Origin of the sequence: Thermobifida halotolerans, assembly GCF_003574835.2 — a bacterium.
GTDB classification, from domain to species: Bacteria; Actinomycetota; Actinomycetes; order Streptosporangiales; family Streptosporangiaceae; genus Thermobifida; species Thermobifida halotolerans.
Map to the genome: position 1 here is coordinate 2,121,646 of NZ_CP063196.1, position 54,704 is coordinate 2,176,349.

At 67.6% G+C, this 54,704-nt stretch carries 62 protein-coding genes, 3 pseudogenes, 1 CRISPR repeat array and 1 other annotated feature (2 of these 67 only partly in view); of the genes and pseudogenes, 33 read left to right on the forward strand and 32 right to left on the reverse strand.

Translation table 11 applies throughout. From position 1 onward, the window contains the following. The 6 genes and pseudogenes from NI17_RS09470 to NI17_RS09495 all read right to left on the reverse strand — a co-directional run. A protein-coding gene (locus NI17_RS09470) for an RHS repeat-associated core domain-containing protein (protein ID WP_170163086.1) crosses the window boundary here: on the reverse strand, positions 1–212 show its beginning. Its footprint begins 433 nt before the window's first position; the window shows 212 of its 645 coding nt (coding positions 1–212); it begins with the start codon at positions 210–212; its stop codon lies beyond the left edge, outside the window. 60 nt (positions 213–272) lie between these two features. Next, positions 273–428, reverse strand: coding sequence for an RHS repeat domain-containing protein (locus NI17_RS09475; protein WP_084012879.1), 156 nt, complete (start codon positions 426–428; stop codon positions 273–275). Between the two features lie 30 nt (positions 429–458). Continuing rightward, positions 459–752: a hypothetical protein gene (locus NI17_RS09480; RefSeq protein WP_068694010.1), complete on the reverse strand. Its 294-nt coding sequence runs from the start codon at positions 750–752 to the stop codon at positions 459–461. A gap of 309 nt (positions 753–1,061) precedes the next feature. Next, positions 1,062–1,502 carry a hypothetical protein gene (locus NI17_RS09485; RefSeq protein ID WP_147416985.1) on the reverse strand — a complete coding sequence of 147 codons (441 nt, stop codon included), beginning with the start codon at positions 1,500–1,502 and terminating at the stop codon, positions 1,062–1,064. 584 nt (positions 1,503–2,086) lie between these two features. Beyond that, a CRISPR array of direct repeats spans positions 2,087–3,214; the repeat unit is 29 nt; unit sequence CGGTCCATCCCCACGTGCGTGGGGCTCAC. A 390-nt stretch (positions 3,215–3,604) separates the two neighbouring features. Then, positions 3,605–4,060 (reverse strand): annotated as a pseudogene (locus NI17_RS09490) (transposase); the annotation flags it as partial. Between the two features lie 12 nt (positions 4,061–4,072). Continuing rightward, entirely contained in the window at positions 4,073–4,465 is a 393-nt protein-coding gene (locus NI17_RS09495) for a transposase (RefSeq protein ID WP_267887223.1), read from the reverse strand. A 247-nt stretch (positions 4,466–4,712) separates the two neighbouring features. Here NI17_RS09495 and NI17_RS09500 point away from each other — a divergent pair, with 247 nt between their 5' ends. Together NI17_RS09500 and NI17_RS09505 are read left to right on the forward strand one after the other, a co-directional pair. Further along, a complete protein-coding gene (locus tag NI17_RS09500; RefSeq protein ID WP_068694012.1) occupies positions 4,713–5,036 on the forward strand; it encodes a hypothetical protein in 324 nt (107 codons plus the stop codon). Between the two features lie 70 nt (positions 5,037–5,106). Then, positions 5,107–5,343 carry a hypothetical protein gene (locus NI17_RS09505; protein ID WP_068694014.1) on the forward strand — a complete coding sequence of 79 codons (237 nt, stop codon included), beginning with the start codon at positions 5,107–5,109 and terminating at the stop codon, positions 5,341–5,343. 360 nt (positions 5,344–5,703) lie between these two features. Here NI17_RS09505 and NI17_RS09510 read toward each other — a convergent pair whose 3' ends face one another. From NI17_RS09510 to NI17_RS09525, 4 genes are all read right to left on the reverse strand, one after another. Beyond that, positions 5,704–6,096 (reverse strand): hypothetical protein, encoded by a 393-nt coding sequence (locus NI17_RS09510; RefSeq protein ID WP_068694016.1) that lies wholly within the window; start codon positions 6,094–6,096, stop codon positions 5,704–5,706. A gap of 127 nt (positions 6,097–6,223) precedes the next feature. Continuing rightward, complete coding sequence (locus NI17_RS09515; RefSeq protein ID WP_084012880.1) at positions 6,224–6,850, reverse strand: AAA family ATPase; 627 nt, start codon at positions 6,848–6,850, stop codon at positions 6,224–6,226. 207 nt (positions 6,851–7,057) lie between these two features. Then, positions 7,058–7,306 carry a hypothetical protein gene (locus NI17_RS09520; protein ID WP_068694022.1) on the reverse strand — a complete coding sequence of 83 codons (249 nt, stop codon included), beginning with the start codon at positions 7,304–7,306 and terminating at the stop codon, positions 7,058–7,060. Positions 7,307–7,559: 253 nt separating this feature from the next. Next, a complete protein-coding gene (locus tag NI17_RS09525) occupies positions 7,560–8,237 on the reverse strand; it encodes a hypothetical protein (protein ID WP_119268100.1) in 678 nt (225 codons plus the stop codon). Here NI17_RS09525 and NI17_RS09530 point away from each other — a divergent pair. The 4 genes and pseudogenes from NI17_RS09530 to NI17_RS09550 all read left to right on the forward strand — a co-directional run bounded on the left by NI17_RS09530 (position 8,236) and on the right by NI17_RS09550 (position 10,756). After that, complete coding sequence (locus NI17_RS09530; protein ID WP_084012882.1) at positions 8,236–8,421, forward strand: hypothetical protein; 186 nt, start codon at positions 8,236–8,238, stop codon at positions 8,419–8,421. The two genes, NI17_RS09525 and NI17_RS09530, sit on opposite strands and share 2 nt — an antisense overlap. A gap of 576 nt (positions 8,422–8,997) precedes the next feature. Beyond that, positions 8,998–9,540, forward strand: a complete 543-nt coding sequence (locus NI17_RS09540) for a hypothetical protein (RefSeq protein WP_068694024.1) — start codon at positions 8,998–9,000, stop codon at positions 9,538–9,540. A 135-nt stretch (positions 9,541–9,675) separates the two neighbouring features. Beyond that, positions 9,676–10,032: pseudogene (locus tag NI17_RS09545) on the forward strand (NUDIX domain-containing protein); the annotation flags it as partial. A 496-nt stretch (positions 10,033–10,528) separates the two neighbouring features. Beyond that, positions 10,529–10,756 (forward strand): hypothetical protein, encoded by a 228-nt coding sequence (locus NI17_RS09550; protein ID WP_199860204.1) that lies wholly within the window; start codon positions 10,529–10,531, stop codon positions 10,754–10,756. A 667-nt stretch (positions 10,757–11,423) separates the two neighbouring features. On the opposite strand, the gene NI17_RS09555 is transcribed toward NI17_RS09550, so the two are convergent. Beyond that, the gene (locus NI17_RS09555) at positions 11,424–12,155 is read right to left on the reverse strand and encodes a nucleotidyltransferase domain-containing protein (protein ID WP_119268101.1); all 732 of its coding nucleotides are present in this window, start codon (positions 12,153–12,155) and stop codon (positions 11,424–11,426) included. Positions 12,156–12,504: 349 nt separating this feature from the next. Here NI17_RS09555 and hisS point away from each other — a divergent pair, with 349 nt between their 5' ends. Next, positions 12,505–13,755: a histidine--tRNA ligase gene (hisS, locus tag NI17_RS09560; protein ID WP_119268102.1), complete on the forward strand. Its 1,251-nt coding sequence runs from the start codon at positions 12,505–12,507 to the stop codon at positions 13,753–13,755. Between the two features lie 341 nt (positions 13,756–14,096). Here the strand turns inward: hisS and NI17_RS09565 are convergent, their stop codons facing one another. Beyond that, a complete protein-coding gene (locus NI17_RS09565; protein WP_068694031.1) occupies positions 14,097–14,852 on the reverse strand; it encodes an ABC transporter permease in 756 nt (251 codons plus the stop codon). Next, on the reverse strand, positions 14,842–15,669 hold the full coding sequence (locus NI17_RS09570) for an ABC transporter ATP-binding protein (RefSeq protein WP_068694033.1): 828 nt from the start codon (positions 15,667–15,669) through the stop codon (positions 14,842–14,844). The genes NI17_RS09565 and NI17_RS09570 overlap by 11 nt, the downstream gene beginning before the upstream one ends. Positions 15,670–15,722: 53 nt before the next feature. Between NI17_RS09570 and NI17_RS09575 the strand changes: the two genes are divergently transcribed. Continuing rightward, positions 15,723–16,367, forward strand: coding sequence for a TetR/AcrR family transcriptional regulator (locus NI17_RS09575; protein ID WP_068694035.1), 645 nt, complete (start codon positions 15,723–15,725; stop codon positions 16,365–16,367). Between the two features lie 49 nt (positions 16,368–16,416). Here the strand turns inward: NI17_RS09575 and NI17_RS09580 are convergent, their stop codons facing one another. From NI17_RS09580 to NI17_RS09590, 3 genes are all read right to left on the reverse strand, one after another. Further along, entirely contained in the window at positions 16,417–17,190 is a 774-nt protein-coding gene (locus tag NI17_RS09580) for an AfsR/SARP family transcriptional regulator (RefSeq protein WP_068694037.1), read from the reverse strand. 105 nt (positions 17,191–17,295) lie between these two features. Continuing rightward, positions 17,296–18,687, reverse strand: a complete 1,392-nt coding sequence (locus NI17_RS09585) for a condensation domain-containing protein (RefSeq protein WP_068694039.1) — start codon at positions 18,685–18,687, stop codon at positions 17,296–17,298. Positions 18,688–18,692: 5 nt separating this feature from the next. Then, positions 18,693–19,985, reverse strand: coding sequence for an alanine racemase (locus NI17_RS09590; RefSeq protein ID WP_068694041.1), 1,293 nt, complete (start codon positions 19,983–19,985; stop codon positions 18,693–18,695). Positions 19,986–21,054: 1,069 nt separating this feature from the next. Here NI17_RS09590 and NI17_RS09595 point away from each other — a divergent pair. Then, on the forward strand, positions 21,055–21,315 hold the full coding sequence (locus NI17_RS09595; RefSeq protein WP_068694043.1) for a magnesium transporter CorA family protein: 261 nt from the start codon (positions 21,055–21,057) through the stop codon (positions 21,313–21,315). A gap of 1,216 nt (positions 21,316–22,531) precedes the next feature. Beyond that, positions 22,532–23,563, forward strand: a complete 1,032-nt coding sequence (locus NI17_RS09600; protein WP_084012884.1) for a nucleoside hydrolase — start codon at positions 22,532–22,534, stop codon at positions 23,561–23,563. 948 nt (positions 23,564–24,511) lie between these two features. On the opposite strand, the gene NI17_RS09605 is transcribed toward NI17_RS09600, so the two are convergent. From NI17_RS09605 to NI17_RS09630, 6 genes and pseudogenes are all read right to left on the reverse strand, one after another. Continuing rightward, positions 24,512–25,243 carry a hypothetical protein gene (locus NI17_RS09605; protein ID WP_234402157.1) on the reverse strand — a complete coding sequence of 244 codons (732 nt, stop codon included), beginning with the start codon at positions 25,241–25,243 and terminating at the stop codon, positions 24,512–24,514. Positions 25,244–25,311: 68 nt separating this feature from the next. Continuing rightward, the gene (locus tag NI17_RS09610; protein WP_068694047.1) at positions 25,312–25,593 is read right to left on the reverse strand and encodes a hypothetical protein; all 282 of its coding nucleotides are present in this window, start codon (positions 25,591–25,593) and stop codon (positions 25,312–25,314) included. 155 nt (positions 25,594–25,748) lie between these two features. After that, positions 25,749–26,153, reverse strand: coding sequence for a transposase (locus tag NI17_RS09615; protein WP_068694048.1), 405 nt, complete (start codon positions 26,151–26,153; stop codon positions 25,749–25,751). A gap of 1,308 nt (positions 26,154–27,461) precedes the next feature. Continuing rightward, positions 27,462–28,022, reverse strand: coding sequence for a hypothetical protein (locus tag NI17_RS09620; RefSeq protein ID WP_068694053.1), 561 nt, complete (start codon positions 28,020–28,022; stop codon positions 27,462–27,464). Positions 28,023–28,384: 362 nt separating this feature from the next. After that, positions 28,385–29,657: pseudogene (locus tag NI17_RS09625) on the reverse strand (IS701 family transposase). A 573-nt stretch (positions 29,658–30,230) separates the two neighbouring features. Next, on the reverse strand, positions 30,231–30,866 hold the full coding sequence (locus NI17_RS09630) for an integrase core domain-containing protein (protein ID WP_199860205.1): 636 nt from the start codon (positions 30,864–30,866) through the stop codon (positions 30,231–30,233). A gap of 77 nt (positions 30,867–30,943) precedes the next feature. On the opposite strand from NI17_RS09630, the gene NI17_RS09635 reads away from it, so the two are divergent. Continuing rightward, positions 30,944–31,219, forward strand: a complete 276-nt coding sequence (locus NI17_RS09635; protein WP_211329493.1) for a hypothetical protein — start codon at positions 30,944–30,946, stop codon at positions 31,217–31,219. An 8-nt stretch (positions 31,220–31,227) separates the two neighbouring features. Further along, positions 31,228–31,340: a sequence feature (AL1L pseudoknot), on the reverse strand. On the opposite strand, the gene NI17_RS09640 is transcribed toward NI17_RS09635, so the two are convergent. Beyond that, positions 31,298–31,522 carry a transposase gene (locus NI17_RS09640; RefSeq protein WP_084012888.1) on the reverse strand — a complete coding sequence of 75 codons (225 nt, stop codon included), beginning with the start codon at positions 31,520–31,522 and terminating at the stop codon, positions 31,298–31,300. (Overlaps the previous feature by 43 nt.) 160 nt (positions 31,523–31,682) lie before the next feature. Between NI17_RS09640 and NI17_RS09645 the strand changes: the two genes are divergently transcribed. From NI17_RS09645 to NI17_RS09655, 3 genes are read left to right on the forward strand one after another with little or no spacing between them, the layout of a single operon-like run. Next, positions 31,683–31,886: a hypothetical protein gene (locus NI17_RS09645; protein WP_068694057.1), complete on the forward strand. Its 204-nt coding sequence runs from the start codon at positions 31,683–31,685 to the stop codon at positions 31,884–31,886. 18 nt (positions 31,887–31,904) lie between these two features. Further along, positions 31,905–32,255, forward strand: a complete 351-nt coding sequence (locus NI17_RS09650) for a hypothetical protein (RefSeq protein ID WP_119268103.1) — start codon at positions 31,905–31,907, stop codon at positions 32,253–32,255. Between the two features lie 48 nt (positions 32,256–32,303). After that, positions 32,304–32,489, forward strand: coding sequence for a hypothetical protein (locus NI17_RS09655; protein ID WP_119268104.1), 186 nt, complete (start codon positions 32,304–32,306; stop codon positions 32,487–32,489). 132 nt (positions 32,490–32,621) lie between these two features. Here the strand turns inward: NI17_RS09655 and NI17_RS24675 are convergent, their stop codons facing one another. From NI17_RS24675 to NI17_RS09665, 3 genes are all read right to left on the reverse strand, one after another. Next, positions 32,622–33,002 (reverse strand): CPCC family cysteine-rich protein, encoded by a 381-nt coding sequence (locus tag NI17_RS24675; RefSeq protein ID WP_119268105.1) that lies wholly within the window; start codon positions 33,000–33,002, stop codon positions 32,622–32,624. Beyond that, entirely contained in the window at positions 32,999–33,235 is a 237-nt protein-coding gene (locus tag NI17_RS09660) for a PH domain-containing protein (RefSeq protein WP_243597671.1), read from the reverse strand. The genes NI17_RS24675 and NI17_RS09660 overlap by 4 nt, the downstream gene beginning before the upstream one ends. A 174-nt stretch (positions 33,236–33,409) precedes the next feature. Next, entirely contained in the window at positions 33,410–35,116 is a 1,707-nt protein-coding gene (locus tag NI17_RS09665; protein WP_068694314.1) for an RHS repeat-associated core domain-containing protein, read from the reverse strand. 762 nt (positions 35,117–35,878) lie between these two features. On the opposite strand from NI17_RS09665, the gene NI17_RS09670 reads away from it, so the two are divergent. From NI17_RS09670 to NI17_RS09685, 4 genes are read left to right on the forward strand one after another with little or no spacing between them, the layout of a single operon-like run. Continuing rightward, complete coding sequence (locus tag NI17_RS09670) at positions 35,879–36,496, forward strand: hypothetical protein (RefSeq protein WP_147416987.1); 618 nt, start codon at positions 35,879–35,881, stop codon at positions 36,494–36,496. Positions 36,497–36,517: 21 nt separating this feature from the next. Then, positions 36,518–36,856, forward strand: a complete 339-nt coding sequence (locus NI17_RS09675; protein ID WP_119268108.1) for a hypothetical protein — start codon at positions 36,518–36,520, stop codon at positions 36,854–36,856. Further along, positions 36,856–37,641 carry a hypothetical protein gene (locus tag NI17_RS09680; RefSeq protein ID WP_119268109.1) on the forward strand — a complete coding sequence of 262 codons (786 nt, stop codon included), beginning with the start codon at positions 36,856–36,858 and terminating at the stop codon, positions 37,639–37,641. The genes NI17_RS09675 and NI17_RS09680 overlap by 1 nt, the downstream gene beginning before the upstream one ends. Beyond that, positions 37,638–37,862 (forward strand): hypothetical protein, encoded by a 225-nt coding sequence (locus tag NI17_RS09685; RefSeq protein ID WP_147416988.1) that lies wholly within the window; start codon positions 37,638–37,640, stop codon positions 37,860–37,862. The genes NI17_RS09680 and NI17_RS09685 overlap by 4 nt, the downstream gene beginning before the upstream one ends. Before the next feature lie 16 nt (positions 37,863–37,878). Here the strand turns inward: NI17_RS09685 and NI17_RS09690 are convergent, their stop codons facing one another. Next, positions 37,879–38,433, reverse strand: a complete 555-nt coding sequence (locus tag NI17_RS09690; RefSeq protein WP_424565563.1) for a transposase — start codon at positions 38,431–38,433, stop codon at positions 37,879–37,881. Then, the gene (locus NI17_RS24680) at positions 38,346–38,978 is read right to left on the reverse strand and encodes a helix-turn-helix domain-containing protein (protein ID WP_394326780.1); all 633 of its coding nucleotides are present in this window, start codon (positions 38,976–38,978) and stop codon (positions 38,346–38,348) included. The genes NI17_RS09690 and NI17_RS24680 overlap by 88 nt, the downstream gene beginning before the upstream one ends. Before the next feature lie 524 nt (positions 38,979–39,502). On the opposite strand from NI17_RS24680, the gene NI17_RS09695 reads away from it, so the two are divergent. Continuing rightward, entirely contained in the window at positions 39,503–39,985 is a 483-nt protein-coding gene (locus NI17_RS09695; RefSeq protein WP_068694238.1) for a helix-turn-helix domain-containing protein, read from the forward strand. Positions 39,986–40,024: 39 nt separating this feature from the next. On the opposite strand, the gene NI17_RS24540 is transcribed toward NI17_RS09695, so the two are convergent. After that, a complete protein-coding gene (locus NI17_RS24540) occupies positions 40,025–41,608 on the reverse strand; it encodes an ADP-ribosylglycohydrolase family protein (RefSeq protein ID WP_068694240.1) in 1,584 nt (527 codons plus the stop codon). Between the two features lie 131 nt (positions 41,609–41,739). Here NI17_RS24540 and NI17_RS09705 point away from each other — a divergent pair, with 131 nt between their 5' ends. The 10 genes from NI17_RS09705 to NI17_RS09750 all read left to right on the forward strand — a co-directional run bounded on the left by NI17_RS09705 (position 41,740) and on the right by NI17_RS09750 (position 47,090). Then, positions 41,740–42,108, forward strand: a complete 369-nt coding sequence (locus NI17_RS09705) for a hypothetical protein (protein ID WP_119268111.1) — start codon at positions 41,740–41,742, stop codon at positions 42,106–42,108. 258 nt (positions 42,109–42,366) lie between these two features. Next, a complete protein-coding gene (locus NI17_RS09710) occupies positions 42,367–42,780 on the forward strand; it encodes a hypothetical protein (protein ID WP_068694243.1) in 414 nt (137 codons plus the stop codon). A 55-nt stretch (positions 42,781–42,835) separates the two neighbouring features. Next, the gene (locus NI17_RS09715; RefSeq protein WP_068694245.1) at positions 42,836–43,306 is read left to right on the forward strand and encodes a hypothetical protein; all 471 of its coding nucleotides are present in this window, start codon (positions 42,836–42,838) and stop codon (positions 43,304–43,306) included. A gap of 68 nt (positions 43,307–43,374) precedes the next feature. After that, positions 43,375–44,004: a hypothetical protein gene (locus tag NI17_RS09720; RefSeq protein WP_147416989.1), complete on the forward strand. Its 630-nt coding sequence runs from the start codon at positions 43,375–43,377 to the stop codon at positions 44,002–44,004. Further along, on the forward strand, positions 44,001–44,522 hold the full coding sequence (locus NI17_RS09725) for a hypothetical protein (RefSeq protein ID WP_147416990.1): 522 nt from the start codon (positions 44,001–44,003) through the stop codon (positions 44,520–44,522). The genes NI17_RS09720 and NI17_RS09725 overlap by 4 nt, the downstream gene beginning before the upstream one ends. After that, positions 44,519–44,689, forward strand: a complete 171-nt coding sequence (locus NI17_RS09730) for a hypothetical protein (RefSeq protein WP_157129816.1) — start codon at positions 44,519–44,521, stop codon at positions 44,687–44,689. Before NI17_RS09725 ends, NI17_RS09730 begins: the two co-directional genes overlap by 4 nt. Beyond that, positions 44,686–45,456 carry a hypothetical protein gene (locus tag NI17_RS09735; RefSeq protein WP_068694251.1) on the forward strand — a complete coding sequence of 257 codons (771 nt, stop codon included), beginning with the start codon at positions 44,686–44,688 and terminating at the stop codon, positions 45,454–45,456. The genes NI17_RS09730 and NI17_RS09735 overlap by 4 nt, the downstream gene beginning before the upstream one ends. Positions 45,457–45,528: 72 nt before the next feature. Continuing rightward, complete coding sequence (locus tag NI17_RS09740; RefSeq protein WP_068694253.1) at positions 45,529–46,125, forward strand: hypothetical protein; 597 nt, start codon at positions 45,529–45,531, stop codon at positions 46,123–46,125. A gap of 33 nt (positions 46,126–46,158) precedes the next feature. Beyond that, positions 46,159–46,737, forward strand: a complete 579-nt coding sequence (locus NI17_RS09745; RefSeq protein ID WP_119268113.1) for a GNAT family N-acetyltransferase — start codon at positions 46,159–46,161, stop codon at positions 46,735–46,737. After that, positions 46,734–47,090, forward strand: coding sequence for a hypothetical protein (locus NI17_RS09750; protein ID WP_068694255.1), 357 nt, complete (start codon positions 46,734–46,736; stop codon positions 47,088–47,090). The genes NI17_RS09745 and NI17_RS09750 overlap by 4 nt, the downstream gene beginning before the upstream one ends. A 317-nt stretch (positions 47,091–47,407) precedes the next feature. Here the strand turns inward: NI17_RS09750 and NI17_RS09755 are convergent, their stop codons facing one another. Next, positions 47,408–48,133, reverse strand: a complete 726-nt coding sequence (locus NI17_RS09755; RefSeq protein WP_234402180.1) for a hypothetical protein — start codon at positions 48,131–48,133, stop codon at positions 47,408–47,410. A gap of 375 nt (positions 48,134–48,508) precedes the next feature. Between NI17_RS09755 and NI17_RS09760 the strand changes: the two genes are divergently transcribed. The 3 genes from NI17_RS09760 (at position 48,509) to NI17_RS09770 (ending at position 50,945) form a co-directional block, all read left to right on the forward strand. Beyond that, positions 48,509–48,916 carry a hypothetical protein gene (locus NI17_RS09760; protein WP_234402181.1) on the forward strand — a complete coding sequence of 136 codons (408 nt, stop codon included), beginning with the start codon at positions 48,509–48,511 and terminating at the stop codon, positions 48,914–48,916. Further along, entirely contained in the window at positions 48,837–49,631 is a 795-nt protein-coding gene (locus NI17_RS09765) for a polymorphic toxin-type HINT domain-containing protein (RefSeq protein WP_234402182.1), read from the forward strand. Before NI17_RS09760 ends, NI17_RS09765 begins: the two co-directional genes overlap by 80 nt. Positions 49,632–49,994: 363 nt before the next feature. Next, positions 49,995–50,945, forward strand: coding sequence for a hypothetical protein (locus NI17_RS09770; protein ID WP_147416991.1), 951 nt, complete (start codon positions 49,995–49,997; stop codon positions 50,943–50,945). 26 nt (positions 50,946–50,971) lie between these two features. Here the strand turns inward: NI17_RS09770 and NI17_RS24685 are convergent, their stop codons facing one another. Next, entirely contained in the window at positions 50,972–51,214 is a 243-nt protein-coding gene (locus NI17_RS24685; RefSeq protein WP_369974882.1) for a transposase family protein, read from the reverse strand. 1,887 nt (positions 51,215–53,101) lie between these two features. On the opposite strand from NI17_RS24685, the gene NI17_RS09780 reads away from it, so the two are divergent. After that, a complete protein-coding gene (locus NI17_RS09780; protein ID WP_068694265.1) occupies positions 53,102–53,422 on the forward strand; it encodes a hypothetical protein in 321 nt (106 codons plus the stop codon). Between the two features lie 1,221 nt (positions 53,423–54,643). On the opposite strand, the gene NI17_RS09790 is transcribed toward NI17_RS09780, so the two are convergent. Then, positions 54,644–54,704, reverse strand: partial view of a hypothetical protein gene (locus NI17_RS09790; protein ID WP_234402183.1) — the 3' portion only. The gene runs 392 nt beyond the window's last position; 61 of the gene's 453 nt are visible here — the last part of the coding sequence; its start codon lies off the right edge, out of view — the gene reads right to left on this strand; its stop codon occupies positions 54,644–54,646.

A 54,704-nucleotide genomic window follows, 5' to 3' on the forward strand; every position in this document is an offset into this window, starting at 1 on the left:
GGCCAGTCCCCGGTGCTCCCCCGGTCCGCGCCAAACACGTTCAGGCGGCGACGGGTCGTCTGCCCGGTCGCTGATTCGACCGTGAGTTCACCTGTGCCCTGATGGTCGGAGAAGATCCAGTGAACAGCGTTGCCGCTCGTGCGTACCGCCACGGTCTCGCCCACGTGCTCGTAGAAGCGGGTGGCTCCCACCGAGGGCACGGTCTTGTCCAACCGGACCTCCATGCCCGCCAGGTACAGCACCGCCTCGGTGGGGGTCTCGCGGATCAGTTGCTATCCGTCGGCATCGTAACGGTAGGACGTGGTGGAGCCGTCCTCCTCGGTGACCTCGACCAGTCTGCCCTCGGCGTCCCACTCCAGGTCCTGCTCGCGGGAGGCCGCAGTACGGCCGGCCATGTTGCCGGAGGCGTCGTAGTCGTACTGCTCCAACCGGGTGCCGTCCGGTCCGGTCTGCTCGACCTAGGTGAGGGTGCGCGACTGCGCCTGACCAGAGACGGGAGTGGTGTAGGTGCGGACCGTGTCGCCGCTCGCGGAGTGTTTGGTCTCACTCAGGCGGTTACCCAGCACGTCGTAAGTGTAGGAATGCCAGTAGGGTGCCGCGCCACCGAGGCTGTCGACGTCGGGTGCGGTCCCGCACGCGGTCACATCGTGGATGCCGGGGGTCCAGGCTTCGGTGAGGCGGCGCAGGTGGTCGTAGGTGAAGCACTGGGTGTCGCTGGGCAGTCCGGTGCCGGTGGGGCTGATCGCGCTCATCGCGTTGACACCGAACCGGTTGCCGGCCCTGGCCGTGGTCGGTGTGTGCCCTCGCAGACCCCAGGTGCGACCCCAGGTGGTCTGAGCGCGCCCCGACCCGGTCGGCGAACATCACCCGCTCCCCGCGGGCGCGGGCCCGCTCACGTAGAGCGGGCCAGGTGTGCCCGGTCCATTCCCGCTGGACCCCGGGGTCGGCTTCGAACGCGCGCCGGTCCGGGCGTTGGAAGGTGAGGTGCCCCGAGCTGCGCCGCATCGTCCAAGCCACCCTGGCCCTCCACCGCTACGAACACTCAATTCATTGAGAAAATCTCAATAAGCACCATCAGACTTTCTACGGAACGGCAGACGAATTGGAAAAAGGATAACAAAAAGAGACAACAGGAAACCCAGAGGAGTCAGACCTTCAAATGAAGTCACTACTATGACGACCCCAAAAATCCCTACCCCCACCCTGAAACCGGAAAATTTGTCAAGGGCGCGGCCAACCAACCCCCGTACGCCTGCGCTATCCGAAACAGAAGGCGGGACAATATTTCTAAAGAGCTCTGTTTGTTCGTCCAGAACTACAAGCAACAGAATTCCCAGAAGGGACCAAACGCAAAACCAGAGAAAAGAGATACTTAGAAAGAAAACCGCAAGGAAGGCAATCACCAGAACAATTGGAATCACCACAAGAAGACTTGGAACTTTCCCGTAAAAGGTATTAGGCCTCCCAGGGAAGCCCGAAGCTTCCATTTCACCTTTTTTCACATTTACCTCACGTAAATATCAAAAATATTTAGCTCATTTTTTCTTACCTTGCACCAGCAAGGGATCTGACAGCCCCAGATTCCGCTGACCACACCGGGAGGCGCCCCGACCCCAGAGAAAACCTCTATCCGTTCAACCAGTCCACGACATCCAATATGTCACCAGGCCTCCTCCCTCGACCCAAATTAGGGCCATTCCCACTAAGATGAAAAGAGACGGCTATGGCAGCGGGTCGGCCACCGCCGAAGACCGAGGAAGTCGGCCCTCTCTCAACGGGCCGCGAGGTGAGCGGCGGCCGCTTCAGAGCCCGGGCCCTGCGTGCGAGGTGGACCATCATCTGCTCGGTCCGCTCCTGGAGGGCGGCGGCGAGGTCAGCGTGAACACTTCGCAGCGCGCTACCTGGGACGCGGGGCGGGCAGGTGGCCGCGACGAACGCAGGAGACAACCTGGGGTAACGGCTTGGAGACGATCCGGAGCGGGAAGAGACTCGGATCGAGGGCGAACCCGTCCCCCGTCATACGGATGCCCTTCTGGAAGAGGTCGCGGAAACGGGCGGGATTGCCCAACTCGGCCAGGGCCGCGGGCGGTCCATCCCCACGTGCGTGGGGCTCACCGGGCCGTGGACGAAGCCGCGCGGAAGGCGGGCGGTCCATCCCCACGTGCGTGGGGCTCACGAGCGGTTCAACGCGGATCCGGATTCGGTCCTCGGTCCATCCCCACGTGCGTGGGGCTCACGAGCGGTTCAACGCGGATCCGGATTCGGTCCTCGGTCCATCCCCACGTGCGTGGGGCTCACCCGGCGGGCTTGCCGTGGTAGGGCTTGCGGTACGGTCCATCCCCACGTGCGTGGGGCTCACTTCGGCGGCGACGAGTTCGGCGCGGCGCGGGTAGGTCCATCCCCACGTGCGTGGGGCTCACCCTCCCCTAGCAGAGGAGATTCCAATGTATGGCGGTCCATCCCCACGTGCGTGGGGCTCACGGTTCCTACACGGGGATGGCGGGGTTGCAGATCGGTCCATCCCCACGTGCGTGGGGCTCACGTAGCCGGTGTCGTTGTTGGTGCTACGGATCGCGGTCCATCCCCACGTGCGTGGGGCTCACAGCCCCGACATGACGCTGACGAGCTGGTTGGACGGTCCATCCCCACGTGCGTGGGGCTCACGGTGTTGCGGGGTCGGGTGAGGGTGACACCCCCGGTCCATCCCCACGTGCGTGGGGCTCACAGCGAGTACACCTCGGCGAGCAGCGCCTGCGCCGGTCCATCCCCACGTGCGTGGGGCTCACCACGGCCTGAGTACCCCACCACGCCGCCTGATCGGTCCATCCCCACGTGCGTGGGGCTCACACCCGCGGCGGCAACGCTGAGGCGAAGCGACGCGGTCCATCCCCACGTGCGTGGGGCTCACGGAGGAGCGGCTGCTCCTCCTCGCCATCGCCGAGGTCCATCCCCACGTGCGTGGGGCTCACTCGGCCGAGTCCAGGACCCCACGGCCACAGAACGGTCCATCCCCACGTGCGTGGGGCTCACCTGCAACCCCGGATCTCGGGTGGAGTGAATCTCGGTCCATCCCCACGTGCGTGGGGCTCACGCGCCGGTCGGTAACCCAGCACGCGGCCACCCCGGTCCATCCCCACGTGCGTGGGGCTCACCGCCGACGGCGCGGTGACCGGCATGTCGTTCCGCGGTCCATCCCCACGTGCGTGGGGCTCACAGAAGCTGACCTGCGGTTTTGCGGGGCGTTATCTCCGCGTTACCTGTCCCGCGAGCAAACTCCAACCGCAGGAGCATTCTAGACCAGTTCCACGCAAGCACCCCGTCCACAGCAGTCCTCCACAGCACCCCGTGCGTACCGGAGCGACGGCCGTGACCGATCGAGGAAGCGGACGCGAACCCCTGACCACTCCCCACCTCACAGCACAGCCCCACCCCGGAGCATGCACCGAAAGCGGTCAGGCCCACACCGGTCACACGGCCGGGACAACCACAGCCCAGCAGACCCCCGGGACCCGCCACAGCGACCACGATCACCCCGACCGCCACACCGACACGGATCCGACCACTTCGACACCAACCCCTAAGTGACTGTTGGGTATGCGGGTGGCTACACGGCTTGGTCGGCAGGGCGGTTGCTCCAACGCGCGCTCTCGTCGGCCAGCCGCGTGGCCATCAACCGGATCACCGCGATCTTGACCATGGCCTCGGAGTTGGTGGTCAGGCGCTCATAGTCACGGGCCAGGCGATGGTTGCGCACCAGCCATCCGAAGGTGCGCTCGATGACCCACCTGCGCGGCAGTACCTGGAAGCCTTTGACGTCGTCGCTGTGCCTGATGACCACCAGCCGCAGCTTCTCCCGGGCCCAGGTGAGCAGGCTGTTGTCGACCTTGTCGGCGTAGCCGGCGTCGACCCGGACCAGACCCACAGAAGGGAAGCGGGCGGCCAGTGTCTGAAGGACCCGGCGCCCGCCAGGCCGGCCCTGGACCGAGGCGGAGGTGACCGCGGCCACCAGCACCAGGCCCAAGGCGTCGGTGACCAGGTGCCGTTTGCGTCCGGTGGTGCGCTTGCCCGCGTCCTACCCACGGTCCTGGCCGCCCTCGCTGGACTTGGTCGACTGGGCGTCCAGCACCGCCGCCGACGGGCTTGGAGCGCGGCCTGCGGCGGTGCGGACCTTCTCGCGCAGGGTGTCGTGGATGCGGTCGATGGTGTCGTCGGCGGTCCAGATGCGGTACCAGCGGTAGGCGGCGTCCCAGGGCAGCAGGTCGGCCGGGATCATCCGCCGCTGGCAGCCCGAGCGCAGCACGAAGAAGATCGCGTCCGGGACCAGCCGGTCGTCGTATTTGCGGGGTGCTCCGCCCTTGCGCTGGTTGCGGGTGGGCATGAGCGGTTCGGTCACCGCCCGGACCGGGTCGGAGAGGCTGGAGGGATAGCCTGGGCGGGCATCCCCGCCGGATTTGCATCTGCACACACAGCGCGATTCTGGCGGGGATGTTCTGCTCTCTCAGCGGCGGGCCCGGCCATCACCTTGCGCAGCTGAACGCATACCCAACAGTCGCTGAGGGGCGTTGGCTGAGTGTTATCGGCGGTCAGAACCGGTCGAAACGGGAATGAACCACGTGGCGCGATCAGACCACCCGGAACGGCCGGATTGGTCTACCTTCTGACCTGCGCCAACGTCATCACGGATGTGCATGGGGCTCTAGAGCGGCCCTGGGATGACCGACCAGGTGTTCGGTCATGGTGCGTGCCTGCTGGCCGGATGTGGCTACCCCCGCCCGTACCGACGGCGGGCGGTCTACCGTGGCGGCTATGCGCTCACCCGCCCCCGTCAGTGGACCGCGGTCGCTCTCGTCGCCGTGGCGCTGCCCGCGCTCATGATCGTCGCCTGGCCGCTGCTTCCCTTACTGGCCGGGCTGCCGTCCGGGGCCTTGCCGTTGGGGCGCGTTCTGTGGGCGCTGTCCAAGTCAGCGGGCCAGGCGCGCCGGGCGGTTCGGTTGGCGATGTGTCGGCTTCCGGGCGATCCGTGGGGGCGGCACTGACGTCTTCGCTGCGTTGACCTCTGTCATGTTCACTGCGCTCAACAAGAACACAACCACTCTGGAGGTTCCGATGAGCACCGACGACATCACCGCTCTGTACGGCGCGCTCTCCGACACCGCGACCGCGCTCACCGGCCGCTACATCGAGTTGGGCGAAGCCGCCAGGACTCCCGAAGAGGAGGAGTTCTGGGACACCGAGGTCATGGGCCTGCGCGAGGAACGCCGCCGAATCGATTCCACCGACCGTGAGGCTGTCCTCGAACACACTCGCCGCTGGGCCCGCGAACTCGCCGAGTTAGAGCGTTGATGGTGTTCGAAGAGTACGTCCTCGGTCAGGGGCAACTCGATCGCGTTTTCGAACGGCCCGGACGCGGCGTCCGCACATTCGTGTTCGGAAGGCTCCCCCTTCACCCCTGAGGGTCCGGTGCTGGTGCTCGTCGGGGGCAGGCCGGTGCGGGCAAGAGCCGCGCCGTTGAGGGAATCACGAAGCGTTGCCCCAATCGTCTCTCGTCCTGGTCATCGGCGGCGACCTGAGGGCGTTTCACCCCGCTGTCGCGAGGTCGTGCGCGCTGACGTCCAGCCGTGCCCGACGCTACCGCCCAAGCCTTCGGGGAGTGGGTGAAACGGTCCACCGGTGTCGTGGCCGGGAACGTTCGCCTGGGTGCTCTCATGCCGCGATGGGAGCGGTCGGCTCCCAACGAACACCTTTCTCGCTGCGTACCCGGGCGCGTTCGCGGCACTGGTCGACGGCACGCCCGGGTCGCGGGTGTTGGTGTTGCGCCGCTCCACCAGCGCCCCGGCGGACGTTGGCGTCCAGCACGATGTCGCAGTAGCCGTCGAATACGTCAGGCTCGGCCCCGCCCGTGCGGCGGGGCCGGTAGTCGTTGCGCATCCCCCTGGCCGGATCGTCCACGGCCAGCGTCAGCGGCTGCTCGCTCGAATGGGTGAGGAGCGCGTCGTCGCCGGGAGGGTGGCCGGCGGCGTGGGCCAAGCGGCGGCAGGACATGCTGAGGGTGGTGGCGTCGGTGCGGCGGTCCGCCAGCACCAGCAGGTTCTCCACGGCGTCGCGCGCATTGGTGCAGCCGAGGCGGTCAGGCGTCGGCGATCTCCTGCTGAGTGGCGGTGGTGGTGTGGGCGCGGCCCGGTTCGGCCCAGGTCGCCAGCGGGGTGCGCCGCGCCCCGTCGCGTCACTGCGCGAGCGTGATCTGGTCGACCACGTCGCGTTGACGGCGCGCCTCACTGGGAACGGGCCCGCCCACGGCTTTGTGCACGGCGGCGAAACCGTCACCCACGCCGGTGGCGTACCACTGGTGGGGATCGCCGATCACCACCAGTTTGATGCCCGAGATCTGGGTGACCTCCGCCAGGCGGGCCAGCGCCCGGTCATCGAGCATGGCGGCCTCGTCGATGACGAGCACGTCGATTCCGGACAGGATCTGGCTGGAGTCGATGCGGGTCAGCCAGGCGGCGACCGTGCTGTGGGATGCCTGCTTCGGTGGTGAGGTTGGCCCCAGCCACCCGCTGTCAGCCCGCCTGCCAGGCGGCCGGGCCGCACTCATGATGGTGGTCTTGCCCGCTCCGGCCACGCCGATCACCGCATCCAGAGCATGCCCGCCGGTGGTTAGGCGCTCGGTGACGGCGTGTTGCTCAGCCGAGAGCGTGAGCCTGCTCCTGGACAAACTCGCCACCGACGACGGCCGTCCCGCGCTGTCGGCGCACGTCCTGCGCCGCACCTTCGGCACCAGCCTCGCCCGCAGCAGGGTGGGTGGGGTGACCGTGGCCCAACTCATGGAACACGAGAGGTCGGAGACCATCCGCTGTTCCCCCTGTCCACCCGGGTTGGCTTGGAGGCTGCGGTCTTCCGTCTTCCCACCGGCACGTGACGACGTGGCCCCCGGTCTGTGACCGGCAACGGAGAGGCCGACGTTCAGCGTTACCCCACGCGAGAACAACACCCCGTCAAGGTCGCCTTGACACTACAAACGTGGAACACCCCTCCCCTGGCCGGGGATCGGCGTCGATCAATCCGGTGCACCGGAGTCCGGGCCTTTGCGGACGCGAGCAATCAGTTCCCGTACGATCGCTGCACGATGGGCATCGCCGGTGGCTTCGAACAGGGCCACGGCTTGGGCGAGCGCCTTCACCGCCTTTCCTGCCTCACCACTGGCAGCAAGGACCAGGCCGATCCCGGTCCACGCCTGCGCCTCGCCGTGGGCATCCCCCACCCGCTGGAAGACCTGGCGGGCGCGGGTGTGAGCCTCAACCGACATCCGCGTCGTCCCGTTCGCGGTCGGCGCTCACGCCAACCCCGACGGCGGATTCCTGCTCATCAAACTACCCGACCCGTTCACCGAGACCGCCTACGCCGACAGACCCGCTGGCGCCCTCTACCTGGAGACCACCGACGCCGAAAGACTCATTGAGGTTTTCTCAACGAATATGGGCTGGGCGGTGGGGCGAGGGCGGGACGGTGAGAGGGGGCCCTGGCTCCTGACAGGCGTGAAGCCTCTGGTAGGACGGTTCTCACCACAGGACCGCGTCCACTGGACCAGAGGCTTCGCGGTGGTTCCCTGTTCTGCCGTGTTTGATGTTCCCCGTCCCGTGGTCACCTACTTGGCTCGCCTGCTGGCCGCTCATCGCCGCGCTCTTGGCACGCCCCGCCGGTCCCGGGCACTGACTCCGGTTCGTCAGGCACTGCTGGTGCTGTGCTGGTTCCGTGGCGGCAGCCGCGTCACCGCCCCGGCCCGTGATCACGCCGTCAGCCGGGTCACCGCCTACCGGTAGGCGCACGAAGGCATCCACGTGCTGGCCGCCCAAGCTCCCCAGTTGCGCCAGGTCCTGGACGAGCTCCGCGACCAGGGCAGGTCCCCGGTCATCCTGGATGGCAAGGTCTTCGCCACCACCGGCTGCGCGGAACCCAACGACCGCGGCACAGACGTGTGGTATTCGGCGCACAAGCACCACCATGGTGCGGGCGTGCGGTTCCTCGCCGATGCCGCCGGCCATCCGCTGTGGGCCTTTGAGGCCGTGCCGGGGTCCACGGTTCGGCCTCACCGCCGCGCGCATCCACGCCCTGCCCTGCCGCGGTATGCGGCCGCCCACGAAGGCCTGGTCGTGTTGACCGACGGCGGCCACGACGAAGCCGGAGTAGGCATCCACATCCCCGATCCGGGCTTCCCGGGAGGTGTCGTAGGCGCGCATGCACGCCGACAACCGGGCCGACAACCGGCTGCTGCGGGCCGTGCGCGCGGTGGGCGAACGCGCCATGGCCGTACTGGTCGGCCGCCACACCGCGCTGCGCCGCATCAGCCTCAGCCCCTCCGCGGTCGGCCGCATCGTCCAGGCCACCCTGGCCCTACACCGCTACGAACACCCAATTCGTTGAGAAAACCTCACTGCACCGTGTTCTGCTCTGTGGACGAGGTCCTCCTTCTCCACCACCGGCAACGGACTTATTTAAGATCGGCGACACAAAGAACCTCGACGGCCCCGTCCTCACCGTCACCGGCACCGACTGGAACACTTTCCTTGACCAGGTCGTCGCAGTAGCCACCGATCACTCCGGCCGCCTCACCGCCTTCCAACCGGACGACAGCTTCATCCTGTCACCGAACCACCGGACCTTCTTGGACTCCGTCGCGATGTCGAAGCCGTGATGGACGCATACCAGCACTCCCGGTACGAAAGAGTGCTCAGGTCTCTGCCCGACCTCCTCCTACGCGCACACACCACAGTCCGCGCGCTCGGAGGGGAGGAGTTGCTCACAGCGGAACGACTGTTGGCTCTGAGCGCACAAGCGGCAGCGATGATCCTGACAAAACTTGGAGAAACCGACCTGGCTTGGATCGCGGCAGAGCGTGGACTCCAGGCAGCGCAACGGTCCGGGGATACTGCCGTCATAGGTTCATTGCTCAGATCAGGCGTACATTCGCTCCACTCTTATGGGCAGGGAGCAACCTCCGTGGAGATGGCCGAGCAGGCCGCTAGTTACCTTCGGAGGGAAATGGACTGGTCATTCCCTCAAGAGCTCTCCGTGTACGGAACTCTCCTGCTGCCCGGATCCGTTGCCGCCGCGCGTGAAGGAGACCGAAGCGCGGCCCGTGGCTACCTGGAAGAGTCCGAGAAGGTGGCTCTGAGGCTGGGCACGGAGCGCAACGACCTGTGGACGTCTTTCGGGACGACAAACGTCGCTGTTCACCGTGTGGTGGTGGCCAACTCTCTCGGTGACGTGGACGCCGCTATCCAACTCGGCCGAAGAATCGACACTTCAGGGCTCTCCATTGAACGGCGGGTGCGGCACGCGCTGGAGTTGGCCTCGGCCTACGTTAAGCGCAACCAGATCGATGCGGCGATAGGCCGGGTGCTCGAAGCAGAGAGGCTGTCCCCCGAACAGATCCGGTGGCACGTGATGAGCCGTCAGATCGTCACAGGGATGCTACGGACCAGGTCCGGAAAACGAAACCGCGACCTGGTGGCGCTGGCCTTGCGGATGGGAGTTTTCTGACCGTGCCGTTAGGGTCTTCCGTATGAGCGTTGATCCCGCCGAGTCCTTTGCTCGGCCCCGGGTGGCCGCCGGGGTGTTGTTCTTCGACGATCACGACCGCGTGCTGTTGGTGGTGCCCTCCTACAAGAACTACCGCGATATCCCGGCGGCTACGTCGAACACGGCGAGACTCCCCGTCAGGCGGCACAGCGCGAGGTCCGCGAGGAACTGGGCATCGACCCGCCCCTGGGCAGACTGCTCGTCGTCGACTGGGCGCCCACCCCCGTCGAAGGCGACAAGCAGCTCTTCGTCTTCGACGGCGGCCTACTGGAGCAGAAGGACCGGGACGCGATCGTCCTCGACCCGGCCGAGCTGACCGGCTACGAGTTCTGCGACGCCCCCCGGATCCACGAGCACACGATCCCCCGCCTGGCCCGCAGAATCACCCAAGCTGTCCAAGCCCGAGCAGAGGGCGCCACCCGCTACCTGGAGAACGGCGCACCGGCCGGATAAGCCATCGGCGGAAGTACCACGACCGCCTCGGACAACCCCGGGCACCGGTCCGTCCCCGCTGCGCGGGCCACACCGCGGGTTGCTCGGGACGCTGTCGAGCGGGGATACACCGAAGACCGTTCCGCGTTCCTGCCCCGACCGGCCGCTGTCGGTGACGCCCCTGCCTCACCGTCCGGGTGCTGCCGCTTAACGCCCCTCCGGTGCGATTCTTCTCCCCCGGCCTTCTGGTGATCGGCGGCGGGCGCTGAACCACAGCGTTTTCCCTTCTGGACACAGGCGCGTCTCCCTGGTCTGCTTTCAGTCCGGTTTACTGTCCGTGACAGCACGAGTGAGCGGGGAACGTGGTTGGGTACCTGGGAGTGGGTCAAGGCCCGGACCGTGGCGGAGGGGGCGGTGTGGCGTTCCGGGGACGCAACCCTGTTCAGACGGACCGGCGGGCGCTGAGGTGTGCGCCGAAGCAGACTTCCAGGGCATGCTGGCGGACCGGGGATTCCCGGTGTCCCGAATCGTGGGGACGGGCCGGGAGCGGGAAGGGTTCTTCTTCGTCGAGCAGAGCGTGGGAACGGAATCGCTGCACGAGGTGGCGGTACGCGACACCGAGGGGACCGGGACCGTGCGCCAGACTGCCGTGGACACGGCCGCGGAGGTCTCCGTCCGACTGCTGACCGCCCAGATCCGCGCCGTCGAGCAACACCCCGGGCAGGCGGCGGACTGGGTGGGGTGAGCCGGCTTCGTCGACACCGTGCTCGCCGAGAACCCCGACCTCGACACCCACCGGGTACGCACGGCCCTGGACACGGTCCTCGCGCGACTGGGCGGGATTCCGGTGTCGTTCGGACACCTCGACTACGGCCTGCCCAACGTCTTTGCCAACGGGGTGATCGACTGGCAGCACCACGCCCTGATCCCCGTGGGGTTCGACGTGTGTCCGATGCTCGACATCGCAGCGTTCAAGGGCGGCGGGGGCTACGTCTTCACCCGCCAGCAGCGCCGGTCCTACCTCGCACTTCTCGACGAGGCCGGCGAGAACCTGACAGGTCTTCGCCTGAGCCGCTTCCTCGGCGACTTCCTGTTGGTGAAGTGCTTCTTCTTCCTCGCCCTGATGCGCCCGGAGGACCCGAGCGACCAGCGCAGACAAGCGAAGTGGGCCTACCGCAGAAAACTGCTCTCCCCGGGGTTCGACTCCTATGAGCGCGGCCACCGGATCGACACCGCATCGTTTCCCACTCTGGCCGCCTTCCTCACCGGCCCCACCGGCGACTCTGCAACCCCACCACGGACACCGCCACCAGAAGGCAGGCGGTCCGGAGGGATCACCGCGTGGTGGACGTTCGCAGACGCACGCCCTCCAGCAGGCTCAACTCCCTGCCCCGCCCGTCAACCGGACCTGCTCAGGAGGACCGTTCTGCCGTGGGCGGCCAGTCGCGCCGGTAGCCCTCCTGAAGCGGACCACCAACGAGGTCGAGTACTTCCGTGGCGGCGTCGACCAAGCGGTTCGGCGCGCCTGTCTCACACGTCTGCCGGTAGCTGTCCAACAGGTGCGAGCCGCGTTCTGCGTCGGCCTCCAGCAGCCGCCGGGGCAGCCACTTGCCGCCACCCGTCCAGGCCCGGTGGTGGTCGAAGAGCAGGTCGGCTGTCTTGGCCAGAACGGTCCAGGCCGTGGCGAGGCGTTCTGCCGGGTCGGTGACCGTGCCCAGGTCGTCCAGCGCGTCGGTCAGCAAGTACCGTCCCGTCTCCACCGCCTTCGCGCCCAACGGCGGCGGCCCCTGCCGCAACTGCGCCTCGGCGAGGTCGCGTACCCGGGCGGCGTGGCCGTCCACGTCGACCAGCACGATCCCGGTGGCATACATGAACTGCATGATTCCGCGGCGGGACCGCGCGTCAGCGGCGAACACCTCATCGAGACCGTTGGCGGTGTGGACGAACAACTCCACCAAGCGCCCCTCGAACCTGATCGTCTCCCGGCGGGTCCGCTCGGGCTCGGGGAGGAGGACCGCGATGTCCAGGTCACTGGCCGCGGTGGCCCGCCCGGCGGCCGTTGATCCCGCCAGCACCGCGGCGAGCGCATGCGGGAAGCGCCCCGCCGCGATCCGGCGCGCCTGGTCGACAGGATCAGCACGCATGGGGGCAACCGTGCCACGGGACCGTCACCGTCCGCGAGAAGTTTTCCACCACGGCCGTCCATGAGACTCCCACGACAGTACAACCAGACCTGCCAGGGGCCTCGATCCCGCCCCACCTGTCCCGTCCCAGGGGGACACAACCCAAGAAACCGAGCGCTCCAGGCATACCGTGCAGCCACGCCGCTCCGGGGCCGGCCTGTTTCCCGTGGGAAAGCATCGGTCTTGGACCGTGACCGCCATCGTCCTGCCCTCACCGGTAACCGTGGGTAATCGGATGCCGAAAGCCGGTGACCCGGCTAGGTTGTGAAGCGGTTGCGTTACGCGCACACAGAAGCAAAGGAGTTCGATCGTGGCCCAGCGCCCGTCCCCGGTCCGGGGTATGCGTGATGTCCTGCCCGATGCCGCCGAGCGGCGTCAGCGGCTGCAGGCCACGATCCATCATGTCTTCTCCCGCTTCGGCTACCGGCCCATCGAAACCCCCGCCCTGGAGGACCTGCGATTCCTGGAATCGGGACAGGGCGGGGAGAACGAGAAGCTGATCTTCAAGACGCTGCGCCGAGGCCTGGCCCTCGACCAGATCACCGAGACCAGCGCACTGGCGGACGCGGGACTACGGTTCGACCTCACCGTCCCCCTGGCCCGCTTCTACGCCACCAACGCCCCCGAACTGCCGTCCCCGTTTCGGGCAGTGCAGATCGGCCCGGTGTGGCGGGCCGAGCGTCCGCAGCGCGGCCGCTACCGCCAGTTCACCCAGTGCGACATCGACATCCTCGGTGAACCGTCACTGCTGGCCGAGATCGAACTGCTCAGCGCCGGAAGCCAGGCGCTGGCCGCGGTCGGGCTGACAGAGTTCACCATCCGCCTCAACCACCGCGGGCTGCTCACCGAACTGCTGGGCGCCTGCGGTTTCGCCGCCGAGTCCCACCCGCGGGTGCTGATCGTGGTGGACAAACTCGACAAGATCGGCCCCGAGGGGGTGGAGCGCGAGCTCGCCCGGGACCGACACCCCACACCGGCGGTCTCGGCGCTGACCGAGGTCCTGGCCCAGGCCGACACGGCCACCACGTGCGAGCAGGTGGCCCGACTGCTGCCCCCAGGGGTCGCCGAGACCGCGATCGAAGAGCTGCGCACCATCACCGATGCGGTGGTGCTGCCCGAGACCGCACCCAAGGCCACACTGGTGCTGGACGTGTCGCTGGTGCGCGGCATGGGCTACTACACCGGGCCGATCTTCGAGGTCGCCGCCCCTGGACTGGGTTCTTCCATCGCCGGCGGCGGACGCTACGACGAGATGATCGGCCGCATCGGCGGACAGCACACCCCCGCCTGCGGGTTCAGCATCGGCTTCGAGCGGCTGGCCGAGGTGCTGGCCCCGGCCACGGTGGACCATGCCACCCGGCTGGCGCTGCTGTGGCGGGAGGAACAGGACCTCGGCGCGGTCGCCGCGCACGCGTTTCGACTGCGCGCCCAAGGCCACATCGTCGAGACGATCCGGGTCAGCGGCAGGGGCAAGGGCGTCTACAAGCGGCTGGGGGCCGCCGGTTTCGACCTGGTGGCCCAGGCTCTGGACGACGCCGAACCCCGTCCGCTGTCCACCTGAGGTGGCACGTGCCCGATGGGGTGATCTCCCGAAGCGGCTGCGCCGAAAGATCACCGACGCGCTCGGCGGTGAGGTCATCAAGGAGCAGTCCCAGACGGGCGGCTACACGCCCGGGCCCGGACGGTGAAGCGTTCGCCGGTGGGGTCCCGTCGAATACGGGGGTGTTCGGGAACGGGCGGTCGCCGATTTCCCCGACCGTTCCGGCGGCCCGCGCGGGGGCTCGGGCCGAGGGCGGGCGCGGGTTCGTCGTGGCCGCGGGAGTCGGTTTCGAGAGTTTTCTGCGGCGGCCGGTCGTGGTGGTGTTCGCGGTCGTGTGTCTGGGGTCGTGGCCGCACGTGGTGCTATCCCTGGGGTTCCTTCAGGCCGCGGCTGATGCGGACGCAGGCCAGTACGCCCGCCACGACGCCGACGGCCGTGAGGATGAGCGCGGCCTGTGTGACGGTGTCGGGCTGCCCCGCCACCGCGGCCTTGAGCATGGTCACCGCCCAGTAGCCGGGGGAGATCGGTGCGATGGTCTGCGCCCAGGCGGGCATCATCGCGATGGGGGCCAGGGCTCCGCCCAGTGCGCTCACGGTCAGTGCGCCGACGTCGCAGATGGCCGCGAGTTCGCCGTGGCTGCGGACGATGCTGGCCAGGGCCACGCCGATGGCCAGCAGGGTGAAGGACCACACGCAGACCGCGGCCAGGATCAGTGCGGGAGAGCCGGTGACCGGCATGTCCGCGACCTGGGATCCGAAGATGATGAGGATCATCTGCTGGGCGACCAGCAGCACGAAGACGGGCAGCACCTTGCCGATGAGCATTTCCACGATCGAGACCGGGGTGGCTCGCAGTCGGTTCCAGGTGCGCCATGTGCGTTCGGTCAGCAGGGCGGTGCCCACGACTGACAGGGAGAGGACGGAGAACATCACCAGCATGCCGATGACCGCCTGGGCTTCGCCGCCTCGGGGCAGTGCCGACTTGTAGAGCGGGCTGAAGACGAGCATGAGCACCATCGGCATGACCAGGTAGCTGATCAGGTGGCCGGGGTCGCGCAGTCGCAGTGTGGTGTTGTGGCGGGCCAGCAGGAGCAGGCGGTGGGGGAGGTTAGTGCGCATGGGCCACCGCCTGGTAGAGGTCGTCGAGGGTGGGTTGGCGCAGGTCGACCGAGCGCACGGGTTTGGTGGCGTCGACGAGCATCTGGGCGAGGGTGGTGGTGGGGTCGGTGGTGGGGACGCGCAGTTCTTCGTCGTCGAAGGAGAGTCGGACCTCTCCGGGCAGTCCGTGGAGTAGTTCGCCGGCTTCGCCGCGGGCGATGATTTGTCCTTGGCGTGCGACGGCGAGGCTGGCTCCCAGTTCGGTGAGTTCGGGGAGGTAGTGGGTGGTGTAGATGACCGTCGCTCCGGTGCGGGCGTGGTCATGGACCACTTTGAGGAGGGATTGGCGGGTTTCGGGGTCCACGCCGGCGGTGGGTTCGTCCAGGAGGAGGAGCGCGGGTTTGTGGATCATGGCCGCGGCGGCTTGGACTCTGCGTTGTTGGCCGCCGGAGAGGACGTCGACCCTGCGGTCGAGGAAGTCGGTGATCTGGAGGGCTTCGGCGATTTCGTCGGTGGCGCGGCCGAGTTCGCGTCGGCGCAGGCCTTGGAGTCCTCCGAACAGGCGCAGGGTCTCGCGGGGGGTGACGGTGGGGTAGAGGGCGATGTGCTGGGGGGCGATGCCGAGGCGGTGGCGGGCGCTGCGTGGGGGGGCGCCGTCGATGAGGACCTGTCCGCTGTCGGGGCGCAGGAGTCCGGAGACGATGTTGGCGAAGGTGGTCTTGCCCGCTCCGTTGTGTCCGACCAGTCCGACGATCTCGCCGGGGCGGGCGACCAGGGTGAAGTCGTCCAGGGCCTTGACGGGTCCGTACCTCTTGGTCAGGCCTAATGCTTCGATCATATTCCCATCATCATTCTGTACGCTGTATATAACCTTTCTCTACGGTGTAGAGTATGAGCGTGGGAAAGATAAATCAAGAAAGACGGGAAGAGATTCTCTCCGCCGCTTTGGACCTCGCGGAGAGCGACGGGCTCGCCGCCGTGTCGCTGCGGGCGATCGGAGCCAGGGTCGGACTGACCCCCATGGCCCTCTACGGCTACTTCGCGAACAAGGACGAACTCCTGGACTGGCTGGTCGGCCGCGTGCTGCGGGAGGTGCCCCCGCCCGATCCGGAGGCGTCCTGGCGCGAGCGGCTGCTCGCGTGCGCGCGGGGGGCCAGAGCGGCGGCGCACCGGTATCCGCGGACGTTTCCGCTGCTGCTGACCAGGCCCGTGGTCCTGCCGGAGGCGATGCGCGTGGTGGACCCCCTGTACGAGGCCCTGCTGGACGCGGGGATCCCGGACGAACGCGTGGCCGGCTGGGAGCGGATGTTCAGCACGTTCGTGCTGGGTTTCGCGGTTTCGGAGGTGAGCGGCCGCTTCGGGGAGGGCAACCTCGGCACGAAGGAGCGGCGCGATCGCCTGGGGCCCGGGGAGCTGCCGGCGCACCACCGCCTGGGAGAGGCGCTGGACCTTCCGGTCGACTGGGACGCCGAGTTCGAGGAGGGGCTGGCCAGACTGGTGGCGATGGTCGAGGAGGAGGGCGCGAGGGCCGGGTGAGAGGCGGGGTGTCCTTTCCGGCCCGGGCGATGTGCGCGAGACCCGACGCCTACGCGCTGCCGGTCAGGTCCAGTTCGTCGGCCCGGGACAGGATCGACGTGTGGACCCGCCGGAGGGAGTCCGACGGCTCGATACCGAGTTCGCCCGTGAGGTGGGAGCGGATCGCGTCGTAGACCTGGAGCGCCTCGGCTGTTCTCCCGCTGCGGTGGAGAGCGATCATGAGGTGTTCGCAGAGCCTCTCCCGCGAGGGGAAACGGGCGGTCATCTGGTAGAGCTCGCCGACGACCATCGCGTGCCTGCCGAGGTTCAGTTCGAGTTCGATGAGCCGTTCGTAGGAGGCGTCCCGTTCCTCTTCGAGCGCCCTGGCGGCCCCGAAGAGGGTGACCGACTCCGACATCTCGGGGAAGGCGTCGCCCCGCCACTGCTCCAGGGCCTGCCGGTACAGCAGGGTCGCGTTGTCGAGGTAGCCGCCGCGGTCCTGTCGCCTGGCCTGGGCGAGGAGGTTGCGGAAGTTCCACACGTCCAGGCTGTGGTCCTTGAGGTCGATGGAGTAGCCGTGGGGAAGGGTGGCGACGACCAGCGGGTCCGCGCCCGCGGCGGCCAGGTACTTCCGCAGCCGCGAGACGCTCACCTGCAGGGCGGTGGACGCCGTACGCGGACATCCCTCGGGCCACAGGGCGCTCTTCAACTGGTCGAAGGGGACCACGGAGCCGGCGTCCATGCACAGCCGGGACAGCAGCATGCGGAGCCGCAGCGCGGTGGGAGTGATCCTGGACCCGCTGTCGTCCAGGACTTCCAATGGGCCGAGCAGGAGAAACTGCACACTGAACCTCCTTCGGTTCGACAGGGGGCTGGAACCACTGGGAACCGGTCGGGGGAAGTGTCGTGGGGTGTCGAGGGCGGCGGTCCGTGCGGCCGGAGGGCCCGCCTACGGGGACGGGGCCGCGGCCTGCGTCTCGTCGCTCTGGTGGGCGGCCCGCACCAGGTGGGACTCCAGGAGGAACGGTATTCGGCCGAGGTCGGCGTGGGATATGTGCCGGGTGTCCACCGTCACCGAGAGTTCGGTGAACCGGTCGTCGGCGTCGATCTCCACGAAGAACTGCAGGTCGTGGGAGTCGTAGGCGCTGGTCTCCTCGATGTCGGTCTCGTCGAGCAGTTCCGTCAACCGCTCCGGTGGGGTCCCGGCGAGTGCGGGCGAGGTCCGCTGGTCCCTGCGCCGGTCGTTGACGCAGCAGGTGATGGCGATCCGGTGCCCTTGTTCGCGCTCCAGCGCGGCGATCGCCTCGTCGAGCCGGTCCGGGTCGTAGCGGGCATGGCGGTGCGCGCGCATCGCCGGGGCCCAGGAATCGCGCAGCACGCGGACCAGTCCGCCGCCGGGGCGCCCGGCCGCGAAGATGCCGTCCTGCGCCATGGGGCAGACGACGTCCGCGACGTCCGCGGTGCGGTTGCTGGCCACCACCTTCATGAGGGTCCCCGCGCCGTCGGTGTGGCGGGCCAGCACCATGGACAGTCCGGCGAGGAGGACCATCGCCGTGCTCACCCGGTGCCGCTCGGCGATGACGTGGGTCGCCGCGTGCAGCGCGGAGGAACGGAACCTCGTCGACCGGTAGCGGTGGCCGACCACCTCCAGGGCGGGGCCGGGGAACGCCGACTCGGGCGCGTCGCGCAGTACCCGGCGCCAGTATCGGATCGCCGCCTCGGATAGGGCCTTCCCGGCCTCGCCGGATTCGAATTCAGCGATCTCGATGAGTTCCGTCTCGCGGCCGCCGCCGGCGGGGGGTCGGCCCGCGGCCCGGTCGGCGACGAGTCGGCGTGCCCGTTCGACCAGGAGTCGGAGGCTCACGCCGTCGGTGGCGACGTGGGAGAGGGAGAGGACCAGGGCCCGGGGCCGGCCCGCGTGCACCAGGACAGCGACGCGGAGGGGCCAGTCCCGGGCCGGGTCGAAGGAGAGGGCTCCCAGGCGTGCGCTGATCCCCTCGACCAGGGCGAGCAGGTCGGCCTGGTCGCCCTGGTCGGTCTCGACGATCTGGACCGGGAGTGAGCCGGAGGACTCCGCGCGCTGCCTCAGCGTCCCGGTGTCGTCGGGCAGCAGGCGGGTGCGAAGCGTGACGTTGCTGTTCACGAGGTCGGTGATCGCCGCCAGGACCGCGTCGAGGTCCGCGCCCGGGGTGATTTCGAAGGCCTCCTGCATGTTGAACCGGTGGTGGTCCTCGGGGAACCACCGCAGGTGGCGCCATGCGGTCCGCTGTCCCCAGGTCGCCCGGCCCTCGCGGACCCGTTCACCGGTCACGGGGACCGTCGTCGTTCGCACGGTGGTCATGGCTCTCACCTTCGGCCTGGGTTCGGTCCGGCTGGGCGGCCCTGGTCGGGGCCGGGGGCCGCCCCTGACGGGGGTGGTCCGATCGGGCGGCGCTCGCGTTGCAGACGTGTCGCGGAGACAAGCCGCCCGCCGTCCACGACCACTTCCGCGGCGGACGGGTGGCTGAGGAACGCCAGGAGACTGGCGGTCATCCCGTAGGCGCCGACGTTGGGGATCTGGACCAGGTCGCCCACGCGCGGTAGAGGCAGGCGGGTGCCGCGCCCGAGGACGTCGACGGGTGTGCACAGCGGTCCCGCCAGGTGCACGGGCTCGTTTTTGTCCTCTGCCCGTTCGGTGGCCTCCAGTGGCACGGCGGACAGGGGCAGGAGCCGGCCCGTCGCCGACATGCCGCCGAGGCAGTTCACCCCGCCGTCCAGCACGGCGTACGTGCGGCCGTGGCTCTTCTTGACGTCGAGGACGCCGAGCACGAGGGTTCCGCAGCTTGCGGCCAGATAGCGTCCGGATTCCACGGAGATTCGCGGTGCGCCGTCGCGCCAGCCGGCCATGTGCTCGTCCAGGGCCGCGGTGAGCCGGTCGGCCAGGGATCGGTACACGGGCGGGTCCCCGGGGACGGCGAAGGGGGCGGCGAATCCCCCGCCGATGTCCAGTTGGTCGATCGGTACGCCCTGGGCGCGCAGGGCCGCCGCAGCCCTGAGGGTGCGGGTGAACTCCTCCAGGAGCGATTCCTCGTCCTTGGCGTTGGTCAGCGGGAAGAAGTGGAGGCCCCGCAGTGTGGTGCCCGGATGGTCCTGGACGGACTTCGCCAGGCCCGCGACCCTGGCGAAGTCCACGCCGAACTGGGAGGGGCCTCCGCTCATCCGCAGGCCGACTCCGCCGGCGGCTTCGGTCCCGTTCACCCGGATGAGGCAGCGCAGCCGTTGCCGGGTGCGTTCCGCGGCGCGCGCTCTGCGTCGGAAGTCCGTCTCCGACTCCACCGAGAAGGTCCGTACTCCCTCGCGGACGGACCGGTCGACGGCTTCCTCGCTCTTGCCCGGCCCGGTGTAGAGGCACTCGTCGAGGGGGAAACCAGCCGCCGCGGCGTCGGCGACCTCGCCCGGGGAGGTGACCCCGGCGTCGCATCCTTCGGCGCGTGCCGCGGCCGCGATGTCGGGATGCGGGTTGGCCTTGAGCGAGTAGTAGATGTGGGTGCCCGTGGGCAGGGCGGAGCGCAGGGAGGCGACGGACTCGCGTACGCGCCGCAGGTCGTAGAGGTAGAGGGGGGTTCCGAACTCGCGTACGAGTTTCGCGGTGTCAACCATGGGTGGGGCGTCCCCCGTCGTCGGCGCCGGGCGCCGGGGGCCGGCGGGTGGACGTCCGGTGGGCGTGGTTTCGTTTCCGCGGGGGCGTCGTATTCGCGTCGCGGCCCGGGTGTTTTCGCGGGCAGCGGGGACGGCACTCGCCGAGAACGGGAATTCCGGACGAATCAGGGGCTGCGGAAAGGACAACTCGAGAGTTGGGGGTGAAACTCTCCGGAGAGGAGATCAACATGGCGTGGAAGCGCTCCCACAAAGAATAAAAGCAAAGATTCCCGCGAAGCGCAACACAGCCCCACGGGGTTGACAAGAACACCTCTGAACTGGTCTTCTTCGAGTTCCGCCTAACCAAAAGACGCCCTGGGCACACGAAAAGCAAAGACGCGAGAGATCATGTTCACCTTTATACTCAGATGTTTTCACAGGACAGGGATAAGGCGGGGGCGAAGATTCTCTTCCCGACACCGGGCGGGGACGGACCACCACGCCGAAAATCAATCTCGGTCGATTCGACGAGCCGAATGTGGACAGCGTTCTTCCCGGTGTTTCGTTGACACGCGGCGAAGCCCTGGTATAAGCCGCACCGGTCCTCCTGGGATGTGAGTGTTCGGTTCTGCGGTGGACGACTCCGCCGCACCTCCAGCGGAGCCGAGGCATTCCACAGAACCCCCGGAAACGAGCCACCACCGGTTGCCGGTGGCCGGTCGAGGCGCCCCCGGCGCCGAGTCCGGACACGGCCCACCCACCCGCACCCTCCACGACGATGCCGCACCACAGGGCGCTGCCTTCCTGGAGTGACCGGTGTTCCTTCGGCCGATCCGCCCGTGGGGCCCGCCCGGACTCGGCGCCGGGGCGCCTCGACCAGGCGCCGCCACCCCGTGGGGCCCGCTCCGGATGGTTGGGGCGGAATACCTCGACCTCACCAGAGAAAGCGGCGGAACCGCACCCGCCGCAGAACCCGACCATCAAACCTCGATCAGCCGGACCAACAGGGGGAGGCGGGACAACTTGGTGGCGGGAGGAGTCCGACATCGACCAGTGGCGGGGAAGGCCCCCGCCGGCGGCTAGGAGGACCATGGCCGGTTCAGCGCGCTTCGGCCCGGACACGCCGCCGACCACCGTGGTCCACGACATCCTCGAGGAGGTCTCCAACCAGATCGTCGGTGAAGACGTCGGACGCTACGACGACGCCCGGGAGCGCCGTGCAGACCAGCGGCAGGCCGACCGGCGGATACGGCGGATCTGGGACCTCAAGCGAAACGTCGACCCGCGGGACCGCGAGGGCATGATCGCGCGGGAACTGGAGCGGGAGTTGCGCGTTCTGCGGGCGAGCTGATGGCGGACCACGCGGGGTTCCCTCTCGACGGAGACACCCCCGCTGCACGCTTCGACGGCCTCGGTCCGGGACAGGGTTCTCGGGGCAGCCGAGCACGGCGGCCAGCCGGTCGTCGTATTCTTGGGGGACAGCCTGGCGGCGGGCGGGTCCAGCTCTCCCGAGCGGCGGTCGGGGTGTCGTCCAGACCGGTCCCGGCGGGTTCCGGCCCGCCCACCCGAGTATCGGGAGTTCGCGCGAGATGCCGCCGGCCACGGAACAGACGGTGCGGGAGCGGTCCGCGATGCGCCTGGACCACGCCCACCGTGGGGGCGTCCCGCCGGTCATCGAGACCGCGCTCTTTGGGCCTGGCGGGTTTCGGGCCATCGCCGACCGGCTCGCGGCCTCGCCCGGACCTGGAATCCCCGAGGTCTCGTACCCGGAATTCCCGCGCCGGGCACGGCCGGGGCCCGCGACCGCATGGACAGGGCGCACCACTGCGGGAACCCGCGGGCAAGGGCCGGGACAGCACCAACGGCCACGGCGTCTACGACCGGATCCCCGGCACGCTGTCGGCGCCGGGACAGCATTCCGCCGTGCACCCACCACCGGCCGCAGCGACCCACCACTACGCCAAGGAACGCGGCCCCGACGGGTCCGAAGAGCCCCGAGCCGCCGCGGTGCTCGAACAGACGCGTGGAACCGGTCAGGGCCTCTTCGCCGCAGTGAGGCGACGAGTCGGCTGAACGCCTACCGGGAAGCATCGGAAACGATGCCGGAACGCGGTGGACCCACGACACCGCTGCATCCTCTTCCCCGCGCTCGGACGCCGCCCCGGCCGCCCCACCGCCTGCTCCGACACTCCAGGACCACACGACCGGCACAAACAACCCGACCCCGGGATGCGGTTCGTCATCGCCCCGGTCATCGAGGTAGTCGAGGAGCGGACACAGCCCCGCACCCCTGGACCGCGGAGCGGCGACGGGACCGTGCGCACAAGAAGACAGCGCCCCGGCAAGACACAGCACACGGCACCCCCCGAAACTCCACGCCCCGGCCCCCCTCAAACGAGGGGACCCGAACCCGACCGGACGCGTCCCACCGCTACCACCCGCAGGCATCCCGGACCCGTGCAACCGAATTCGTTCGCGCGGAGACCGACACACGCCCCACCGCCCCCGCGTCAGCCGACACAGCACCGAAACCGCAGCAGCCGGACGGTCGAGACCCAGGAGACAACATGGAAGCCCCCCGCGAGGAAACCGCCGCCGCGCCCCAACACCACAGGAGGAGACCGACCGAACCGGCAAAGACGCCACCCGACAACGCCCCGCGACCGAACACCCCGCGGGGCAACGCGATGATCATCGACACCGACATCGGCGGCGACCCCGACGACGCCATCGCCCTCACGGCGGCGGCGCGCTGCGTTCCCGAACTGGCGCTGGTGATCACCTCGGACGAGGTCGCCGACGCGCACGGGCACGGCCGGCGGGCACGCTTCGCCCGCTGGCTGCTGGACGCCCTCGGCCGCACCGACGTGCCGGTCGTGGCGGGCGCCGACCTCGGCAACACCCGCTACTACTGCGTAGAGGGCCTCACCCCCGATACCGTCCCGCACCAGGACACCGACGTCGTGGCCGCGGTGCGGGCCCTGGCCGCAGTCCGGCCCGGTCCGATCCGCTGGGTGGGCATGGGCCCCATGACCAACCTCGCGCGGTTGCTCGAGCAGGCCCCCGAACTCGCCCCGCGCCTGCGTATCACCCAGATGGGCGGCGCCCTGCGCTACCGCGACCCCGACCGGGCCGAGCACAACTTCCGGCTCGATGTGGCCGCGGTGCACGCCGTGTTCACGGCCGTCGCCGCAGGACACCTGCGCCTCCCGGAGTTCGTCACCTCCGAGATCACCTTCGTTGCCGACACCGAGGTCGACGCCGACCATCCGCTCTACCGCGGCCTGACCGAACCGGGCGCCCCCACCTGGGCGGGGCTGCTGGCCGCCCACCTGGACCGCTGGTTCGTCCGCTTCCACCCCGCCACCAAACAGCACGACGCCCTGGCGTTGAGCGCCGCACTGGGACTGCCCTTCGTCGACTCCGAGCCCATGCCCCTGGCTGTTGACCGCATCGGCCGCACCACCGCGGCCGGACACGGAACGCGCGTGCGTGTCAGCACCTCGGCCCACTACCCCGGGTTCATGTCCTGGCTGCGCGACCGACTCGACCCGGCTGTCGCACCGACCGGCCCGTCGCTGCCTCCGGTGAAGAGCTGACCGAGCAGCCGCCAGAGCGGACCCGACCCGGTGTCGACGTGTTGAACCGCGCCCGACAAACTCCACGGCGAGGGTCGGCAGGTCTACGAGGCGTCCCCGGGGATTCCTGGCCGGGAAACTCGTCTCCTCCAGCACTGACCGGGCCCGCGTGGACACCGCGATGGTCATCGCGGGCCCGAGCGAGGCGCTCGCCTCAGTGATCGTCGACCTTCGCCGGGAGGACGGGTCGACCGGAAGGTCCTCACCTGCGGAGACAGGGAGAGAGTAATCCCCATCGTGCTCGTCTGCTCCCCGGGCGGCTACATCCCGACCCCGCAGGGGAGACAACCCGTGCCGCCCATGGACGGCGGGGGGGAGGCCACCGACTGCGGGTGGGACCTGGAGTGCCCGGTCGAGGAGCGGGCCAGGCAGCCCCGGGTGAGGTCTTCCCCAACCCCCTCGACGACATCGCGACGGCCATCAACGGCTGTCGCCCGCCACGGGACGCAGCGCAGGCCAGCGGCCCGAGGTGGGGGCCGTGGTCTGATCCACCAACACCGCCAGCCAGTCCTTGTGCTGCGTCAGCCCTTGGGGGCCGGCGGTGGCGGCTCGGGGGGCGAGTCGCTCCCCAGTGGGCGCGGGCTTCTCGCGGACCATATCGGACCAGACGTATATGGCCTGCGAGGTCAGCGCGACGAACTCGTGGGGGCGGTCCCGCATGATGTCGTCGTAGCGGGGGGGAACTCGCGAAAGTCGTCGGGGCTGACCTGGCCCACGTGTCCGCCGTGCCGGTCGGTGATGGGCTCCAAGGCGTGTGACTTGCCTGCTGCCAACTGACCCCCAGTTGGACCATCACCGGCCGCTCACCTGCGGGGTAGGGCTCCACGTTCCCGAAGACCAGGGGCCGGATCTCTTCGTGGAAGATCTCTCGCAGGTCTTCTGCGTCGACGTCGAACTCGTTGGCCATACTCAGGCCCTCAGCTCGTCACGCAGCCGCAGAATGTGCTCGACCATCTGCTGGCGGCTCAGGCCCAGGTCGCTCTTCAGCTTCCACACCTCCTGCATGCGGTCCTTGACCTCCTGCTTGGCTGCGGTGTCTTGGGTCGCACGCGCCCTGCGCATCAGTACTCCGGCCACGTGGGCGGCGGTATCGTCGAGGATGCTTCGGATCACGTCATCGGGAGTCTGGTCGTCGTAGAGGATGTCCTCGTCCAAGCTCATGTCCCACTCTCTTTCCTCGGGGGCGTCGATGTGCACGACCTTGCCGTCACGCAGAGCGTAAGTGCCGGGTACGACAGGGGTTCCGTCGCTCAGCACGATGCCGGACCCGGTCACGGTCAGCTCCGTGAACGCCAGCACCGGCAAACCCTGGGTGAGGGCGATGACGGTGGGCTGGTCGACCAGCACTGCCATAAGCGTCCTGTGGTGCGTCAGGCCCTGGGGACCCTCATCGGTGGCGTCGGCGCGGGTCGCCCCCCACCGGGCACGTGCCTCGCGCACCCCTTGCTCTCGGACCGGAGTCAAACCCGCCTTGGTGAGGAGATCGGGCGGTACCAGGGCGCCGTCCGGGATGCCTGCGTCGGTGATGACGAGGATGCCGCTGGTGTCACGGACCCACGCCAGTTGCCTGCCGAGGGTGTCGCGCACCTGGTCCGATGGCAGGTACTGGACGGTGGCCGCCCCGACGGTTCGGGTTCCCAACCGATCCCCTTTGTGTCCGCATCCCTACACAAAAAGTGTAGGGATGCGGACACAATTTCGAGAGGGAATCACCCACGTTCGGGGACCGCAGTCTCACGGCCGCTCTCGAACCGCTCCCGGGGCCGTTCGGGCGCCGCGCCACTCCCGGACACCGTGCTTTCCTTGGAGGCCTGCACCGCCCGGCGGGCCGCCGGGTCCGGTGTCCATTCGGGGAGCTGTGCGGCATCCTCCATGGAGATCCCCGGCTTGGCTGCGGTTTGCAGCACCCGCTGCTCGCGAGCGGCCCGTTCGAGCTTTGTCTGCTCGGCGCGTGCCTGGGTCACGTCGACCTCGGCCGCCTCCTGATGCACGCGCGCAGCCGCCGACCGGGCCTGTTCCTGGGGTGAGCGCGTCGACCGGCTCGGCGCTGGCGCGGGTCCACCGCTGTGCCACTGCCCGGCGGGTGGTGTGACAGTGGACAGTAGATACGGCTCTGATCCAGTCTGTGTGAGGCCGCCGCGTTCTGTCACGGTGTGTAGAGGATGCGGCGGCGCGGCAGCTCGAGTCCGGCACGGCCGTCCCCGGCCCTTTTGAGCGCCTTGATCCGGCACACGTTGCCTTCCACACGGTCGGAGTTCCATTCCGGGGTGAGTCCGGTGGTCACCGCGTCGAAGTCCTGGCGCAGCCCGCGGGCGAGGCTCTGCACCGGCTGCCTCTCGGTCGCCTCGGTGCTGCCCAGCCACGTCTTCAGGTCCTGCCTCTTCTTCTCCCGCATCATCGTGGCGAAGGAGCGCACGCACTTAGCAACCTGCTCCAGCTGCGGATACCGGCTCAGCAGCTCCTTCAACCGCACCTCCTCTTCGGGCTTCAGTCGGCTGGGCGGGCTGGTGATCGGTCCGGTGGCCTGGCGGGCGGTCAGCGCCTCGGGCACCGGGGGTGCGGGCTTCCCGCTGGTCCGGAGTGGCTCGAGGTCGCCGGGTGTGTTCGCTGCCCTGGTAGCCCTGCTTGCGGATCTCCGTGCACAGCCGGACCGCGTCCGTGTATCCCTCGTTCCACCACTGGTGCGGGTAGGCCGGGTAGGGCTGGAGGAGGGTGGCCCGGTGTCCGTCGCCGGCGGGCAGGTCCTCCGGGTCGGGGCGTGCGCGTAGCGGCGGACGGTCCTGCGGTCGAAACCCAGGGCATCGGCGATCGCCGAGACACCCGGTCTCCTTGTCCGGCAGGGCGTGCACCGCGGCCTGGCGCTCCCGTCTCCGGCTGGCGCGGACCCCTTCCATCTCCGCCGGGGGCCAGCGCTGGCTCCGCTCCGGCGTCCGCGGGTTCGGAGGCCGGTTTCCATGTCCAGCAGGATCGTGGCGTGGACGTGGCCGCGTTTGAGGGCGAAGTCATCCACCCCTAGGACGTGGGGAACGCTGCTGGGCGGCTCGTCGGGCAGGGCGTGCAGGATCCTGATCAGGGAGTTCGGGTTGGTGGGGGCGCAGAGTGTGCGGGCCAGGCGGGCTCCGGGGCGTCCGACCAGCCAGAGCGCGACGGCCTCCAGTGCCCGGTGGTGGGGTGTGCGGCGGGTGTGGGGGGCGGGTGAGTCCGTCGACCTGTTCGGCGAAGGTGTGGCGTTCGCACGTGGTGCTGGCGCAGCGGAACCGGTGGATGCGCAGGTGGATGGTGGTGGGCTGGCCACTGATGGGGGGTGTCCTGGAGTCGGCGCTGGTAGTGGCCGTGGACGTGGGTGGAGACGGTTCCGCAGTCGGGGCACGGGGCCTGGCGGGTGGTCGTTGCGGCCTTGATGGTCAGCTCGCCGCCGCTGGCGGTCACGGCGTCCACACGGACATCACGCAGAGAACCTTCTACCGGAGACCTCACTCATTCCTGTGCATTGGGTCCCCGACAACGCTCAGCCGAGGCAGACCACCACAACCAACTTCGATACAGGCCCTAGCACGTCAGGGCGCACCCTGCGGAACAGGTCGCGAAACCGTTTCACCTTGTCCGCCCTGTTGCGGCGGGGAGTCGGCAGCTTTTCGAGAGCGTGGCGGTGCGGGCCGTGCATGCCGATGACCCGGACCAGGCCGACGTCGCGGAAGGAGCGCATCTGCTCGACCGTGCCGTCCAGCCATTCGCTGCCGGTGCCGGAGTCGGGGCGGTGCAGAAGTACACGTCAAGGTGGTCGGCGCCGACTCCGGTGTTCACCGGTGGGAGCAGGTGGTTGTCCCAAGAGCCACTGGTCATCGGTATCGCCCCCAGTTCACCAGAAGAACCAGAGAAGCGCAGAAAACGCAAAGAAGACTGCGGACAGCACGGCCAGGGCCACAAGGTTGAAATATGGAAGGGTCCTGACACCGGCCCCGGGACTTTCGTTCCGGAAACTACCTTTCTTGTCCTGAAGATACCTGTTCAAGACCTCCGCGCAGCGCCGATTGCTCGGAAACCCGAAGAACGCTCCCGCCAGTGACGGCGCAAGGCCAACACAACTGTAGCGTTCCCCCGAAGTCAGGACTACCTCCATGTGTGGCCCCGCCTCGGCCTTCTTCACCAGTCGAATCGGAATTATCTTCTTGCGGAAGATGTTCTTCACAAGAACCTCTTCTCCCCGGATCTCGACGCAGGTGAAGAGGGTTATTTTGAGTACCCACCAGCACACAACTACGGAGAACAGGGGAGCTCCCACCCACCCTCGAATATCGAGAACCCCGCCTTTATCCATCCCTGCCAGGATGAGGACCATGATGAAGGAGGAAGCCAGCATGGCAAGGGCGACCCCGAAGGCTGCCAGCCAACGGTTGCGGAGCACGATCCTGCCAGTCAAGAGAACACCTTGATCTTGTCGGGGGAACATTCAGTAAAACTGGATTTTTAGCACAACTGGCAAGTGGGACGACCATTGTGAGTGCACTACACCAACCAGGGTGCATTGCACCATAGTATCTGTGACAGGTCCTGCCAGGAACCCAGGAACGGCAGGAGGACTCCCCAGCCCAGAGGATGTCCAAAAAAGGTGATGCTGGTAGCTGGTTCAGACAGCGCAGCAGAGTAAGAGTGTGTTTGAGAAGGGCGGGTAACCCTCCGAGCGCTTTGCTCTTACCTGGCCCGGCGGCCCACGCAGTTGGCCGTCATGACGTGAGAACCGACCTTCCCCTGGCCTAGTACTCCGGTTGTAGTTCTGATTCGTCATGGTTCGCGGGTTGCTTGTCTGCGGTGATGGCATTGGCGAGCGCGGGCTTGGTGGCGGCGTCTGAACAGCGACCAGCCCGCCAGACGGCCGGGATCGGGGGGCACCGCGAACAGCGTGTTGAACAGATGGTGGATCTCGTTGCAGGTCAACGCGGTGAGTGTGCTTGTCGTGGGGTTCTGGTGGCGGTCGGCGGCGGCCAGCACCGCGAGGAAGGCGTAGGCGAGCACCGCGAACAGGCTCCAGCGATGCCACGGGCACCAGGTGCGCACCTGGTGCCCGTCCAGCCCGGCCAGGCCCCTGCCCTGCTGGAAGCATTCCTCCACCGCCCACCGGCGTCCGGCCACCGCCACGAGCCGGGACAGCGGCACCGGATCAGGCGCGTAGCAGCGGTAGAACGCCAACTCGCCCGTGGCGCGGTGGCGGCGGATCAGCGCCCACCGATGCCCCTCGGGGGCGGGTTCGGCGTCGACCGGCGCCCAGTCGTGGCACCGCTGCCCTTTGGCTCCGGTCCCGGCCGGGAGGCGCTGCCATGCCCGGCGGGGGACGAGCGCGGCCAGGTCGGCGGCCGTGGCCGGGCCACCCGCCAGCCCAAGACGTTCGCGGCGGGGCACGGCCGGCACATAGCCGAGGCGGCGCTGCTCCAGTTCACGGCGAAGGCGCGGGTTCTGTCCGTAGACCTCATCGGCGGCCACCCACCGGGCCGGTGTCCCCGCGTCCAGGGCGTCGGTGATCATCTCCCCCGCCCACTGCGGTTGGGTGGCGAAGCCGACGTGGTCGGGCAGTCGGTCGGGGTCATCGGTACAGGAGGCGGGCAGGTGGAGACGGTGGTCGATCAGGGCGTGTCCGGCCCGGGTGGCATAGGCGAGGTAGACCGCGACCCGGGCGTTCTCCACCCGTCCGGCGGTGCCGGTGTACTGGCGCTGTAGGCCCACCGTTGCGGTGCCTCAGATCGCCGGTCTCGTCCGGGACCAGCACCACGTCTTGGGTGCCCAGGCGGGTCATCACGGAGGAACGCAGATCCTCGCGGAGCCCGTCGTCGTCGATCGAGGCGCGCGAGAGCAGAAGCCGCATGCGGTAGGGGGTGGTATGGCCGGCGTGTTCGGCCAGGGTCCAGCAGTTCTTCCGCGGCAGCGGGGCGAGCAGCCCGCGGATCAGGGCCTTGGCGGTGTCACGGATCTCGGGGCGGGCCAGACGGACCGAAATCGTGTGGATCAGGTCGTTGAACCGGTCTCGCCACCGCTGTGACGCTACGCTGAGGCCAGCGGCCACCGCATGGTTCTTCGTTGTCTTCACCACCACCGATGATCACGCGGTGGCCGTCCGCGTGTCCGGGAAACAACCCAGATCAGGAACTACAACTGGAGTACTAGGTGGAAGAATGACTCCTTTCTATTCTGCAAAAAATGTGGGTATCAATTTGAGATTCGGAGAGATGTTGCGCCGTCCGTTTTGACATAGAATTGAAGCGCACCGTCGGCCCAATGTTGCTCACCATTGGGGATTCGGCGGAAGAAAAGCGTAGCTAGGTGCCCCTTTTGTGCGCAAGAGGGGGGTGTCGGCTCAGTTGGAAGCCGACACCCCAGATTGGGGAAAAATGAGAAAACTTCTCATAGTGCTGTGGTTTCTGTTTCTCTGTTTCTCTTTCTTGTACTCTCGGGATATTGCTGAGCCGATATTCGATGAATATTTCGGTGGCGCGGTTGCAAAATTCCTTGCTGTTCTTGTTGGGGTCCTTCTGGTTTCTATTGCGGCGGCTGGACTGTCCTATAGCATAGTCACTTCCAGGCGAGAAAAAGAAAAATAAATTTTCTCCGGTTTGGGGAAGTGAGTTCCGGGATATGTTCAGCGGGGAACAAGCGGACTTTTCGTCGTGCTTCGCGGAGTTGAAGGACCAGCACCGCTCGGACGAGTTCGCCGGATGCGGGCAGCCCGGGGGCTGCACTGCTCCCAGCGGCGCCTCGGAGGCTCACAGCAGTTCCTCATCCGGGCAGGTGACCACATGCACGTTCCTCTCACGCCGACGGTTGGTCCGCACCAGGTTTTTTGGAGGCTGGGAACCAACGCATCGACGGATGTCGGTTCGGGATTGTGCTGGTAGAAGTCAGCTTCGGACTCCGCTGGCGGGACCAGTCCGGTCTCGCCGTGCAGGCGGCGGTGGTCGAACCAGTCGACGTACTCGGCGACCGCGAGTTCCAGGTCGTCGATGTTCTTCCAGGGCCTGCGGTTGCGGACCAGTTCGGCCTTGAACAGGGAGTGGAACGCCTCGGCCAGGGCGTTGTCGTAGGAATTCCCGGTGGTGCCGACCGAGGCCACCGCGCGAGCCTCGGCCAACCTTCGGGTGGAGCGCACCGCGAGATACCGCACGCCGCGGTCGGAGTGGTGAATCAGGCCGTCGACGCTGCGGCCGACGTGCTCGCGGCTTCCCAGACCCGTCTCCAGCGCGTCCAGGGCCGGGTCGGTGCGCAACGACGTCGACACCAACCCGGCCACCACGCGGCGGGAGAACACGTCAATGACAAGGCGGCGTAGCACCATCCGTAAAGGGCGCGCAGGTGGTGTCGGCCACCCACAACCGGTCGGGCGCGTCCGCGGTGAAGGAGCGCCCCACCAGGTCCGGGCGCACCTCGGCGGCCGGGGACGGCACGGTGGTGCGCGGCCCCTTGGCGCGGCTGATGCCGCGCAGCCCCGCGGCCTTCATCAACCGCTACACGGTGCAGCGGGCCACGCGCCGGTCCTGGCGGTTCAGCTCGGCGTGCACCTTCGCGATCGCCTCACTGGTGGCCGCATCGGTACACGAGCGGGCCGAAGGCGGCCGGGTTTTGGCCGCGTAGTAGGCGGACGAGCCGACCCGCGACACTGCGCGGATCGGCTCGACCCGAACTCGGCGCGGTGGGCGTCGATGAAGGCGACTACCTGATGTGTGGGCGGTCGAGCCCTGCGGCGAGAAAAGCCGACGCGGACTTGGGGATCGCGTTGGCCCGCCGCAGTTCACGTACCTCGCGTTCGAACTCAGTGATGTAGTGGGCCTGGTCGGTGGTGGTGCCGGGACGGTTTCCGGCATCGACCTCGGCCCGGGCCACCCAGGTGCGCAGCGTCTCACGGTTGATGTCCAACCGGTCGGCGATGCGGGCGATTCACCCCAGGGCGTGTGGCCGGATCGCGGCCGGGTATCCACCGTCATCCGGGTCACGCGTTCGCGCAGCTCATCGGGGTATCTCCTCGATGCTGCCATGACTCTCATCCTTCCCAGGAAGGAAAGCCTCCATCACACCCGGTACGGAACACTGTTCTGCCATGCTCGACGTTGGCCGTCCCGTGGTCGCTTACCTGGTCCGCCTGCTGGCCGCCCACCGCCGCGCTCTTGGCACGCCCCGCCGGCCCCGGGCACTGACTCCGGTTCGCCAGGCACTGCTGGTGCTGCGCCGTTTCCGTGACGACAGCCGCATCACCGCCCCGGCCCGCGACCACGCCGTCAGCCGGGCCACCGCCTACCGGTAGGCGCACGAAGGCACCCACGTGCTGGCCGCCCAAGCTCCCCAGTTGCGCCAGGTCCTGGACGAACTCCGCGACCAGGGCAGGTCCCCGGTCATCCTGGACGGCAAGGTCTTCGCCACCACCCGCTGCACCCAACCCAACGACCGCGGCACAGACGTGTGGTACTCGGCGCACAAGCACCACCATGGTGCGGGCGTGCGGTTCCTCGCCGATGCCGCCGGCCATCCGCTGTGGGCCTCTGAGGCCGTGCCGGAGTCCCACGGTTCGGCCTCACCGCCGCACGCACCCACGCCCTGCCGCTGCCGCGGTGTGCGGCCGCCCACGAAGGCCTGGTCGTGTCGGCCGACGGCGGCCACGACGAAGCCGGAGTAGGCATCCACATCCCCGATCCGGGCTTTCCGGGAAGTGTCGTAGGCGCGCATGCACACCGACAACCGGACCGACAACCAACTGCTGCGGGCCCTGCGCGCGGTGGGCGAACGCGCCATGGCCGTACTGGTCGGCCGCTACACCGCGCTGCGCCGCATCAGCCTCAGCCCCTCTGTGGTCGGCCGCATCGTCCAGGCCACCCCGGCCCTCCACCGCTACGAACACTCAATTCGATGAGAAAACCTCAGTGGACGCGGTTTTGTGGTGAGAACCGTTCCACCAAGGCTTCACGCCTGCCAGGAGTCAAGGCCCACTCACTGTCTTACCGAAATTCGAGTCATTTAGTCGGAAAATCTTAACGAGATCAATTCAGTCATTCCCCTTCAACCAGAAGTCCTCTTTCCACCAATACATGAGAGTCTTATCTCGAGGATAAGGAAGAGAATCCAAATTCTCCCCAAAATAATCTACATCCAGATCTATCGGACGCCACCCAAAAGCAGTACACTCATACTCTACAGGTTTTCTTGTAAACTTGACAAGATTTTCCTTACATGCACCAAATTCCAGAAAATTCTTTTGCGCCTCAACAAGCGAAACGCCGTTCGCCCCTCCAACAAAGCACGGCCAACGAAGTTGGACTAAATCATCTTCCCAGAGGCATATGGGACATATCTCATGGGACCCGGGCCCCTCCGAATAGACCTTGCAACCGCAGCACGGGCAAGGAAATTTTTCCCCGGCACTCATCTACCGACCTCGAATCCCCCCTGCCTCTCAAAATACGAAACCGCATTTTCTCCTGCATTATAATAGGCAACGATCCCCCTTTCGCTCTTGACGCCAAATTCCCCACTTTCTTCATCGAGGCAGTAAGTCGTACCATCGACGGCCCTCGTCCGAACTCCAGGCCTAAGCCCATCACAGTCACACATCAAGTCTTCTGCGGCTCTCTGGTATTCAATCTGCGTCTCAAACCCCATCTCTTCTCCATGTTTTCTTTAGTGGTTGTCCAAATTCGCCTGACTGGTCCAGCTGCAATTGTGGTTAAGTACAGGCGTGGCCCCTGCCAGCGCATAGTACGTGTGCTGGTCCTGGATGGTGAGGTTGTGGACGGTGGCAGCTTGGGTCCATGCCCTGATAGCGGTGATCTGGACCTAGGTGCCGGCCGAGGTTTGCAACCAGGTTCCCGGAATCAGGTCGATGGCGTCGACCCACTGGTCGAGTTCGGGGACCCAGACGGGATGTTCGTCGGTGGCGACGATAGTGTCGCCGACCGCGGTCGGCCCAGGCGTCCCTTCCCTGTCACTGTCGTCGGCGGCGGGTTTCTCGGTGGTGGCGTCCACGGTGATCTCGACCAGGATCTTGGCTCCTGATCCGACGATGGTGGCCAGCACTGTCCTGGGACCCTGTTCACCGGTCTCGGGGTCTGTGGCCAGTACCTTGTCGCCGGTCTTGACCTTCTCGATCGGCTTGGACGTGCCATCGGCCATCAACACCCGAGTGCCGGGAACGAAGCTGTTGCGGATCGGACATACGGCGTTGCCCGGATCCTTCTTCATCAGTGTGTTGACCGCTGAGATGATCTCGCCGCCCAACTTCTTGATCCTGGAGACCAGGCTGGCGAACTTGCCCCACCGCAGCGCGTACTTGACCGCCAGCTTGGCCAGCACCCCGCCCGGTGCGAACAGCGTCATCGCCACGTTCAGCGCCGTCTCACCACAGGCCCCGATATCGCCTGTGGTCAGACACTCGATGCCCGCGGTGATGCCCAACTCGTCCGCGATGATCTCGACCAGCCCGGTCGCGGCCGCCGCCAACTGCTGACTCGCCTCCGAATGCGAAGTCCCTCCCGACGAAGACGAGTACGAGGACGAGGAGGCTGTCCGCTGGTAGAGCCGGGAAGGCGACGCAGCCGACATGGAAGGAGCACCGTAGTAGCGGCCACCACGACTGCCGAAGTTGGGAATGTAGGTGGGCGGTGAGACCGGGACCGGGCGCCCGGCCCGAGCAGCCTCGGCGTTGGCTTTCGACCTCGAATTGATGGCCATTGCCTGCCGCCGCTTGTACTGGCGCCGGTAGTCGGCCGCGTAGTCGTAGTACAACCCGCTGGGGTCGGAGAAGGTGATGGGGCTGTTGTTGGCGTAGGCGTAGCCGTGCATCTGTTGGGAGTCGGCGAAGTCGATGATCGGGTCCGCCGAGATGAACCGGCCGGTGTTGGCGTCGTAGGCGCGCGCCCCCAACTGGACCAGGCCGGTTGACTCGTCGACGGTGCCGCTGACGAAGCCCTTGTCGGTGGGCCAGGTGCCGGTGCTGCCCCGGTCGGCGCCGAACGCGGTGGTGCGGCGGCGCACGGTCTGGCCGGTGAGGGCGTGCACCGCCAACTGTCCGGTGGCCTGGTGGTCGGAGAAGATCCAGTGAACAGCGTTGCCGCTCGTGCGTACCGCCACGGTCTCGCCCACATGCTGGTAGAAGCGGGTGGCTCCCACCGAGGGCACGGTCTTGTCCAGCCGGATCTCCATGCCCGCCAGGTACAGCACCGCCTCGGTGGGGGTTTCGCGGATCAGTTGCTGTCCGTCGGCGTCGTAGCGGTAGGCGGTGGTGGAGCCGTCCTCCTCGGTGACCTTGACCAGTCTGCTCTCGGCGTCCCATTCCAGGTCCTGGTCGCGGGAGGCGGTGGTGCGACTGGTCATGTTGCCGGAGGCGTCGTAGGTGTACTGCTCCAACCGGGTGCCGTCCGGTCCGGTCTGTTCGACCTGGGTGAGGGTGTGCGGCTGGGACTGGCCGGCGGCGGGGGTGGTGTAGGTGCGGACCGTGTCGCCGTTGGCTGCGTGGCGCACTTCGGTGGTCTCGCGGTTGCCCACCGCGTCGTAGGTGTAGGAGTGCCTGGATGTGGTTGTAGACGTTCTCCACGTAGGCGCTGGAGTGGTTGTAGCGGTAGAGGGCGTCTCGTAGTTGGGCGGGGTCGTTGAGGTTGGTCTTTCCGGTGCCGCACAGGTAGGCGACCGCGGCGTAGGCGGCGTCGACGATGTTGTGCGGGTCGGCCACTCCATCGCCGTTGCCGTCCTTGCCCCAGGTCTCCCACGTCGCGGGAATGAACTGCATCGGCCCGACCGCCCGGTCCCACTTCGGGTCGCGGTCGTAGCGGCCGCCGTCGGTGTCGGAAATGGCCTGCACCGTGTCCCCGCGGTCGTTGATCACCCCGCCGTCGAGCGCCACACCGATGATCGGCGGAGTGATGTCTCCGGCCGTGTCGGCCGAAGCGCCGTTGAGCGTGCCGTGGTGAGATTCTTCTTGGCCGATTCCGGCCACCACACTCCACCGCATCCCCGTGCAGTCCGGGGCGATCTCCGCCGCCGCCGCAGCAGCCTGGCCATAGGCCCGCAGCACCACGTCGGGGATGCCTTCGACCTGGTCAGGAATGGCGTAGGTGCCGGCGGAGGCCGACGCGCACGCCGCGGACGCCGTGACCAGGAGGGCCGCCGCGGCCAATCGGCGCGCAAAAGGCCACTTCAACGGGGGAACCATTTCTGCTCTCTGTGATTTATGGCGCTCATGTCCGTAGCGGGACTGATGGTATAAACAGTGCTGACTGACCGTAATGTGAGAACGGCAGGATGCGATCCATGACCGAGAACTCGTCCTCTTCACTGTGGGACGTGGGGCGGTCGCAGGACTCCTTCAGAAGTCAGAGAAGGGCCTCCCACGATGCCGTGCTGATTCCTGCCGCCCCCGAACATCTCGGCCATGCGCTTCTCGTCCGGGACCTGCTGCAGGCGGTGGGAGAGGACATCCCCCTGACGCTGTACGTCGCCCAAGCGCGCAGATTGGACGACGATCCCCACGTCCAGCAGGTGGTGGTGGCCCCCTCGACCGTGCGTGGACTGGTCGACGCCTCCGCGGTGATCTCCCGGTGGCCGCACACGCTGGCGCGTCCGGTGCTGCTGGTGGTGCGCGACGCCCCGCTGCCGCCACCGCCGACCGTGGTGCGGCACACCCACGCCCTGGCCGAGCGGGTGGAATGGACGCTGGAGGTTCCCTACCTGCCCGGCCTGCGCATGGTCTATGAGCCCGCCGAGGCACTGCGGGGCAGGGGTCGAAACGTCGCTCGGGCGCGCCGGACGCTGACCCGGATCCGCCAGATCCTGTGCACCGCGACGTACCTCGCCGCGCACTCCCCCCGCCCGGAGTCGGTGCCCTCCCTGGTCCTGGACACCTCCTCCTCCCCGCTCACCAGCGCGTGAGCCGACACGGAAGACCCCACCATGGAACCGCTCTTGCTGCTGACGGACGCTGCCCTGTTCCTGGCGGACACGACCGAGTCCCCGGCCCCGGGAGGCAACTATCCGGACTGGGACTCCCCGGCGGTCGCGCCGCCCGGCCTGGACGAGTACGCCACCACCTGGATCGGATGGGCCTACTGGATCGCCGCGCTCGTGGCGTTCTTCGGACTGGTCGCCTCGGGGATCATGCTGATGGTCGGCAAGTTGGCGTCCCGGTCGGCGACCTCCGCTGACGGCCTGCGCCACGCGGTCTCGGTGATCTTCGGCGCCTGCCTGGTGGTCATGGCCACCTCCATCGTCGCCGGACTGTTCGCGACCTGATGTCCACACCCGCACAGATCGCCGCCCGGGCCGCACGCACCCGCCGCCGTCTTCTCCTGGCCGCCGCCGCGTTCCTGGTCGTGCTGGCCCTGGTCGTCGGCTGGCTGCTGGGCCGGGCCGGCACCGCGCAGACTCCGACGGCGTCTTCGAGCCCGCAGGCCAGCCCGGCCCCCTCCGCCACAGCGGACGCCTTCGTGCCCCTGGCCGGAGAGAACCTGGCTCTGGGCCAGTACCAGGTGAACTATCCCCGCACCCCCGAAGGCGCCGTCTCGGCGGCCATCGCCGCCGTCCAGGCACTCTCCACCAACGACGCACAAGCTCTGGCCGACGCCCTGACCGTCTACCACGGCCTTGAGAACGAGCAGATCCCCTCTGAAGACCTCGAAGAGGAGATAGAGGGCTTCCTGAAGGTCCGCGCTCACGGCATCGACAGGGACCGGCCGGAGGGGACCGTCTTCGATTATGAGAAGTTTCCCGCTCCGGCGTCCTACTTCTACATCACGCCCATCGGAGTGTGGTGGGAAGAGACCGACTCCTTCACCGTAGACGTGCGGATTCTGGCCACCGAGGAGATCAGCGACGGCATGGGACTGGTGTTCAAGCGGCGCTACATCCACGGCTGTCTGATGCGTTGGGAGCCTTCGGTACGCTCCGGCGACTGGGTGATCGAAGAGGTCCGGGATCCCTCCATGCAGGACTTCTACGCGCCCAAGGAGGAGGACTACACCCTCGACAATCCCAACTGGACGCCGATCTCCTTCCCCGAGTGGGACGACAGCGAATGAAGCGCGCCTGGATCGTTGCTGTCTGCACGGTTCTCGCAGTGCTCATGGCAGTATCCACTGCCGCTGCTGACTCCTTCGACCCACACTCTCCTGGTGAGCTACGTGACAACGGGTGGAACGAATACAACGTTGGTATAGACAGCATCCTCGGATTCGATGTCGGTGAGGAAACCTCAATCTTCTGCAAGACAAAGACAGAAGTAACCGAGGACGACAACTGAGGTTAAATTTGTGGGGTTACGGCTCAAGGGTGAGTCCGGCTCCGGCGAGGAATCCATCAATCAGGGCGGGCCGGTACCGCATCGGTGCGAGCCGGCGGGCGACCAGTTCGGCAAGCTGGTCGATGTGGGCAACCGCCAGGTTGCCCAGACCGCGTTTGAGGACCGCCCCCACACCCTCGACCGGGTTGAGTCCGGGTGAGTGAGCGGGGAGGCGCACCACGCTGAGCCGGTCCCGACCACACAGGCGGCGACGCATCGCCGCGCTGGTGTGCCGGTTGAGGTTGTCCCAGACCAGCACGATCGGGCCGCCCAACCGTCGATGCGCGGCATCGAGCAGGGCGATGGAGTCGGCCTCGGTGAAGGAGGCGTTCTCCCCGGACTTCTGGTGTTCCACACGGGTGCGGGAGAACAGCCGGGACACACAGCCGCCGCGGTGGCAGGCCGGGGCGGCGGTGACCCGCCCCTGCTGTGCCGGCACAGCACTCACCGGAGTGTGTCCGCGTCTGCTCCACGTCCGTGCCCCGGGCGGCCCTGAGCCCCTTGCCCGGACTCGTCTTCGACGACGATCCAGGCGCCCAGGTCGCCCGCGGTCTTTTGACCACCGGCCAGTCCCGGCACCCCCCAGTCGGTGATCGCACTCTCGTCGCGCTGAGCCGCCCGCGCCCGGTGCGCGGGCCCTCGTCGCACACACCCGCCCCATCCGGTGCAGCACCAGGGAAACACCCTTGAGCGTGGAGGCCACCGTGAAGTGCTCGACCACCAGGCAGCGCACCCACTCCAGCGTCCACCGCTGGTCAGTCCATCCATGCGCACCCGCTCCGACCTCCAGCAACCGCTGAAGCAGCGCCAGTTCGCGCTCATCAAGTCGGCACCGCGACGCAGACCCCTGGACCGCAGCACCTCACGCCCTCCGGTTTCGAAAGCCTGCCGCCACCGCCACGCCGACATCCGCGACCCCCGATAGCAGGCGGCCACCTGTGTGGTGGAGACCCCGGCCGCGAAGTCCTCGACCGCAGCCATCCGCACCGCCTCACGACGTTCTCGCTCCACGGCGGGCTGACCGCCGCCACCGGCATACCTCACACCTTCGGCACAACCCCGCCCACCAGCAGCCACACCAGACAACCGACAGAACGCAACCCCACAGATTCAACCTCAGCACACCTGGTCCGCCGTCTCCGGTGGGCATTTGTGCGTGACTTCCGACGCTGGTCAACTCATGTTCGTCTGGAGCGGCGGGAGACTCATCGGCCTGCATTGAGGCGCGGAGATGGTCAAGTAGCCGCTGGGCGGCCGATGCAAGTGGACCATGGTCTGAGCCGGAGTGGCGGGTGTGGTCCGGCAGTGGTCTGCGGTGGCCTGTTCGGAGGGGTGACTGGTCCGCTTCGGACCGTATCTGGTTCGAGCAGGTACCGTGCGCATGCTGTCTCTCCTCTTCAGATGGTTCGGACGGTGAAGCTGGGAGTGCTGGCGGAGCTCAACGAGTTGAGGAGAGCGACCATATCTATTCGCCAAAAATATTTCTTAGCATAGATGCATTAATGGCGTGTTGGTGTTCCACGTCGAGCATGCGTGTCGCCTCACGGATGCGGCATGGTGGGGAGGAGGTGGTGGATGCCGGTCGTGGGCGAAGGGGTTCGATGGGCAGGAGCGGGCTTGCGGGGTGGCGGCCGGAGAAGCTGCGTGAGGCGCGTGAGGTGGCGGGGCTGTCGATGAGTGCGCTGGCGCGCAGGGCTGGGGTGTCGCAGCCGATGATGTCGCGGTACGAGCGGGGCGAGTCGGCTCCTTCGGTGGAGGCCCTGGCCAGGATCGCCGCCGCGCTGGGGAAGCGACCCGCGGACTTTCTCGACCCGGAGGTCAGGGGCATGGCCGCGCTGCGCGCTGCCCGAGGGCTGTCCCAGCAGGACGTGGTGGAGCGAGCGGGGATTCCGGAGCTGACAACCGGGGCCTACTCGCACTGGGAGACCGGCCGGGTCCGCCGGATCCGCAACGGTGACGCCGAGAAGCTCGCCGCGCTGTTCGGGGTATCGGTCGACGTGCTGCTGGAGGCCCACGCCCAGGATGTCGCGCGGCGCGAGGCCGCCGGCGACGATCAACAGACAGCCGACGGGGCTCGGAGTTGACCACTTTCTCCGGGCCCGCTGACTGTGGCCCTGCCGGGGCTACTCCCCTGGCAGTTCTGGTTGCCGACCGGCGGGCGACGGCCCCTCGGAGGCGATGAGCAGAGATCCCTGGGACCGGGACTGGCGAGGCGGCACCGGGTGTCCGGCCAGTTCGTGGACGGCGGTTTCCAGTTCGGGGTTGAGCAGCGGCCGGTTGGGGGCCAGAGCGCGCAGGATGTCGTGAAACGCGGTGGCGGGGTCGAGGCCCAGCAGGGTGGCGTAGCGGGCGGCCACGGCCGGGGTGCGGCTGCGTCCGGCCGCGCAGTGCAGCAGCACCCGCTTGCCCTCGGCGCGGAGTCCGGCCACCGCGTGGGCGGCCTGGTCGAGGGTGAAGTGGACGTGGGCGTTGGCTCCGACCTGGTCGATCAGCCACACCCGCACATGGTCGGTCCGTGGGACCTCGGTGAAGTCGGCGGTGCCGGTTCGGCACAGCGACACCACCGCGTCGGCTGTCTCCTGCCAGGGGCGGGCCAGGCGCAGGTTGCCCAGCAGGACGCCGTCGTCGTGCGGGTGGGTCGTGACGAAGGGCTCGGTGACGTCGGCCTGGAAGGGGTGGCGGGCGGCTTCGGGCCACCCCTGGGCGTCGCAGTGTCCGCCCTGGAAGGTGCGTACGGCCAGGCTGGTCAGGTCGCGGGTGTGCAGGCCGGGCCAGCCGTGTACGGCGCGCTGCCACTGCCAGGGGATGGCTGAGGCGCCCCAGCGGGCGCCGAGCAGGGCTCCGGCGATCGCGGCCACGGTGTCGGTGTCGCCTCCCGCGCGCGCCGCGGCTTCCAGGGCGTGTTGGAGGTGCTGGGCGGCGAAGACTCCGTCGGCGGGGCGGTGCTCGGGGACGGGGGTGCGGGTGATCGCTGACCAGGCCGCCTGCAGGGCGCGGACCACGAATCCGTTGTCGGTGAAGGTGTGCGGCGGGTGGTGTTCGGCCTCGTCCAACCAGGCCTCCCACTGGGCGCGCCGGTCAGTTTCCAGCAGTCGCAAACCGCGGCGTACGCCGTCGAAGGTGCCGTGGGCCACGGCGTGGCGGATGCCTTCGCACCACAGCACGCAGGCGTCGGCGGCGAGCGGGTCGGCGTGGGTCAGCTCGCTGACGCGGCGGGCGGCCTCGGCCGTGGCCTCGGGATCGTGCGGAAAGGCCAGGGCGACGGGGGCGGTGCGCATCAGTGAGCCGTTGCCCGCGCTGGGACGTCCCTGGGCGACGCGGGCTCCTGATGCGGCCAGCATCCACTCGGCCAGGCTCAACTCCGCGTGTGCCTCGGCGTTGCGGGCGGCTTGGCCGAGCACGGCGGCGGTCTGGATGCCGATGTCGGAGGCGCCGTCGCGGTGCCAGTCGACGAAGCGGTGCGCGACCTGGTCGAGGGCCTCCGAGGAGCGCAGGTCCGCGCCGGTGGCCGCGACCTGGGCGATGCACACCGCCATCTGGGTGTCGTCGGAGTACTCCCCGGGAGCGTAGGGGCCCAGTCCGCCGCCGATCATGCGCGGTGTCTGCTGCTGGTCGAGGCGGGGTGCGAACTCGTAGGGGACGCCGAGGGCGTCTCCGCAGGCGGCTCCGAGGAGTACTCCGGCGGCGCGGTCCAGAACGTGAAGCATGCTGTCTCCCGTCGGTTGCTGTGTGTCGCTGGCAGTGGGCGGTTCGGTGGGGAGCCGTGGGTGCGGGGTGTCACGACACGCGGGCGCGGTGGTCTTCTTCCGGTGTCCTGGTTCAGCGATCACGGAAGGGCGTGTCCATGCCGGAACCGCTGCTGACTCCGTTCAGCGGGCTCAACGTCTCCCATTCCACCGAGCACCACCTCGTCAACGCCTCGTTCCACTCCGGTGTCCTCGACCCCGAGGCTGCCGGGCAGGCCCAGCGGGTCGGCAATCCGTACGCGGAGTGCCACCGCTACGACGCCCGGCCGCCGATCTTCTCCCTGGCCCAGGGGGCGGTGCACGTGCACCTGACGGCGGTCTCCGCCGAGCAGATCGCCCCCGAGGACCTGGAGACCGCACGCGGGCTCGCCGAGGCCGCCGCGGCCTATGCCGAGGAAATCGACCGCCTCTACCGCGCCCGGTCGCGGCTTCCCGGGGAGTCGGAGCAGCCGACTCCGTAGGAGGCGTGGGAGAGGTCGGGGGTGGGGTGTGTGGCACACCCCATCCCTGACCGGTGTTCCCCACCCCATCCAGACTATGCATCTAATCTAAGAATCGGAAGCAGGCTTCCCGGATGAAGTTCTCCGAGGTCGCCCGGCGTTCTCCCTTGACAAGACTATGCATCTAATCTATTTCTTTGAATAGATACATTACTGAGGGTGGTGGCTCCGACACCGCTCGCTCCCGGTACCGCACCGGCTCGCAAGGAGAGAACCCGCATGACCCACGACTTCGCAGACCGCTTCACCGAACGGCCGAGGATGCGTGAGACCCAGCGCGCCCGCCGCGGCCACGCCTTCCTGCCCGCGGACGTTCTGGCCGGCCTTCCCGGCCGCGGGCAGAACCGTCCCGTCCGCCTGGAGGAGGCGACCATCCACCTGCACTACTTCGCGGGCGGGTGCGACTGGTGGATCGCCGAGGCCTGGCCCGAGACCAACGGCAACGAGGTGGTGTGGCTGGCCTTCGGCTACACGCGCCTGGGGCACGTCCCCGACGGCGCGGAGTGGGGACTGGTCAACCTCACCGAACTGGAGCAGGTCAACGTCCGAGGCGGGCTGGTGGTCGTGGAACGCGACCTGTCCTGGCAGCCGTGCCCCGCCCACGCCTGCATCCCCGACCTGACCCACCGATGACCACCCCGGTTCCGCCGGGGCCAGAAGCCCGCGCCACCTGTGTGAGGAGTCCGCTGTGACCGTTGATCCGCGTGTCTTCGCCCGCATCGAGGCCGCCGCCACCCACCCGTTCGGGGTCCTGGACCTGGAAGCCGTCCGATCGCTGCCGGACTTCGTGTCCTGGCGGGGCCGCGACTGGGACTGCTCGGACTGCGGCGCCTACGGCCGGGGCCACCGCACCCCGCTGGACGGCGCCAAGGCCGCACTCGCCCACATCGCCCACGAACACCACCCCGCCCTGGCCCACCGCGACGGCAACGGACTGCTGCTGGGACAGCGGGTCCACGTCGTCTACACCCCGCCCGGCGGACCTGAACTGGAGGACACCGGCCTGTTCCTCGCCGTCCACAACCCGGCCACGATCCGCCCCGGCATGACCGAGGCGGAGTCCGGCGACCACTACGAGTTCGAGTTCGACCGGCTGGGCCACCGCGTCCTGCCACGCGCCCACATCACCGCGCTCACCCCCGCCGACGAGCGGGGCTGAGTGCCCGGGGCGGACTGGAGCACGTCCGGCCCCACCCGAGTCTGTGTGATCCGATGATCGGAGGAATCATGTCCGTTTCCTGGGCCGACCTGGCCCCTGACGCGGTTCCGCTGCCGCCCGCTCCCCCACCGCACCACCTTCCCGGCTTCCCGGCCCTGCGCGCCCACGCCCGCCAGGCCACCACACAGTTGCCCGTCCCGCAGATCTGGACCACCCCCGGCCAGGGTGCGGTGCTGAATTGCCCTTGCCAACCCGGACTGGGTGTGCCGGTGCCGCAGTACTACTGCCCGAACGCCCAGCGCCGCCTCATGGCCGAGCGGCGGTGCATCAACTGCGGCGAGCCCGTCGACGGGCCGCTGGTGTTCCTGGGGGTGCTGGGAGCGGGGGCGACCACCGCCCCGCCGCTGCACCCGGCCTGCGCGCGCCGTGTCGTCGAGGTCTTTCCCCGCCTGTGGAGCCTGCGCAACGCGGTGGTCCTCGCCGCTACGGGATATGCGCTGTACGAGCAGCGGCTGACCCGGATCACCGACGGGAAAGCCCGCTACACCTATCCGCGTTGCGGCCTGGACGGCAACGCTGGTCTGGGGGTACTGGGCCTGCTGGTCGCGGTCCCCGACACCCAGCATCCCGTCCCGCTCAACGCCTGGGCCAACGACCATTACGGTCGCGGCCAAAGCGAGCGGGTGAGCGGGACATGAGCGCGCCCGATACGGCGGGGCCGCCGCCGATCCACCCGCGCCGTCTGCCGCTGCCGTCCGGGATCGCGCAGTTCCTCGCGCTGGCTCTCGACCACGGCTGGGACCTGGCCGTCCTGCGCGAGGACCGCTCCGGGACGCACCTGGTGTCGGTCCGGCTGGAGCGCGGGGCGTTCCGCGCCGAGGTGTGCTGGGCGGTGCGGCCCGAGGGAAGCTACCGGATCGTCGAGGCGACCGTGTGCCTGCCCGGTGCGGGCAAACGGTGGTCCACGCTCGGATCGGTCAAACAGTTGGTGGCCCATCCGCCGATCGAGTGGCGGCTCCGCGGACGCGGGGCCGTGTGCGGGCTGTACGCCTACCCCGACGGCACCGGCTACACCCTGCACCGCTCCCTGACCGGCAACGGCCCTGCCCCGTGGGCGGGCGCGGACACCACCCGCCACCCCGACCGTGCCGGCGCCTACCAGGCGCTGGTGCGGCTGGGCCGGTCCCTGCTCGAGAGGGGGTGGGAAGCCGCATGACCGCCACGACCCGCGCCTCGATGCTGGCCCGTTCCACCGTGCGCGGCTACTGCGTCGGCAACTGCTGCAACGGCGCCCAGTCCCGCACGATTCGGGTACGCCGCCGCCGTGCCCTGCGCAAGGCAGAGAAACGCTTCTGGCGTCGGGACCAGGAGGTGGCCCGGTGACCGCCGAACAGGCCCGCACCCAGGCACGCCGGATCGCGGCCACCGCACATGATCGGTGGAGGAGCGTGTACGGGCCGTCCCGCCTGGAAGTCCCCGTGAGCGCGGTGGCGTGCCTGGCCCTGTACACCGGAGTGCGGCAGCCCGATGTCCTCGACCCGCTGCGGCGCCTGCCCGATCTGCGCCTTCACGAGTTCCGGCGCGACCAGTGGGCGCGGTGGAACCACGCGGCCGCGGTCTGGCCGGGACTGCACCCGTACTGGGTGTGCTTCTTCGAGTGGCTGGTCGAACCCGACAGCCGCCTGCTGCTGGCCGGAGCCCGGGCCGTGGTCGCCGGCTGCCTGGACGCCGGACTGCTGGGGTTCGTCGGCGACCCGCACCGCCGTACCCGCGTCGACCTGCTCGGCGCGGTCCTCTACGAGCTGCGGCGGAACAGCTTCGGCGGCCTCACCGACCCGCTCACCGTGCGCCCGCGTCGCGACGTCCAGCGGCTGAGCACCGCCCAGCCTGGGGACACGCTCACCCTGTCCGATGTCGGCACCGGTACCCGACTGCTGCCCGTTGTCCATGACCTGCGCGGACGCGGTATCGCTCCCGCATCCGTGCGCTGGCGCTTCCACGAAGTCGACGAACTGGCCGCGGCCTGCCTGGCCGTCAACACCGTGCTGTGGGGCCTGCACCCGAGCGTCCTCATCGACACCGGTGACGACTGGCTGGACGAGGCCCACGAAATGCGCGAGGCCGCGCTGCGCCGCGACTGCGGCCACTGACCCGCACAACCGTCCCGCGGCGGCCCGCCGTGCCGCCGCACCTCCAGCACCGCACCACCGGGAGTCTCCGTCATGCCCGAAACCTGGAAGACCGTGCCCCAGCCGCCGGCCGTGGCCGCTCTGCCGACCAACACCGCCGGGTTGCCCGTGCCGTGGAACGCGTCCTGGACCACAGCCCCTGAACGGGTCCGCCACCAGGTTGGTCTCGGCCTTGTCCTGGACTGCGACTGCGTCCACGGCACCCCCCGTTACGGGGAGCAGTGCATGCGCCGCCAACGCCAGGCCATGGTCGAGCGCCGCTGCGGCCTGTGCGGCCAGGCGATCGCCCCCACCGACACCGTGGTCTTCTACGGGTCCCCCGCCCAGGCGCCGCTGTTCATCGAACCGCCCACCCACCCTTCGTGCATGGCCTACGCCGCGCGGGTGTGCCCGCGCCTGGCCGAGCACGCCGGGGTCTCGGTGGTCTTCCTGAGCCGCGACTACCGCCTGCTGCAACGCCGCGCCCTGACCGCGGACCCGCAGGACATGGCGGACCACGGGCTGTTCGACCTCGACGACCCGCTGGCCCGTCTGGCCGGGGTCCTGGACTTCTATGTCGCCGTGCCCACCGCGCCCGAGATCGTGCCGGTCACCGGGTGGCTGGCCACCCGAGCACCCCGCCTGCCCTGACCGCTCCACACCACCGGAAGAGAGGGAAGAACTGTGCCCCAGGCCACTCCCGCGCTGTACTACGTGTTCGACCAGCGCCCGGCCGACACCAGCGCGCACTCCGCCGTTCGCGACCTCATCGCCATGCCCTGCCGTGGAGCGCGCGTCCCCGGCGAGGTGGTGGAGTTCATCGGCGACAGCGACTGCGTCGAGGACCTCGCCACCCACCAGTTCGGGACGATCCGCTGGGACGAACACCGCCGCGTCGCCACCCTGCTCTACGTCCGCCCCGCCCACCGGCGGCAGGGCATCGCCACCGCACTGTGGACCACCGCCGCAACCCTGCATTCCCGCCGCACCGGCAAACCGCTGACCATCAGCACCGCACGCACCGTGCTGGGGGAGGTGTGGGCCCGCCACCTGGGATTGGAGGCGCCGCTGGAGCGGCTCGTCCTGCCGCTGACACCTGCCGCGCACACCCGCGACGTGCCGGCGCGGCTGCTGGTCCCCGACACCACCGTGGCCCTGGCCCGCGACCTCGCCGCCCGGTACCGCCTGCCGCTGCGCGAGGTCATGGCCTGCTGCCAGGCCACTGTCGAGGCCGCTCTCGCGTTCAAGGAAGGACGCCGGTGACTCCTTCCGGCAACCGCGTGTTCAAGGACCCGGTCGTGCGGCTTTCCGCTGGACTGGACGCCGTGCTGCCCGTCGCCGTACTCACCGCGCTGCCCCAGGTCGCACGCCTCACCCCGGCTGAGCGTCGCAGGCTGGCCAAGGAATGCGCGGACACGGTCACCGCGCACGGCGACGACCTGCTCTACGGTGGACCCCACTGCACGACGACCTTCGCAGCCCTGGCCCGAGGCCTGGCGGCGGGCGCGCTCCAACCGGGAGGCGTCACCGTCGCCGGACACCACTTCTGCGCCAGCCCGCACGAGGACTGCCCCACACCGGGTGCCGCCGCACTGCATGCGCGCCTGAACAGCTAGGACCGGCTGTTCTGCTACGGGTGCGTGGCGCGGGACTCGATGGAGTGCCCGCCAGGGCGTGCCCGCGCGTCTTCGGCCCGGCCGCCCTGTGGCAGAACCCAGGGCTCGACCTCAGGGCGGGCGACACGCGGGCGCAGGAACCGGGGCGGACTTCCACGAGCACGCGGACCGGGTGATCCCGCCGCGCCGTGGCCCTGCACCAGGCCGACGCCGCGAAGCCTGCTCGGCGATACCGGTGCCCGGTTCTTTGTCGGAGCCGCGGAGCCGAAGAGCGGCCCGCGAGGCTCTGAGACGGGCCCCGGGGTCTACCGTTTCGGTCACCGTGTGGGGCCGTCAGGGTGTGGTGGTTCTGTGATGCTCATGGCGTCGGCGATCCAGGCATAGGGGACGCGGTCGTGGTCGTTCTCGTCCTCGGTTCCGTTGATCACCGCCACCAGGGACAGGTACCGGCCGTGGGTGTCGTCGTAGCCGGGGCCGGGGTCGGCGGCTTCCTCTTCGGCGAGTTGGCGCAGAAGGTCGGGCACCTGCCGGTAGCCGTCGGCCATCCGGTCGCGGACCTCGGGCGTCAGCGGCGTACCGGACAGCGCGGTGACCTCCTCCACAAAACGCATCACGGCCTGTTGCACACAGGCGGAACGCGGCGACTCCCCGGCACGGTAGGCGGCGAGAAGCTCCCGCATGAGCGGGGCTCCGCTGTCGTGGATGAAGTCCTGGAACGGCTCGGTCGCCAGGAGCTGGGCCTCCGGCGCGGAGTAGGCATCGCGCAGGTAGGCGCGGACCGCGTCGCGAAACTCCGGGCGGGACACCAGGTCGGCCAGCTCGATCCAGGCTTCGAGCTGGGCGGCCGTGGGGTCGGCGGGCAGGACCGGACGCATCCCGCGCAGCCGGTCGACCAAGCCCTCGGCGACGTCCAGTCCCTCACCGACGTCGTTCCAGAAGTCGTCGATGGCCTGCTGGCGTTCCTCGTCGCTCATCGAGACGAGCTTGTGCATCAGGTCGGCCCGGGCGGCCGTGCCGCCCTGTTTGATCAGGGCCCTGAGCACCGCCCGCCGGGCCCGCAGGGCGCGTTCCTGCCGCTCGACGACGCCCAGGTGTGTGGTGAGCAGGTCGTGCAGGGTCGTGCCGCCGCGCAGCAGGCGGCCGATCTCCTCTGGCCTCGCGTCGTTGGCGTTCTGCGGCGGCCAGCCCGCCGCCGGTAGGGCACCTCATACCTCCGGCATGGCCTGCTGGGTCGGCCTGTCAAGAACAGTAACCCCATGAATTCAACCTCAGTACTTCCAGGCCCCACACACCAGCTACACCACCAGAACCATCTAGTTCCGGCTCAATACCAGAGGACCTCTTCGTATTCATCTTCGTACTCGTATGCCTCTTCGTCCTCGTCAGGCGGGACCGCGCGGCCGCAGGCAAAGCAGCAGTTGGCTGCGGCCGCGACGGCACTGGTCGAGATCATTGCGGACGAGTTGGGCATCACCACGGGCCTCGAGTGTCTGACCACGGGCGATATCGGGGCCTGCGGTGAAACGGCACTGAACGTGGCGATGACGCTATTCGCACCAGGCGGGGTGCTGGCCAAGCTCGCGGTTAAGTACGCACTGCGCTGGGGCAAGTTCGCCAACCTGGTCCCCAGGATCGAAAAACTGGGCGGCGAGATCATCTCGGCGATTAGCACGCTGATGAAGAAAGACCCGGGCAACGCCATATGCCCGATCAGCAACAGCTTCGTACCCGGTACCCCGGGTGTTGATGGCCGACGGCACGTCCAAACCGATCGAGAAGGTCAAGACCGGCGACAAGGTACTGGCCACAGACCCCGAGACCGGTGAACAGGGTCCCAGGACGGTGCTGGCCACGATCGTCGGGGCCGGGGCAAAAGACTTGGTAGAGATCACGGTGGATCCGGCCACCGAGAGATCGGCTGACGATGACAGTGACAGGGAGACCACGCCCGAGCCAACCGCGGTGGGCGATGTCATCATCGCCACCGACGGCCACCCCTTCTGGGCCCCCGAACTTGGCCAGTGGGTCGACGCCATCGACCTGACCCCGGGAATGTGGCTGCAGACCTCGGCTGGCACCTGGGTCCAGATCACCTCCATCAGGGCATGGGCCCAGGCAACTACCGTCCACAACCTCACCGTCCAAGGCGTCCACACCTACTATGCATACGCGAACACCACGTCGCTGTTGACGCATAACTGCGAAGACGGAGTTGTCCCCACAATCAGTAGCGATAGGTTGGGACATATCTATAGTCGTCACGGAGAAGGTGCGAGAGAGCGAGATCAGAACGCCGGAGAATTCAATGAGTCATTCCTCTATGACGATGAAGACAATGAATTGCTTGAGCAGAGACTTCTGGATGCAGTGAGCAATAGTGATCCTAGCCCTAATCCTAGGAGGAGAGGACATCTCCATCGCTATGACTATGGGTATGGAAATGACATTGGACGGGATGGAGAAGTCAGCACTAGTACCGTTGAGATTGTTGTGCTAGATAGTGGAAATATATGGACTGCGCATCCCGTAAAGAGGAGGTGATCTCGACAAACAGGATTTTAAGGGTGTGGGCAGGGCGACTTTGGTGGCTCCGCCCCTGTCATTCCAATTTTTCTCTGGCATTCCCATGTTTGTCGAGGGTGGCAGTTCTGTAACCCCTCTAAAGTAATCAGCTGTAGGCCTGTCTGTAGGTGTGTGAACCATGACAGCGGCATCGTCGCAACCTGTCGTCGGCTAGAATGGTCAAATTCTGATGAGCGGCGGCGTAGTTCAGTAGCTGTAGGATATGAATGCATGTGTCGACGATCTAGGAGGTCGCTCCAAGTTGGGTCATATTTGTGGATGAGACTGCAGTGCGGTGCTGACCAATAACCTTGAATGATGCTATAGCTGGTGGCTTGAAATATGTACTTCCTAGAAAAGCTAGACGCTTCTGTTTCCGGATACAGGAATATTTATTTTGGCATGAATCTCTTTGGGGAGGAAGTTGGAATCGTCTACAAAGACAACTATTTGTTAGATGCTGGTGTTAGTTTTTCCTGTCGCCCGGGGGGTTTGGCGATCCTGTGGAAAGGGAGTGCTGTCGACGTTCCGGAACTTCCTCCTCAGGTAGATATCATCGACCGTCTTGGCGATTCTTTTGTTATCGCTAGTAGGTTGCTTGCTGCTCGTGGAATGGAAGAGGGCGACGAACTCTCTGAAAGAGAGGTGAATGCTTGGATTGTTGACGAATTCGGGCGGATTCAAAGAAGCTTGTTCCTGGGAAACGAATTCTCTCATCTGTCCGCGGACAGGGATGGAAATATATGGGTTGGCTATAGGGACAAGCCAAGTTGGTGGCGGGTTCCCTTTGAGGAGGGCGCGGACGGGGAGGACGACAGGGTTTCCTTCCTTCCTGGACTGCTTCGCTGGAGTGCAGAGGGAAGAGTGAACTGGACCCTTCCTTCCCAAGGGACTTCCGGCGAATTTTTCTCTTGCTATGCCCTGAATAGTGGCCCCTTGGGGACTGTGGCTGCATTGGATCATGAAAATCTAGTTGTTCATGTGGATGTAGATGGCTCTACGAGCATGTTTCCCTCAACGGTTATCGCTCCACAGGGTATTGCTTTCGACGGGGAGAAATTTGTGTTCCTAGGGAATTACGGTTTGAGAAGAAAGCGAACTTCCCGTGTTGGATTCGATTTAATCTCTGTGGGTATCGTAAAGAATGGAAAAATTGAGATTCAGGATATTTCTAGGGTGGTTATGCCAAATGGTGATCCCTTGCCTCATTTTCCGCAAGGTGTCTCCTGTGCCGGAAAATCGATAATGATGAACTTCGGAGACCCTGGAGTTGTCTTCAAGCTGGTGTTGTGATGGCGGGAGCGCTGTACTGGGCTTTTTCATCCTGTTTCGCAGAGTTGGAGGACCAGCACTGCTCGGACGATTTCGCTGGATGCGGTGGGGCAGCATCGTAGGCGGCGGAGGACGTGCCGGTTCTTCAGTTGGGCGATGGCCCACTCGCCAGGAGCGCGGAGCTTGGCGTGGGCGGAGTTGGCGTCCTTCTTCCATTGCGGCTTGCCCCGGCCCTTGAACGGGCAGAACACCACTTTTGGGGCCAGACCGACATAGCCCTTGTCAGCCAAGCCGAGCAGCCCCGCGGCCTGGATCCGCTCGGCGACTTGGTGAAGAAGTGGTTGCGAAAGTCGAGCATGTGCATTTACTGAGGCAGCCGCAAACCCAGTCAGGACGTCGAGGGTGCCTGGTGAAAGTACTTGGCGATGTAGCCACAGGTCACTGCCTGATCACGGTTAGCTCCCCGCTCGCCGTGATCAGGCTGATGTCGGGCTGAACGCCCCAGCGCAATACACGGGCCAGTTCGTCCTCGGCTGCCGGAGCAGCGACCGCCACAGCCGAGGCGGCATGCGGTACGACGCCCGCCAGGGTGGTTGTGGTGGCCTCGGCCGAGGGACGGAGAGGTGTGCCCATCGGGGCCGTTGAGGCGGATGACGGAGTGGAAGTGGACGACACCGAGCGCTGATACTCGGGAGACCTTGGCAAAGGACGCCATCACCTGTCCAGCAGCTCCCGTTGGGACAGGCCTGCAGTTTTGACCAGGCAACAGCGCAGGACCAAGGGAAGCGCCGCCACAGCTTCAGGGACAGGGCGTTGAACAGGATCGAGCCTACGTAGTCACAGCAGTCTGGGTACAGCGTTTCCCCGAGTCAAGTCCCTTCGAAGCCGTGGGCAGGCGGGGCAGGACATGACTCGTCCGCGCGGGTAGGCGGTGGCGCCGTGGATGTGGGGGTAAGGAGTCGGACCCCGGCGACGAGCGCCAGGACGAGGATGGGACCGGAGGTCAGCAGTCAGGAGGCGAGGCGTCGTATGCCTTCTCGACCCTTCTGAGAATCCGAGACGGTGGTGACAGGAGTGAGGAGCGGGCAATGTCGTCACTGGTCATCTTGATGGACTAGCACCGCTGGCGGTCCCCTGGAGAGGGCAGGTTCGCGTACCTGTGGGCGGTGTTCGGCTGTGTGCTCGGAGACGTAGAAGGAGTGGGGCGCGGTGCCACTGGCCGGCCACGGACGCCTCCTCGGGCGTCTCGGCGGGGATTGCGCAAGCGGAGACCAACGCGGTCAGGTCGAGGTTGCCGAGGGCCAAGGAGGGCGGTCTCCGAATCGTTGACCTGGTGGCAGGTCCGCCTCGAGCACTGGGCATGGAGGGCGGTGACGCCGCGGCTGATCTGTTGGCCGCAGCAGGACAGGTAGATGCCGAAAACCTGCCCGAGCTGCTCGACGCGCAGCAGCGCGGTTGAAGTCTTGGCGATCTCGTCTTTCTCGCTCCCGCCCGGTTATCAGGTGCAGCTCGGCCAGCTTGCCCACCAGGACTACGACCGGCATCGGCCGCAGGTCCGCAATGGCATAGGTGGAAAACTCACCCCGGAGGGGACCGCCCCTGCCGTCCACGACGGCCAGGAACTTGCCCTAGTCGTGGAGCTTGTCCGGGGCCTTGTACAACCGGGGGTTTGGGCGGCCAACACATTCGATGCCTTGTGCACCTACCGGTAGGCGGTGACCAGGCTGACGGCGTGATCGCGGGCCAGGACGGTGACGCGGCTGCCGTCACGGAAGCGGCGCAGCACCAGGAATGCTTGACGAAACGGAGCCAGTTCCCGAGGTCAGCGGGGGCGCCGGGGGTGCTGCGGTGGACGGCCAGCAGGCGGGCCACGTAGTCGACACGAGGCCGGGGCGTCAAGCACAGCAGATACAGGGAACCACCGTGAAGCCTCTGGAGCAACGGGATATGGTCTTGACAGACCCGTTCCTACCAGGGGATTAACGCCTGCCAGGAACCACCCTCGCCATCCCACCCCCGACCCACCACCCAGCTCGTTCCCCCGAGGAAAACCGCATTGAATTTTGAGCCCCACTCGGGAAATGCCTCTCCCCAGGATGGGAAGAGACGCTTGACTTTGCCCGAGGCGAGGGCTGCGGAGACGGTAGTAGGATCACCTTCGGCGAAAAGGAGAGAACATGGCAGATTTCAGGTACTACTATGCCGAGAACGAGACTGGTGACAGAATTGACGACCCCTCCGAAGACGCCCTGTTCATGATGATCAAGGAACTCGATGGAGACGAGAACACTTTTGTTGTCGTCCAGCCTGAGGAAGAAAAACCTGAATGGTACGTATCGATCGCGACCTCTGATGAAAGCGGATATGAAATCGTCCGCTACGACTCTAAGACAAGCGAGCATGTAGTGACTGTTGATAATAGCGTTGATCGAATCTCTGTCGACATCACCGTCTGGACGGCTGCCAGGAGTGTCAAGAACGGACCCTTTTCGCCTTGACGGTGCTGGCGCAACCTCGTACCGATCGCCCTGATCCCCTGTTAAACGGCAGCCGTGGTCGACGGGGTGTCAACCACGATCGTCCCGTTCCACCAAGAGCTTGGACTATTGGCGGACTGTGGCTGTCTGCTGCTATCACACCGCTCCTGAACCCAGTGGCCCGCACCCGCGTCCAGCGGTCGCGATAACGCAGGCTTGAACCCGCCGCCCAGGCTCTGCTCGTCCTGATCCACCCGCACCCGGTCACGGCTGTTTCAAAGTCGGGGTTGGGCGACATCGGCGCTGGTCACAGCCGTGTGACGATCCCGGGTGAGTCCCTGGACACGACAACGGAGCCCCGAGAGGAGACCAGTGACTACCACATCGCTGATCCCCAAGGACTCCGTTGCGCTTCCAGTCTGCCATGCCTGCCTCCGCCCTGCGTGCGTCTTCTGCTGTCCTGCCCGTTGTCGACGATGGTGATGACCCTCGTGACCGGCGGGGACGACGCCACCAGTTGGGCTGTGTCCTCTCGATCGCCCTGTGCGCGATGCTGTGCGGCGCCCGATCAGTTGAGCGCGATCGGCCAGTGGGCCGCGGCCGCGCCCCAGCACGCCCTGGCCCGACTGGGCGCCCGCCTCACCTGCCCCGCGCTGGGGCTGCGTCAGGCTCCCAGCCCCGCCACCATCCGACGTGTCCTGACCCGTGTGGACCCCGGTGTACTGACCCGGACGAACTGGGCAGAGGAGTTGGCGGTGCTGGTGGTGGACGGCACGACCGCCCGAGGCTCCCACCACGGCGGCCGTGCGGCGGCGCACCTGCTGGCGGCCATGACACCGACCGGGCGAGTGGTCGCCCAACTGCGCGTGGCCGACAAGACCAGCGAGGCCCACGCACTCGCCGAACTCCTCGCCGACCTGGACCTCGCCGGTGGTGTGGTCAGCGCCGACGCGCCGCACACCTCAACCGCCACCTGGTCGAACAACGCCAAGCCCACGACCTGTTGTGCGTCAAGACCGACCAGTCCGCCCTGTGGGCCCAGGTCAAGAAACCGCCGTGGTCCCAGGCCCCGGTTGCCGGGGCGAGAACGCGACCGCGGCCACGGCCGCGTCGAGACCCGCACCACCAAGGTGCTCACCGTCCCGAACCTGGCCTTCCCGCACGCGGTCCAGGCCCCGCGGGCGCATCGGTGGACCAGGAACCCGACCACCGGTCGGATCACGCGGTCCCATGCCTTCTGGGTCAGCGGTGGTCTCGACACGGGTGGCGGCAGCGTAGCCCTGCCGGGCGTGCTCCAACAACC

Excerpts from the sequence above, each read along its gene's own strand:
- NI17_RS24675 (WP_119268105.1), bottom strand. The coding sequence starts at position 33,002 with ATGAGTGCCGGGGAAAAATTTCCTTGCCCGTGCTGCGGTTGCAAGGTC.
- NI17_RS09520 (WP_068694022.1), bottom strand. The coding sequence starts at position 7,306 with ATGTCGGTTGAGGCTCACACCCGCGCCCGCCAGGTCTTCCAGCGGGTG.
- NI17_RS09730 (WP_157129816.1), top strand. The coding sequence starts at position 44,519 with ATGACCGCCACGACCCGCGCCTCGATGCTGGCCCGTTCCACCGTGCGC.
- NI17_RS09590 (WP_068694041.1), bottom strand. The coding sequence starts at position 19,985 with ATGGTTGACACCGCGAAACTCGTACGCGAGTTCGGAACCCCCCTCTAC.
- NI17_RS09595 (WP_068694043.1), top strand. The coding sequence starts at position 21,055 with ATGGCCGGTTCAGCGCGCTTCGGCCCGGACACGCCGCCGACCACCGTG.
- NI17_RS09660 (WP_243597671.1), bottom strand. The coding sequence starts at position 33,235 with ATGGGGTTTGAGACGCAGATTGAATACCAGAGAGCCGCAGAAGACTTG.
- NI17_RS09710 (WP_068694243.1), top strand. The coding sequence starts at position 42,367 with ATGACCCACGACTTCGCAGACCGCTTCACCGAACGGCCGAGGATGCGT.
- NI17_RS09565 (WP_068694031.1), bottom strand. The coding sequence starts at position 14,852 with ATGCGCACTAACCTCCCCCACCGCCTGCTCCTGCTGGCCCGCCACAAC.
- NI17_RS09655 (WP_119268104.1), top strand. The coding sequence starts at position 32,304 with ATGCACACCGACAACCGGACCGACAACCAACTGCTGCGGGCCCTGCGC.
- NI17_RS09500 (WP_068694012.1), top strand. The coding sequence starts at position 4,713 with ATGACCGACCAGGTGTTCGGTCATGGTGCGTGCCTGCTGGCCGGATGT.
- NI17_RS09555 (WP_119268101.1), bottom strand. The coding sequence starts at position 12,155 with ATGCGTGCTGATCCTGTCGACCAGGCGCGCCGGATCGCGGCGGGGCGC.
- NI17_RS09515 (WP_084012880.1), bottom strand. The coding sequence starts at position 6,850 with ATGGTCTCCGACCTCTCGTGTTCCATGAGTTGGGCCACGGTCACCCCA.
- NI17_RS09670 (WP_147416987.1), top strand. The coding sequence starts at position 35,879 with ATGACCGAGAACTCGTCCTCTTCACTGTGGGACGTGGGGCGGTCGCAG.
- NI17_RS09570 (WP_068694033.1), bottom strand. The coding sequence starts at position 15,669 with ATGATCGAAGCATTAGGCCTGACCAAGAGGTACGGACCCGTCAAGGCC.
- NI17_RS09645 (WP_068694057.1), top strand. The coding sequence starts at position 31,683 with ATGCTCGACGTTGGCCGTCCCGTGGTCGCTTACCTGGTCCGCCTGCTG.
- NI17_RS09765 (WP_234402182.1), top strand. The coding sequence starts at position 48,837 with ATGGCCGACGGCACGTCCAAACCGATCGAGAAGGTCAAGACCGGCGAC.
- NI17_RS09680 (WP_119268109.1), top strand. The coding sequence starts at position 36,856 with ATGTCCACACCCGCACAGATCGCCGCCCGGGCCGCACGCACCCGCCGC.
- NI17_RS09600 (WP_084012884.1), top strand. The coding sequence starts at position 22,532 with ATGGAAGCCCCCCGCGAGGAAACCGCCGCCGCGCCCCAACACCACAGG.
- NI17_RS09740 (WP_068694253.1), top strand. The coding sequence starts at position 45,529 with ATGCCCGAAACCTGGAAGACCGTGCCCCAGCCGCCGGCCGTGGCCGCT.
- NI17_RS09575 (WP_068694035.1), top strand. The coding sequence starts at position 15,723 with ATGAGCGTGGGAAAGATAAATCAAGAAAGACGGGAAGAGATTCTCTCC.
- NI17_RS09480 (WP_068694010.1), bottom strand. The coding sequence starts at position 752 with ATGAGCGCGATCAGCCCCACCGGCACCGGACTGCCCAGCGACACCCAG.
- NI17_RS09585 (WP_068694039.1), bottom strand. The coding sequence starts at position 18,687 with ATGACCACCGTGCGAACGACGACGGTCCCCGTGACCGGTGAACGGGTC.
- NI17_RS09685 (WP_147416988.1), top strand. The coding sequence starts at position 37,638 with ATGAAGCGCGCCTGGATCGTTGCTGTCTGCACGGTTCTCGCAGTGCTC.
- NI17_RS09530 (WP_084012882.1), top strand. The coding sequence starts at position 8,236 with ATGCACGCCGACAACCGGGCCGACAACCGGCTGCTGCGGGCCGTGCGC.
- NI17_RS09675 (WP_119268108.1), top strand. The coding sequence starts at position 36,518 with ATGGAACCGCTCTTGCTGCTGACGGACGCTGCCCTGTTCCTGGCGGAC.
- NI17_RS09770 (WP_147416991.1), top strand. The coding sequence starts at position 49,995 with ATGTACTTCCTAGAAAAGCTAGACGCTTCTGTTTCCGGATACAGGAAT.
- NI17_RS09725 (WP_147416990.1), top strand. The coding sequence starts at position 44,001 with ATGAGCGCGCCCGATACGGCGGGGCCGCCGCCGATCCACCCGCGCCGT.
- NI17_RS09505 (WP_068694014.1), top strand. The coding sequence starts at position 5,107 with ATGAGCACCGACGACATCACCGCTCTGTACGGCGCGCTCTCCGACACC.
- NI17_RS09525 (WP_119268100.1), bottom strand. The coding sequence starts at position 8,237 with ATGCGCGCCTACGACACCTCCCGGGAAGCCCGGATCGGGGATGTGGAT.
- NI17_RS24540 (WP_068694240.1), bottom strand. The coding sequence starts at position 41,608 with ATGCTTCACGTTCTGGACCGCGCCGCCGGAGTACTCCTCGGAGCCGCC.
- NI17_RS09720 (WP_147416989.1), top strand. The coding sequence starts at position 43,375 with ATGTCCGTTTCCTGGGCCGACCTGGCCCCTGACGCGGTTCCGCTGCCG.
- NI17_RS09695 (WP_068694238.1), top strand. The coding sequence starts at position 39,503 with ATGGGCAGGAGCGGGCTTGCGGGGTGGCGGCCGGAGAAGCTGCGTGAG.
- NI17_RS09780 (WP_068694265.1), top strand. The coding sequence starts at position 53,102 with ATGGCAGATTTCAGGTACTACTATGCCGAGAACGAGACTGGTGACAGA.